Annotated in this window: 49 protein-coding genes, 1 tRNA gene and 1 other RNA gene (2 of these 51 cut by a window edge); 25 read left to right on the top strand and 26 right to left on the bottom strand. The window is 62.4% G+C overall.

Translation table 11 applies throughout. From position 1 onward, the window contains the following. From ACOY6C_RS13125 to ACOY6C_RS13115, 3 genes are all read right to left on the bottom strand, one after another. Window positions 1-3,832, bottom strand: partial view of a translocation/assembly module TamB domain-containing protein gene (locus tag ACOY6C_RS13125; RefSeq protein ID WP_420905923.1) — the 5' portion only. It extends 395 nt beyond the left edge of the window; 3,832 of the gene's 4,227 nt are visible here — the first part of the coding sequence; the start codon lies at window positions 3,830-3,832; its stop codon lies beyond the left edge, outside the window. A gap of 10 nt (window positions 3,833-3,842) precedes the next feature. Further along, a complete protein-coding gene (locus ACOY6C_RS13120) occupies window positions 3,843-5,390 on the bottom strand; it encodes an autotransporter assembly complex protein TamA (protein ID WP_420905922.1) in 1,548 nt (515 codons plus the stop codon). A gap of 358 nt (window positions 5,391-5,748) precedes the next feature. Next, window positions 5,749-6,354 (bottom strand): hypothetical protein, encoded by a 606-nt coding sequence (locus ACOY6C_RS13115; RefSeq protein WP_420905921.1) that lies wholly within the window; start codon window positions 6,352-6,354, stop codon window positions 5,749-5,751. A gap of 295 nt (window positions 6,355-6,649) precedes the next feature. Between ACOY6C_RS13115 and ACOY6C_RS13110 the strand changes: the two genes are divergently transcribed. Genes ACOY6C_RS13110 through ACOY6C_RS13095 form a run of 4 tightly spaced genes read left to right on the top strand, consistent with a single transcriptional unit; the run spans window position 6,650 to window position 10,238 of the window. Next, on the top strand, window positions 6,650-7,063 hold the full coding sequence (locus ACOY6C_RS13110) for a hypothetical protein (protein WP_420905920.1): 414 nt from the start codon (window positions 6,650-6,652) through the stop codon (window positions 7,061-7,063). 19 nt (window positions 7,064-7,082) lie between these two features. Further along, the gene (locus ACOY6C_RS13105) at window positions 7,083-7,232 is read left to right on the top strand and encodes a DUF5989 family protein (RefSeq protein WP_420905919.1); all 150 of its coding nucleotides are present in this window, start codon (window positions 7,083-7,085) and stop codon (window positions 7,230-7,232) included. Window positions 7,233-7,240: 8 nt separating this feature from the next. Beyond that, a complete protein-coding gene (locus ACOY6C_RS13100; protein ID WP_420905918.1) occupies window positions 7,241-9,079 on the top strand; it encodes a carbamoyltransferase family protein in 1,839 nt (612 codons plus the stop codon). Continuing rightward, window positions 9,066-10,238 carry an SGNH/GDSL hydrolase family protein gene (locus ACOY6C_RS13095; RefSeq protein ID WP_420905917.1) on the top strand — a complete coding sequence of 391 codons (1,173 nt, stop codon included), beginning with the start codon at window positions 9,066-9,068 and terminating at the stop codon, window positions 10,236-10,238. Before ACOY6C_RS13100 ends, ACOY6C_RS13095 begins: the two co-directional genes overlap by 14 nt. Window positions 10,239-10,266: 28 nt before the next feature. Here the strand turns inward: ACOY6C_RS13095 and ACOY6C_RS13090 are convergent, their stop codons facing one another. From ACOY6C_RS13090 to ACOY6C_RS13075, 4 genes are all read right to left on the bottom strand, one after another. Continuing rightward, a complete protein-coding gene (locus ACOY6C_RS13090) occupies window positions 10,267-11,220 on the bottom strand; it encodes a glycosyltransferase family protein (protein WP_420905916.1) in 954 nt (317 codons plus the stop codon). After that, window positions 11,217-13,067, bottom strand: coding sequence for an asparagine synthase (glutamine-hydrolyzing) (gene asnB, locus ACOY6C_RS13085; RefSeq protein WP_420905915.1), 1,851 nt, complete (start codon window positions 13,065-13,067; stop codon window positions 11,217-11,219). The genes ACOY6C_RS13090 and asnB overlap by 4 nt, the downstream gene beginning before the upstream one ends. Before the next feature lie 178 nt (window positions 13,068-13,245). Beyond that, on the bottom strand, window positions 13,246-14,346 hold the full coding sequence (locus ACOY6C_RS13080) for a glycosyltransferase (RefSeq protein ID WP_420905914.1): 1,101 nt from the start codon (window positions 14,344-14,346) through the stop codon (window positions 13,246-13,248). Further along, window positions 14,343-15,281 carry a class I SAM-dependent methyltransferase gene (locus ACOY6C_RS13075; protein ID WP_420905913.1) on the bottom strand — a complete coding sequence of 313 codons (939 nt, stop codon included), beginning with the start codon at window positions 15,279-15,281 and terminating at the stop codon, window positions 14,343-14,345. Before ACOY6C_RS13075 ends, ACOY6C_RS13080 begins: the two co-directional genes overlap by 4 nt. Before the next feature lie 185 nt (window positions 15,282-15,466). Here ACOY6C_RS13075 and ACOY6C_RS13070 point away from each other — a divergent pair, with 185 nt between their 5' ends. Then, window positions 15,467-16,513, top strand: a complete 1,047-nt coding sequence (locus ACOY6C_RS13070; RefSeq protein WP_420905912.1) for a CgeB family protein — start codon at window positions 15,467-15,469, stop codon at window positions 16,511-16,513. Window positions 16,514-16,646: 133 nt separating this feature from the next. Further along, window positions 16,647-16,877, top strand: a complete 231-nt coding sequence (locus tag ACOY6C_RS13065) for a hypothetical protein (protein ID WP_420905911.1) — start codon at window positions 16,647-16,649, stop codon at window positions 16,875-16,877. A gap of 171 nt (window positions 16,878-17,048) precedes the next feature. Here the strand turns inward: ACOY6C_RS13065 and rsgA are convergent, their stop codons facing one another. Next, window positions 17,049-18,059 (bottom strand): ribosome small subunit-dependent GTPase A, encoded by a 1,011-nt coding sequence (rsgA, locus tag ACOY6C_RS13060; protein WP_420905910.1) that lies wholly within the window; start codon window positions 18,057-18,059, stop codon window positions 17,049-17,051. A gap of 73 nt (window positions 18,060-18,132) precedes the next feature. On the opposite strand from rsgA, the gene ACOY6C_RS13055 reads away from it, so the two are divergent. After that, complete coding sequence (locus ACOY6C_RS13055; protein WP_420905909.1) at window positions 18,133-19,005, top strand: HpcH/HpaI aldolase/citrate lyase family protein; 873 nt, start codon at window positions 18,133-18,135, stop codon at window positions 19,003-19,005. A 168-nt stretch (window positions 19,006-19,173) separates the two neighbouring features. Continuing rightward, a complete protein-coding gene (locus tag ACOY6C_RS13050) occupies window positions 19,174-21,027 on the top strand; it encodes a diguanylate cyclase (RefSeq protein ID WP_420905908.1) in 1,854 nt (617 codons plus the stop codon). A 194-nt stretch (window positions 21,028-21,221) separates the two neighbouring features. Here ACOY6C_RS13050 and ACOY6C_RS13045 read toward each other — a convergent pair whose 3' ends face one another. Genes ACOY6C_RS13045 through hemB form a run of 3 tightly spaced genes read right to left on the bottom strand, consistent with a single transcriptional unit; the run spans window position 21,222 to window position 23,531 of the window. Beyond that, window positions 21,222-21,479 (bottom strand): sulfurtransferase TusA family protein, encoded by a 258-nt coding sequence (locus tag ACOY6C_RS13045; protein WP_420905907.1) that lies wholly within the window; start codon window positions 21,477-21,479, stop codon window positions 21,222-21,224. Continuing rightward, a complete protein-coding gene (locus tag ACOY6C_RS13040) occupies window positions 21,472-22,551 on the bottom strand; it encodes a tRNA (5-methylaminomethyl-2-thiouridylate)-methyltransferase (RefSeq protein ID WP_420905906.1) in 1,080 nt (359 codons plus the stop codon). Before ACOY6C_RS13040 ends, ACOY6C_RS13045 begins: the two co-directional genes overlap by 8 nt. Beyond that, window positions 22,548-23,531 (bottom strand): porphobilinogen synthase, encoded by a 984-nt coding sequence (gene hemB, locus ACOY6C_RS13035; RefSeq protein ID WP_420905905.1) that lies wholly within the window; start codon window positions 23,529-23,531, stop codon window positions 22,548-22,550. The genes ACOY6C_RS13040 and hemB overlap by 4 nt, the downstream gene beginning before the upstream one ends. 212 nt (window positions 23,532-23,743) lie before the next feature. Here hemB and ACOY6C_RS13030 point away from each other — a divergent pair, with 212 nt between their 5' ends. Next, window positions 23,744-24,571 (top strand): PP2C family protein-serine/threonine phosphatase, encoded by an 828-nt coding sequence (locus tag ACOY6C_RS13030; RefSeq protein ID WP_420905904.1) that lies wholly within the window; start codon window positions 23,744-23,746, stop codon window positions 24,569-24,571. Between the two features lie 38 nt (window positions 24,572-24,609). After that, window positions 24,610-25,500 carry an adenylate/guanylate cyclase domain-containing protein gene (locus ACOY6C_RS13025; protein ID WP_420905903.1) on the top strand — a complete coding sequence of 297 codons (891 nt, stop codon included), beginning with the start codon at window positions 24,610-24,612 and terminating at the stop codon, window positions 25,498-25,500. A 65-nt stretch (window positions 25,501-25,565) separates the two neighbouring features. On the opposite strand, the gene rlmH is transcribed toward ACOY6C_RS13025, so the two are convergent. The 8 genes from rlmH to ACOY6C_RS12985 form a co-directional block, all read right to left on the bottom strand. Next, window positions 25,566-26,036 (bottom strand): 23S rRNA (pseudouridine(1915)-N(3))-methyltransferase RlmH, encoded by a 471-nt coding sequence (gene rlmH / locus ACOY6C_RS13020; protein WP_420905902.1) that lies wholly within the window; start codon window positions 26,034-26,036, stop codon window positions 25,566-25,568. Then, window positions 26,033-27,250: a nicotinate (nicotinamide) nucleotide adenylyltransferase gene (gene nadD / locus ACOY6C_RS13015; RefSeq protein ID WP_420905901.1), complete on the bottom strand. Its 1,218-nt coding sequence runs from the start codon at window positions 27,248-27,250 to the stop codon at window positions 26,033-26,035. Before nadD ends, rlmH begins: the two co-directional genes overlap by 4 nt. A gap of 17 nt (window positions 27,251-27,267) precedes the next feature. Next, a complete protein-coding gene (locus tag ACOY6C_RS13010) occupies window positions 27,268-28,536 on the bottom strand; it encodes a glutamate-5-semialdehyde dehydrogenase (protein ID WP_420905900.1) in 1,269 nt (422 codons plus the stop codon). A gap of 325 nt (window positions 28,537-28,861) precedes the next feature. Then, window positions 28,862-30,049 (bottom strand): glutamate 5-kinase, encoded by a 1,188-nt coding sequence (gene proB, locus ACOY6C_RS13005; RefSeq protein ID WP_420905899.1) that lies wholly within the window; start codon window positions 30,047-30,049, stop codon window positions 28,862-28,864. After that, window positions 30,021-31,178: a GTPase ObgE gene (gene obgE / locus ACOY6C_RS13000; RefSeq protein ID WP_420905898.1), complete on the bottom strand. Its 1,158-nt coding sequence runs from the start codon at window positions 31,176-31,178 to the stop codon at window positions 30,021-30,023. Before obgE ends, proB begins: the two co-directional genes overlap by 29 nt. A gap of 252 nt (window positions 31,179-31,430) precedes the next feature. Next, window positions 31,431-31,685, bottom strand: a complete 255-nt coding sequence (rpmA, locus tag ACOY6C_RS12995) for a 50S ribosomal protein L27 (protein ID WP_420905897.1) — start codon at window positions 31,683-31,685, stop codon at window positions 31,431-31,433. A gap of 189 nt (window positions 31,686-31,874) precedes the next feature. After that, window positions 31,875-32,183 carry a 50S ribosomal protein L21 gene (gene rplU, locus ACOY6C_RS12990; RefSeq protein ID WP_420905896.1) on the bottom strand — a complete coding sequence of 103 codons (309 nt, stop codon included), beginning with the start codon at window positions 32,181-32,183 and terminating at the stop codon, window positions 31,875-31,877. A 122-nt stretch (window positions 32,184-32,305) separates the two neighbouring features. Beyond that, a complete protein-coding gene (locus ACOY6C_RS12985) occupies window positions 32,306-32,878 on the bottom strand; it encodes a Maf family protein (protein WP_420905895.1) in 573 nt (190 codons plus the stop codon). Window positions 32,879-33,103: 225 nt separating this feature from the next. Here ACOY6C_RS12985 and ACOY6C_RS12980 point away from each other — a divergent pair, with 225 nt between their 5' ends. The 5 genes from ACOY6C_RS12980 (at window position 33,104) to rfaQ (ending at window position 37,175) form a co-directional block, all read left to right on the top strand. Then, entirely contained in the window at window positions 33,104-34,105 is a 1,002-nt protein-coding gene (locus ACOY6C_RS12980; protein WP_420905894.1) for a polyprenyl synthetase family protein, read from the top strand. Window positions 34,106-34,150: 45 nt separating this feature from the next. After that, window positions 34,151-34,227: transfer RNA gene (locus ACOY6C_RS12975), tRNA-Pro, on the top strand. 133 nt (window positions 34,228-34,360) lie between these two features. Beyond that, window positions 34,361-34,981 carry a type II toxin-antitoxin system HicB family antitoxin gene (locus ACOY6C_RS12970; RefSeq protein WP_420905893.1) on the top strand — a complete coding sequence of 207 codons (621 nt, stop codon included), beginning with the start codon at window positions 34,361-34,363 and terminating at the stop codon, window positions 34,979-34,981. Next, entirely contained in the window at window positions 34,978-36,036 is a 1,059-nt protein-coding gene (locus tag ACOY6C_RS12965) for a glycosyltransferase family 9 protein (RefSeq protein WP_420905892.1), read from the top strand. Before ACOY6C_RS12970 ends, ACOY6C_RS12965 begins: the two co-directional genes overlap by 4 nt. Then, a complete protein-coding gene (rfaQ, locus tag ACOY6C_RS12960) occupies window positions 36,033-37,175 on the top strand; it encodes a putative lipopolysaccharide heptosyltransferase III (RefSeq protein WP_420905891.1) in 1,143 nt (380 codons plus the stop codon). The genes ACOY6C_RS12965 and rfaQ overlap by 4 nt, the downstream gene beginning before the upstream one ends. Window positions 37,176-37,190: 15 nt before the next feature. Here the strand turns inward: rfaQ and ACOY6C_RS12955 are convergent, their stop codons facing one another. From ACOY6C_RS12955 to ACOY6C_RS12935, 5 genes are all read right to left on the bottom strand, one after another. Beyond that, window positions 37,191-38,150 (bottom strand): class I SAM-dependent methyltransferase, encoded by a 960-nt coding sequence (locus tag ACOY6C_RS12955; RefSeq protein WP_420905890.1) that lies wholly within the window; start codon window positions 38,148-38,150, stop codon window positions 37,191-37,193. 41 nt (window positions 38,151-38,191) lie between these two features. Beyond that, window positions 38,192-39,148: a glycosyltransferase gene (locus ACOY6C_RS12950; protein WP_420905889.1), complete on the bottom strand. Its 957-nt coding sequence runs from the start codon at window positions 39,146-39,148 to the stop codon at window positions 38,192-38,194. 134 nt (window positions 39,149-39,282) lie between these two features. Beyond that, the gene (locus ACOY6C_RS12945; protein WP_420905888.1) at window positions 39,283-40,281 is read right to left on the bottom strand and encodes a glycosyltransferase family 9 protein; all 999 of its coding nucleotides are present in this window, start codon (window positions 40,279-40,281) and stop codon (window positions 39,283-39,285) included. A 7-nt stretch (window positions 40,282-40,288) separates the two neighbouring features. Next, complete coding sequence (locus tag ACOY6C_RS12940; RefSeq protein WP_420905887.1) at window positions 40,289-40,861, bottom strand: acyltransferase; 573 nt, start codon at window positions 40,859-40,861, stop codon at window positions 40,289-40,291. Further along, complete coding sequence (locus tag ACOY6C_RS12935; protein WP_420905886.1) at window positions 40,816-41,859, bottom strand: radical SAM protein; 1,044 nt, start codon at window positions 41,857-41,859, stop codon at window positions 40,816-40,818. Before ACOY6C_RS12935 ends, ACOY6C_RS12940 begins: the two co-directional genes overlap by 46 nt. 292 nt (window positions 41,860-42,151) lie before the next feature. Between ACOY6C_RS12935 and ACOY6C_RS12930 the strand changes: the two genes are divergently transcribed. Beyond that, window positions 42,152-42,889, top strand: coding sequence for an O-methyltransferase (locus ACOY6C_RS12930; protein WP_420905885.1), 738 nt, complete (start codon window positions 42,152-42,154; stop codon window positions 42,887-42,889). Here ACOY6C_RS12930 and msbA read toward each other — a convergent pair. Next, entirely contained in the window at window positions 42,881-44,674 is a 1,794-nt protein-coding gene (gene msbA / locus ACOY6C_RS12925) for a lipid A export permease/ATP-binding protein MsbA (RefSeq protein WP_420905884.1), read from the bottom strand. The two genes, ACOY6C_RS12930 and msbA, sit on opposite strands and share 9 nt — an antisense overlap. A gap of 202 nt (window positions 44,675-44,876) precedes the next feature. On the opposite strand from msbA, the gene ACOY6C_RS12920 reads away from it, so the two are divergent. The 3 genes from ACOY6C_RS12920 to ACOY6C_RS12910 all read left to right on the top strand — a co-directional run bounded on the left by ACOY6C_RS12920 (window position 44,877) and on the right by ACOY6C_RS12910 (window position 48,243). Further along, a complete protein-coding gene (locus tag ACOY6C_RS12920; RefSeq protein WP_420905883.1) occupies window positions 44,877-45,299 on the top strand; it encodes a secondary thiamine-phosphate synthase enzyme YjbQ in 423 nt (140 codons plus the stop codon). Between the two features lie 147 nt (window positions 45,300-45,446). Next, window positions 45,447-47,783 carry a sensor histidine kinase gene (locus tag ACOY6C_RS12915; protein ID WP_420905882.1) on the top strand — a complete coding sequence of 779 codons (2,337 nt, stop codon included), beginning with the start codon at window positions 45,447-45,449 and terminating at the stop codon, window positions 47,781-47,783. A gap of 34 nt (window positions 47,784-47,817) precedes the next feature. Next, window positions 47,818-48,243 carry a response regulator gene (locus ACOY6C_RS12910; RefSeq protein ID WP_420905881.1) on the top strand — a complete coding sequence of 142 codons (426 nt, stop codon included), beginning with the start codon at window positions 47,818-47,820 and terminating at the stop codon, window positions 48,241-48,243. A 26-nt stretch (window positions 48,244-48,269) separates the two neighbouring features. Here the strand turns inward: ACOY6C_RS12910 and ACOY6C_RS12905 are convergent, their stop codons facing one another. Continuing rightward, window positions 48,270-48,695 (bottom strand): PPC domain-containing DNA-binding protein, encoded by a 426-nt coding sequence (locus ACOY6C_RS12905; RefSeq protein WP_420905880.1) that lies wholly within the window; start codon window positions 48,693-48,695, stop codon window positions 48,270-48,272. Window positions 48,696-48,988: 293 nt separating this feature from the next. Here ACOY6C_RS12905 and gltB point away from each other — a divergent pair, with 293 nt between their 5' ends. From gltB to ACOY6C_RS12875, 6 genes are all read left to right on the top strand, one after another. Continuing rightward, complete coding sequence (gene gltB, locus ACOY6C_RS12900; protein ID WP_420905879.1) at window positions 48,989-53,527, top strand: glutamate synthase large subunit; 4,539 nt, start codon at window positions 48,989-48,991, stop codon at window positions 53,525-53,527. Continuing rightward, a complete protein-coding gene (locus tag ACOY6C_RS12895; RefSeq protein ID WP_420905878.1) occupies window positions 53,520-54,965 on the top strand; it encodes a glutamate synthase subunit beta in 1,446 nt (481 codons plus the stop codon). The genes gltB and ACOY6C_RS12895 overlap by 8 nt, the downstream gene beginning before the upstream one ends. A gap of 175 nt (window positions 54,966-55,140) precedes the next feature. Continuing rightward, window positions 55,141-55,407 (top strand): hypothetical protein, encoded by a 267-nt coding sequence (locus ACOY6C_RS12890; RefSeq protein WP_420905877.1) that lies wholly within the window; start codon window positions 55,141-55,143, stop codon window positions 55,405-55,407. Between the two features lie 49 nt (window positions 55,408-55,456). Further along, window positions 55,457-55,741, top strand: coding sequence for a cell division protein ZapA (locus ACOY6C_RS12885; RefSeq protein ID WP_420905876.1), 285 nt, complete (start codon window positions 55,457-55,459; stop codon window positions 55,739-55,741). Window positions 55,742-55,752: 11 nt separating this feature from the next. Further along, window positions 55,753-55,931: non-coding RNA, 6S RNA (gene ssrS, locus ACOY6C_RS12880), on the top strand. A gap of 20 nt (window positions 55,932-55,951) precedes the next feature. Next, window positions 55,952-56,137, top strand: the 5' end (the start) of a protein-coding gene (locus ACOY6C_RS12875) for a 5-formyltetrahydrofolate cyclo-ligase (protein ID WP_420905875.1). Its footprint extends 495 nt past the window's final position; only the first 186 of its 681 coding nucleotides appear in the window; its start codon is at window positions 55,952-55,954; its stop codon lies beyond the right edge, outside the window.

Raw genomic sequence — 56,137 nt, 5'->3', positions numbered from 1 at the left:
CCCTGGGACGGCGCGCCGCCCCTTCCAGGCCGACGTGGGTGGTGATTTCGCCGCGCCGGACCGTGGCCTCCATGGCGATCCACGGTTCGGGCGGCCAGTTGCCATCGAAGGTCAGCGCCCCTTCCGTCAACTGGAAACGGCGCTCCAGCAGATCGAGATACCCGCGCCGCACCCGCATCTGACCGGCCACCTTGGGTTCGGCCAGGGTGCCGCCGAGTTTCAGCTCCCCCAGCCACTCCGAATCCAACCCCATGCCGCGCACGAACAGCCGTCCCGGAATCTGCGTCGTGACCTCCAGGCGGGTCTCCTTCGGGAAGAGCCCGACGCCTGGCGCGGTGGGGGTGGCATCCCCGCTGCGCGGCTCGTCGAGTTCCACCACCTGGATCTCCTCGTCCGCCGTCTTGCCGGGATGGAACTCCGCCCGGTTCACGGTCAGCGCGCCGCTCAACCGCAAGGCGGTCAGATCCCCCGCAAGGCGCAACGGTCCGCTCAACTGGGCGGTCAGCTCGTCGCGCCGGAGCAGGGTGGCCTCCTCGAGGGTGGCATCCAGGGTGATCGGGAAGTGGCGCTCCGGATCGAGTCGCATTCGTCCCGTCGCCCGCACCCGTCCCTTGTCGCCGTCCGTGGCGGAGAAACCCTCCAGGCGTAGCTCCTCCCCCTCGGCCTTGAGGTTCAGGGTGATCCCGTGCAGGATCGTGCCCGACTCCACCAGCTCCAGATGGCCCCGATCCAGCTCCGCGCCGCCCCGCACCACCGGTTGGTTGAGCGTGCCGCCGGCCACCAGATCGACCCGCACCACCCCTTCCAGCCGTCCGAAGCGTTCCGGGGCGCTCCATTTGGCCAGTTCGGCCAGGGGGATCCCGGCCTTCAGACCGCCGGCCAGCCGTCCGTCGGGCACCACCGTCACCCAGGGAGCGCGCGCCAGTATCCGTACCGGCACCACCAGTTCGCCGCGCGCCTCTTCGGGCGCCAGACCGCGCGCGCTCCAGGAGAGGCGCGGTTCCCGGCCATCGTTCACCTCGGCGGTCAGGGAGAGATCCAGGGGTGGCAGATGGCGCCAGGAGTTGCTCGACGAGCGCCCCTGGGTGATGGTGGCCCGCGCCTCCAGGTTGGGGCGCTCCGCAAGCCCCGAGGCGCGCAGCTCCAAGGCGCTTTTGCCGCGCATGGCCCCAAACCCGAGACGGCGCGCCAGATCCAGATCGCCCCGCGCCGTGAAACTTCCCTCGATCCGTTGTCCCTCTTGCTTCCACCCCCCGGATAGGGTCGCGTCGCCCAGGGCGAGTTCCCAGGGGGTGATGCGGATTGTGTCGTTTTTGCGATCGTTCTGCTGGATGGTCACCGGCTTGACGAGTCGAAAGGGCTCCTTGTCGAGCTGGCCGGTCAGCTCCGCGATCTCCCAGCGGTTTTCGTTCCCGCCGCGCTCCAGGCTCCCCCGGCTCTTGAAGGTGACCGGCCAGTCCATCTCGCCCCGCCCGTCGGCGTTGAACGCCAGTTTGGCCAGACTCCCGGAGACGCGCCCCTTGAGGGCATCGACGCGCCATCTCTCCCGTTGCCATTTGGCTATCTCGAAATCGGCCTCCACCTCCGGCCTGCCGCGCGTCAGACCGGCGCGTCCGGTCAGCTTCAGGCTTTCCAGTCGTCCGAAGGGGCCGGTCAGGCCGGTCAAACGGGCGTTGAGATGGCCGGCGGGGCGTCCCTGACGATCCGGATCCAGCGCCAGATCCAGGGAGGCCCGTCCGGTGAGGGGGAGCCCGTGCCAGGGTTTGAGGGCGGCCAGATCCGTGCTCTCCCCTTTGAGTTGACCGCTCAGGCTGGCCCGCCGCCGATCGAGGGTGAGCGTGCCGCTCAAATGGCTTTTCGGCGCGCGGGCGTTCAAACCTTCGAGTTCCAGGCGATCGGCGTCGCGCAGCCGATAGCCGGTGGAAAGCTCCAGCGTGCCGCCCGGTTGTCGCGCGGTCATCGTCACGTTGCCATGCGGCTGGTTCAAGGGGTCGGACACATCCCCCTGGATCGATACCTGCCGCCAGGTCACCTCTCCCACGCGGAGCCCCTGGGACTCCCCTTCGAAGCGCAAGGCCAGACGCGACCCCGCGCCGTTCAGCTCGCCCCGCAGGGTGCCGGTTCCGGAGACGGGCGGTCCGGATCCGGCCAGAAGCGTGCCCAGATCGGCCAGTTCGGCCTGCCAGCGCGCCTCGAGTCGGCCCGTTCCCGGCGTCAGGCGTCCCGTGCCGCTCACGGTGAAGTCGTGTCCCTGGATGCGCACCGCCTCGGCCTCGAGGGGGTGGTCCGGGCGCCAAGTCAGGCGCATTTCCAGCTTCGGGTTCTCCCCGAGGCGCGGGGCCAGGGGCTCGGGCAGCCCGCGGAGTCCCGATCCGCGCGCCTGGGCGTGCAGGTCGATACGCTCGCCGCCGTTCGTCACGCGCAACGTTCCTTCGCCCTGTGCCTCGCCGTGCAACGGCCAGGGCAGGAGCGGCGCGAATGCATCCAACCTGGCGACCCGCGCCGACCAGTCGAGGCGCGCCGTCCGTCCCTCCGGGTCGATCATCCCCACAGCCGTGGCGGTCAGGGTGTCGGCATGGGCCAGTCGCAGCGTCTCCACGGTCAGTTGGCCATCGGCTTCAAGGCGACCGCTCAGCGTCCAGGTGGGACGCCAGAGCGGCGCACCGTCGGGCCATCCGCTCAGTCGGAGCGAGCCGGCCCCGCCGGTCAGATGCAGGCGGATCCCTTCCGGCCAGGGGTGGTGCGCGGCTGTCGAGGCCGGGGGCTCGATCACCACCGTGGTGTCGAGGTCGGTGAAAGGGTGATCGAGCCAGCGCCAGGTCGGGGCGCGCAGCCGCGCCTCGGTGCGCGGGGCGTGCAGGGCGCCGGAGAGGGTCACTTCGACGTTCCCGGCCCCCTGCATCGGCGTTTGCCACCATGGACCGAGATGATCGCCCAGGTGGGGGATGTCGGCCTGGAAAGCCCCGTGCAGCCGTTCGGCTTGCGGATCGATCTCCAGGCGACCCGTCAGGGTGAGCGCTTCGCTGCGGGCCTGGATGGCGGTGATGCCGACCGCGAAGGTGGTCAGATCGATGCGGAGATCGGCCTGGGCCGGCAGGGTGGCGAGCAGCGGCTGGAGCGGTTTGGGCAGCGCGCCCAGCAGCGGCGCGCCCAGATGCAGAGCGTCCGTCCGTGCCTGGCGCAGCTCCAGGGTCAGCGGGATGGGGATCGACCAGCCGGACCAGGGGAGCGGGGATACGGTTTGGGGGTTCGGGATCGGGGCGCCGGTTTGGCTGTTCGGGATCGGGGCGCCGGTTTGGCTGTTCGGGATCGGGGCGCCGGTTTGGGGGTTCGGGATCGGGGCGCCGGTTTGGGGGTTCGGGATCGGGGCGCCGGTTTGGGGGTTCGGGATCGGGGCGCCGGGTTTGGGGGTGACCGGATCGGGTTCCGGCGGACGGCGCACCTCCACCCGTTCGGCCCGCACCGCCTCCAGCTCGATCATGCCGCGGGCCAGCGCGGACCAGACCGGCCTGCCCCGCGCCTGTTCGACCACCAGCCAGGCCCCCTGTCCGTCGCGGATCTCCAGGCGCTCCAGGCGGATCTCGGCGCGAAAATCGCCGCCGATGCCGGACAGATGCAGGGATTCCAGCTCCGGCAGGGTGCGCAGCCAGTCCAGGAGCGTCTGTTGCACCCCCGGATGATGGACGAACAGCACGCCTGCCGAGACCAGCAGCGCGAAGGATAGGATCAGGATCGCCGCCAGGCCGGTCAGCAGGCGTCGGAGGGGATGGGCGCGGGGTGGCGCGTGCGGCGCGGGCTGGGAGGGGGCCGGAGCGGGGGGGGTGTTGTTCATGGCCGTGGCGTCAAAAGGCCTGTCCGATGCTCATGTAGAGTTGCCAGGGGGCATCCATGGCGCCACGTCGCTCCAGGGGAACCCCGACATCGAGACGCAGCGGCCCGATGGCGGATAAATAACGAAAGCCAAGACCCGCGCCAACCAGCATCGTCTCGTTCCAATCCGGCAACACGGTGGTGTAGGCCCGCCCGGCATCCACGAAGGCCACCCCGCCCATGGTTTCGGTGAACCGATAACGCGCCTCCGCGCCCACGGCCAACAGGGATCGCCCACCCACCGGGCGACCGGAGTCATCCAGGGGGCCGGCCATCTGCTGTCCGTAACCGCGCACCGAGGAGCCGCCGCCGGCGTAAAGGCGGTTGTCCGCCGGGATGTCGTTTTGTTCGGCGCCCAGGGTCACATCCAGTTCGGCGCGACCGGCCAGCACCAGATCGGGCGTTTCGGACCAGCTGGCATAGCGGCTGATCTTGTTGGAAGAGCGCAGAAAATGGACGCTTTTTCCGGTGACCGCCAGGTTGGGGGCGATCTCTCCGAAGAGCCGCCAGCCGCGCGTGGCGTCGAGGGGGTCGTTGGAGCGGTCCAGGGTCAGGGCCAGCGGCATGCTGAGGAGGCTGTAGGAGGTCTTGTCCTCCTTGCTCAGGTCCAGAACCTCGGAAAGGCGGTAGTGCAGCGACAGGGAACCCTCGCCGCCGGGCGCGAACACCTGCCGGACCAGACCCGCGCCCAGTTCCAGGGCGACGCTTTCGAACGCCTCCTCCACGGAGCGGTCGAGCTTGCCGGAGAATTTCAGGTTCTGTCCGCGTTGAACGTAGTCCGGGATGTCGAGGGTGTTGTTGATGGTGACGGTGCGCACGCCGAGTTTCAGATCGCTTTTGAGCCGCTCTCCGGCGCCGAGGAGATTGCGATGCTCCCAGCCGCCGTTCACCTCCATGCCGCGATCGGTGCTGAATCCGGCGCCCGCGCGCCAGGTGCGGGGTTTGCGTTCCTTCAACTCCACCAGCACCGGCCACAGACCCCGATCGTCCGGCTGTTCGGCGAGTCTCACCCGCACCACGCCGAACAGGCCGGTGCCGGTGAAGGCCAGACGGGTCTCCTCGATGCGCTTCGGGTGGTAGGGGACGCCCCGGTTCCACGGCACGCGCCGTTTCAAGAAGAAGATATCCACCTCTCCCGGTTCGTCGATCACCACGTCTCCCAGGTGGACCCGTGGACCGGTATCCAGATGAAAGCGGGTTTGGATGCGATGGGTTTGGGGATCGCGGGTGACGCGCCGCTTGATCATCCTGGCCTGGGGAAAACCCTGGTCGTGGGCGGCCTGGATCAGCGCATCGCCGGCCAAAAGAATGCGCGCGCTCTCCGCCGGCAGACCGGCATGCAGGTCGAGGCTCTCCCAGGCGGGGGGATGGAATCGGGAGTCGGGCGGTTCGAGTTGGAGTTCGGGGGGGTCGAGCCGATAGCGCTCATGCGGGGTGACCACGAAGCGCGCCTCCAGGGTTTGCTCTGCCCCTTCGATGCCGGCTGTGACTTCGACATCGAAAAACCCCTTTGATTTCATAATATCAACCAGTTTCTGGCGGTCCCTCTCCACCTGTCTGGCCAGCAATGGGCGGTTGGCGGGGGGCTCGTCCTGGCTGCGAAAGGTGACGAGTCGTTCCAGAATTTCGGCGTGGATGCGCGGTTCGGACTCCAGTCCGGTCAGCGTGGCGCTGTATTTTGGTGATGAATCTGGCGGATTTTCTGATTCTTCTGATAATAAAACACCAACTTTAGATATCAGAATAACGCAAACCAGAAAGAAGATCCTCGGAAAGGGATGCCGGGGTTTGTCGTGGCTTCCCCGTGGGGGAATGCCACGGCTGGGGGGCGCGTGGGAACGCATCCCAGCCAACGGGTCGTGGCTGCCGGTCAACCGTTCATGCGGCCCGTTGGGCCTGTTCCAGTTCGTGTTGCAGCTTGTCGCGATCGATCCACCATTCGTCGCCGACCATCATTTCGAGTCCCTTGAGGATTGAGGGGATGTAGATATCCGGGTCGTCGAGCTGTTTGGCCTGGACCCAGATCTGGAAGGCCTCTTCGCCGATGACGTTGTAGGTGTCGCAGACCAGCGAGAACATCTGTTGCGATTGACCGATGGCCAGGTCGCGATCCGCGTGGTCCGGGGTGCGGTGTTTGGCGAGCAGGTGGGCCAGGGCGCAGATGGCGGGGGCCAGATCGTGGCTCGGGCCGAGGGTGTTGAGCAGATGGAACAGGGACTGCACCACCTCGATGCCCGGGGCATCGGTTTTGAGGCCCACCCAGATGCGTTGCGCCAGGGCCTTGTAGATCTCCTTGTTTTTGTGCTTGGTGGAGAGGCGGCGCAGGATGGTGAGCACTTCGGTCCAGTTGCCTTCGCGACTGAGTTTGTCGAGGGCGATGCGATCTTCGTTCCACTCTTCGGCGGCGGAGAGGGTGGGTTTTTCTTCGGTCTGGGGGGGGAGTTCCGACTGGATCGGGATGATGCGGGGCATGGTGGGGTTCATGGCGTCACCTGAGATTGGAGCGTTAAAAAAATTCAGATTACGGCGACGCGTCTCCAAGGGCAAGTCATGACGCGCGCGAAGAGCATCTTTCCCCGGGTTGCGCATGAGGCCGGCCCGGTGATTCGGGGTATGCGGGGCGGGGTGTGGGTCACGACAGTGATCGGAGTCCATGGCGATCCTGGTCTGGGTGTGTTAAACTGGCTAACGAATGTTTGAAATCGATAACATCCCAATCGGTTTGTCCGGTGTGCGGCGTGACCGCTTGCCACCTTTTGTTGCATCGTGCGCTCAAAACATGCCTCCATCCTCCGCTCCCGACGCTCTGTCGCTCCCTTCCAACCGCCAATTCGGCGGGTTGTTCTCCTTTGTGTTCGCGGCGGTGGCGCTCTATTGCGCCGGTCGCGCGGCCTGGGTGGGGGTGGGCCTGGCCGGGGTGATCGCGGTTGCCTTCGCCGCGTTCGCGCTTGTGGCCCCGGAACGCCTGCTGCCGCTCAACCGCGCCTGGTTCAAGCTGGGGATTCTGCTCGGCAGGATCGTCAACCCCCTGGTGATGGCGCTGCTCTTCTTCGGCCTGTTCACCCCGCTGGCGCTGCTGTTACGCCTGTTCGGGCGGGATGCTCTCCGGTTGAAGCGAGGGGGCGCGGTCAGCCATTGGATCGAGCGGCAGCCGGACAGCCTGCCACCCGACTCCTTCAAATTCCAATACTAAAACTGAGGAGGCCCGCGCGATGGGTCTGATGCAAGAGCTTTGGATGTTTCTGAGGGCGCGCAAAAAGCTGTGGCTGGCGCCGGTGATCCTGATCATGGCGCTGCTCGGCGGTCTGTTGATCCTGGCCCAGGGATCGGTGATCGCCCCCTTCATCTACACCCTTTTCTAAAAATCCGCATGAAGATCCTCGGCATCTCCGCTTTCTATCACGACTCCGCCGCCTGCCTGGTCGTGGATGGGCGGATCATCGCGGCGGCCCAGGAGGAGCGGTTCACCCGCATCAAGCACGACCCCGGCTTTCCGGCCCAGGCCATCGCCTACTGCCTGGCCGAAGGACGGCTCACGCCGGACCGGATCGATCATGTGGTCTTCTACGACAAGCCCTTCCTGAAATTCGACCGGTTGATCGAAACCTACCTGGCCTTCGCGCCGCGCGGCTTCAAGAGCTTCGCCACCGCCCTGCCGGTCTGGATCAAGGAGAAGCTCTTTTTCCGGTCGATGCTGGTCAAGGCCCTGCACGGAATCTGGGGCGAGGGGATCGACGTGGCGTCGCGCCTGCTCTTCTCCGAGCATCACGTCAGCCACGCGGCCAGCGCCTTTTTCCCGAGTCCGTTCAACGACGCCGCCGTGCTCACCATGGACGGGGTGGGGGAGTGGACCACCACCTCCCTGGCCATCGGCTCGGGCAACCGTCTGGAGATGACGCGGGAGATCCATTTTCCCCATTCGCTGGGTCTGCTCTATTCCGCCTTCACCTATTACACCGGCTTCAAGGTCAACAGCGGCGAGTACAAGGTGATGGGACTGGCCCCCTATGGGGAGCCGAAGTATGCGGATCGCATCAAACGGGAGTTGATCGACATCCGCGACGATGGCTCGTTTGCGCTCGACATGCGCTATTTCGACTACTGCACCGGCCTGACCATGACCAACGCCCGCTTCGACGCCCTGTTCGGCGGGCCGCCCCGCGAGCCGGAGTCGCGTCTGACGCAGCGGGAGATGGATCTGGCCGCCTCGATCCAGGCGGTCACCGAAGAGGTGGTGCTGAAACTGGGCCGGAACATCGCCCGCACCAGCGGCATGAAAAATCTCTGCCTGGCCGGCGGCGTGGCGCTCAACTGCGTGGCCAACGGCAAGCTGCTGCGCGAGCAGCTCTTCGAACGGGTCTGGATCCAGCCGGCGGCGGGTGATGCGGGAGGCGCCCTGGGCGCGGCATTGGCCGCCCATCATCTCATGCTCGACCAGCCGCGCGCCCCCTTGACCGGTCTGGACGGCATGCATGGCTCCTATCTGGGGCCGGAGTACGCCACCGAAGAGATCGTCACGCGACTTACCCGCGTCGGCGCGGTGTTCGAGGTTCTGGCCGAGGAGTCGCTCATCGACCGGACCGCGCGGGCGTTGGCGGATGGCAAGGCGGTCGGCTGGATGAACGGGCGCATGGAGTTCGGACCGCGTGCCCTGGGCGCGCGCAGCATCCTCGCCGATCCCCGCTCCCCGACCATGCAGAAACTGCTCAATCTCAAGGTGAAGTTTCGCGAGTCGTTCCGTCCCTTCGCGCCCAGCGTGCTGCGCGAGGCGGTCGGGAGCTGGTTCGATCTGGATGCCGACAGCCCCTACATGTTGCTGGTGGCGGATCTCCTGCCCGGTCACCGGCGGGCGATGAGCCCCGAGGAACAGGCCCTGTTCGGCATCGACAAACTCAACGTCCCCCGCTCGACCATCCCGGCGGTGACCCACGTCGATTATTCGGCGCGCATCCAGACCGTCCACGCCGGAACCAATCCGCGCTACCACCGGCTGATCAGCCGTTTCAACGACCTCACCGGCTGCCCGGTGCTGGTCAACACCTCGTTCAACATCCGCGGCGAGCCGATCGTCGGCACGCCCGAGGATGCCTTTCGCTGCTTCATGGGCACGGAACTCGACATCCTGGTGGTCGGGAATGCCTTTCTGATCAAATCCGAACAGCCCGCCGCCCTGGCATCGGACTACAAGGTGCTCTATGAGCTGGACTGACGCACCGGATGGGATCCCCGCACCCCCGGACCGTGAACCCCGCGCGCGGATGTCCCGCGGCAAGACGCTGCTCTTTCTGACCATCGGCATCCTGGTGCCGCTGGTGATCGGCGTGGGGGTCCTGGAGCTTCTCTTCGGCAGCTGGGTGCGCGTCGATCCATGGGAGGCGGCCAACCGCCTCAACATCATTCGCGACCGGCATGTGGTCTACCAGGTGGGCAATCTCTACGGGCCGGGCACGGAGTCGGTGGTCTACTCCCGCGATGCCCATGGCCTGCGCGGCGGTTGCAAGGAGCCGGGAAAGATCCGCATTCTGAGCGTCGGCGGCTCGACCACCGATCAGCGTTACATCGGCGATGGCCAGACCTTTCAGGATCGGTTGCAACAGCGGCTGGAAAAAACGCTGCAACGTCCGGTCTGCATCGCCAACGCCGGGGTGGACGGACACAGCACCTTTGGCCATCTGGCCGCCTTCGATCACTGGTTTCCGCGGATTCCGGATCTCAAGCCCGCCTATGTGCTCTTGTACATCGGGATCAACGACGCCGGGCTTCGCGACCAGCCCAACGCCGGTTTCGACGACCCCACCGGGCGTCGCGTCGGGGTGTGGGCGGTGATCAAGGAGCGTTCGGCCATTTTTGCGGCGGTGCGCAAGTTGAGTTTCGTGGTTACCGGACTCTATACCAAGAAGGCCTATGCCGGTCACGCCCTTCGTCCGCCGACACCCGGAGAGTACACCGAAACGGCCCTCTCACCGGGTGTCGAGCCCTTGATCGCGCGCAATGGCGAGGCGTTTCGCGCCCGTCTGGAACAACTGCTGGAGAAAACCCGCGCCCTGGGAGCCAAACCGATCTGCGTCACCCAGCCGCACCGGTTCGTGGCCACCACCCCCGAGGGGGTCAAGGGGACGGCCAACGTCTTCGAGCATCAGGGGCGCTTCTACAACGGTCTGGATTACGCGACCTCGTTGCAGGTCTTGAACGGAGTGATGCGGACGGTCTGTCCGCAAGCGGGGGGCGTTTTCATCGACATCGCGGCCCAACCGTTCGAGCTGGCCGATTTCTACGATCCGGTCCATCTCACCCCGACCGGCGCGGTCAGGTTGGGGGGGTATCTGTTCGATGCCTTCGCGGCCCAGGGGGTGATCGCGGGGTTGTGAGCGGTTCTGTGATCCCGTTCCTCCCCCCTCAATCCGCGTGCGCATCCGTGCGGGCCCAGGTCAACAACCCCACCAGGGTTTGGGCCCGTTGCGCGTAGGTGTGCTGCTCCATCACCCGGACATGGGCCGCCTCGGCGATGCTCCGGGTGCGCGGAAAATCCTCCAGAAGCTCCCGAATCAACGCCACGCACTCCTCCAACGTCTCGAAATCCAACCAATCCTCGCCAGGGGTGAAATCCACCTCCGCGTGTCGTCTCCGGTCGCTCAACAAAAATCCTCCGCAGGCGGGAATCCCGTAACAGCGTTCCGGCAATCCCCAGCTCATCTCCCCGCCATGATCGCAGGCCGCGCCGAGATTGAGGTTGATGATGCTCGTGCGCATGATCTCCACCTGCTCGGCCACGCTCAGATCCTGGCCGTGGAACAGCTTCAACTCGATGCCATGGGCGGACAACATGTCGCCCAGGGCACGCAGGTGGGTCATGCGTGCCCGATGTTCCGGATAACGTCGGTCGTCGATGTTGCCGATGAAGGAGACCGTATGCCGGTAACGGTGGATGTCGCGCAGCGACTCGAACGAGCACCCCTCCAGATTGTAGCGGTTCACATCCGCGGCATTGGGGAAGTAGACCGCGCGCCGGGCCATGGCCACCCGCTCCTGAAGGGAGTGGGTGAGGTAGAAATCGAGGAGCTGGAGTTTGCGCAACAGCCAGATGCGTCGCGTGTGAACCCCCTTGTTCCAGGGTGCGTCCCGATTGAGAGCCGCGATGGGGATGTTTCGGGGGCGCAACCGTCGCGCAAGGGTCCAGCAGGCGATCGGGTGGCGCGCCGCTTCGGTGAAATCGAGCACCGCCGCATCCATCTCTTCGACCCTCTCGGGCAGGGGAGCGCCCGGTTTCCACGGGATGAGGGTCACCCCTTGTTCCATCAGTGACGCTTCCAGCGCCACGAACGGACGCCGGAACCCCATCAGGATCTTCATGCGATCTCCCTTGCGCCAGGGTGGCGCTCCAGCCAGGCCAACAAAACCAACAACGTGTAGGTGAGACGCCGCGATCCCCCCCGATCGTGCAGGCAGCGGCGCCACTGGTCGCGGCTGGCGTCGGCATCCAGAAACGGCGCCAGTCGTTCACAGTCGGCGAACAGCCGCTCTCCGGTTTCGCGCCAGGCCCCCTGGAACAGGGCGCGCAGCGGCACCGAAAATCCGTGTTTGGGTCGATTCCAGATCGATTCCGGCAACACGTCGCGACACAGCCCCTTGAGCACCGCCTTGCCCCCCTGGCCCAGATGGATGGCCGAGGGGATCGACAAGGCCGCCTCGACCACCGGATTGCCGAGCATCGGCACCCGTGCTTCCAGGCCGTGGGCCATGCTCGCCCGATCGGTTTTCACCAGACAGTTCTCGGAAAGATAGCTCCACAGATCGGCGCGCATCTGGGTGGCCGGATCCAGTTCGCCGCCCAATTCGTCTACCAGCGCATGCCAGCCGGCCAGGGTCCGCTCCACCGCGCAGGCGGCCAGCGCCTCGGGTTGCAGATACCGGTTCATCCCTTTCCGACAGCGTGGCCAGGGTCCGAGTTCCATCCTTCGGTAGGCGAGCAGTTCCCGGCCATGCAGGGTACGGCGCGTCAGCGCGCCGGGCAATACGCCGTGTTCCACCCCCAGGCGTGCCCAGCGTTGCCAGAACCGTTCCGGGTGGGCGGACTGGGGATCGTGGTAGCGTGGATAGCCGCCGAACAGTTCATCGCCGCCATCGCCGCTCAACGCCACGGTCACATGGGCGCGGGTGAGCGCCGAGAGGGCGTGGGTCATGATGTAGGAAGGGTCGGCCAGGGGTTGGTCCAGGTCGTCGATGGCCGCCAGAAATCCGTGTGCGTCGATGGACGGGGCGGGGAGTTCGTGGTGTTCGCAGTCGAACAGCCGCGCCACCTGGCGGGCGTGGGAGGACTCGTCGAACCCCTCCTGGTTGAACTTCAGGCTGAAGCAGCGCATCCGTCTGGCGCCGGCCTCGGCCATGTAGCGGACGATGAGGCTCGAATCGATCCCTCCAGAGAGAAACGCCCCCAGAGGTACGTCGGACACCAGTTGTCGGGCCACGCTCTCCTTGAGGGCGGCATCGGCCAGGGCGATGCCGTCGGCGAGGGTTTGGGGTCCGGCGTTGTCCGGGCGTGGGATCGACCAGTACCGTTTCAGCTCCAGGGAGTCGGTGCGGGCGTCGTAGCGCAGGCGATGGGCCGGGGGGAGTTGTCGGCAGTCGGCCAGGAAGGCATCCGGGGCCAGCGGGGTCTGGAAGGCGAGGTAGTCCCGCAGGGCCTGGGCGTTGATCCGGGTGGGAAAACCAGGGAGCTTGAAAAACGGCGCCAGGGTCGAGGCGAAGATCAATCCGCTGGCGGTCGAGTAGAAGAGCGGCTTGATTCCCAGCCGGTCGCGGGCGGCGAACAGGATCTGCTCCTGTTTGTCCCAGATGGCGAAGGCGAAGATGCCGTCCAGGCGTGGGAGCAGGGTTTCGCCCCAGGCCCGATAGCCGATCAGCAGCACCTCGCTGTCCGAACGGGTGGTGAAGGTGTGTCCAAGGGTCTGGAGTTCGGTGCGCAACGCTTGGAAATTGTAGATTTCGCCGTTGAAAACCAGGGCATGGCGACCATCCGGGGAGAGCATGGGTTGCGTGCCCCCTTCCAGGTCGATCACCGCCAGTCGGGCGTGACCGAGCACGGCCTTTCCGTCGTGGTGGATGGCGCGGGCGTCGGGTCCGCGTGGGGCCAGGGTTTCGAGGGCCCCTGCCAGGTGTTCGCCCCAGCGACTGTTGATGGTTCCGAGAATGCCGCACATGGTGGTGATGGTTCGGTTCAGGTTTGACTGTTGCGGGGACCGGCGCGCGCGGTCCCCGGTGGGATTCAAGGGCAAAGCCCTTGGGACGTTGTTTTTGATTGGACCGATTTTCGCGCGCGAAAAAAACAAAATCAAAACATAACCATTCTGGACCCCTGCATGGGGCGGGGTCCAGGGGTCAATGGCCCCTGGCGGGATCCAAGGACAAACCCTCCAACGCCCCAAGCGCCACCTCCGGCGCATAGCCGGACAGATCCACCCTCCGCGCGGCATCCGGCCTGGCCAACATCCGTTCGATTCCCCCGGTCAACGCCTCGACATCCCCCATCGCGACCAGCGCTTCGGGCAGATCCGCCTCCAGCAGCTCCCGCGGACCCGACGGACAGTCGGTGGATACCACCGGCGTGCCGCAGGCCAACGCCTCGATCAACACATTCGGCATCCCCTCATGGTCGGAACAGAGGATCAACAACCGCGCCCCCGCGATCCAGGGGTAGGGGTTGACCTGAAAACCCGCGATCCGTACCCGCTCGGTCAGACCACGCGCCTCGATCAGCCGATGCAACCCCGGATCCGGATCGGTGAGCAGGACCAGCAGACGCGGCTCCCGAATGCGGCTCCAGGCATCGAGCAGCAGGTCATGGCGTTTCTGGGAGGCCGATCGCCCGACGTGAATCGCATAAGGCTCGGTCGGCAAACCCGCCACCGACGCGCGTGCCCGCGACGGAATCCCTTCCAAATCGAACGGATTGCGCACCACCCGGAGCGCACGGGGCTGAATCGCCAGCTTGCCGGTGAGATCATCCGCCACGCCCGAAGAGACCGCGATCAACCGTTGCCCGTCATACAGGGTGCGATAACGGTTGAGACGACGTGCCGCCTTGGCCGGATTGGACCGCCCCAACGCCTCGATCTCCCGCGACAGGGTGTTGGCCACCCGCATCCAATGGTTGGGAAGTCGGGCCAGACGACACACCTCGTCGGCAAAGGGAAGGGTGGAGAGGATCAGATCGAACGGGCAATCCCGGGCGAGCGATGCCATGCGCCGTTTCAAACGCCAGGCCAGCCAGCGACGACCCAGCCACCCCTTGGAGCACACCTTGCCCGGCTCCCCCAGGGCGATCACCGGCAGACCGTCGGGCACGGCGTGCTGGCGGAGATCCTCCAACAGGATGAGGGTGGCTTCGTGCCCGGCACGATGCAACAGATCGGCGGTCTGGATCAACGCCTTTTCCGCGCCGCCGCCGCGCAGATTGGTGACGATCAGAGCCGCTTTCACGCGACTCTCAGATAGAAACAGGCGGTGTCGCCATCCAGGGTGGCGTTCAAACGGTCGGTCAGCGATCGGAAGGCGGCCAGGGTCGCGGGTGGATGCGTGTGGCGCGCCCACTCCGCATGCGGGATGTCGCGTTGGTGGAACTCACATCCGAGCAGATTCTCCGGCCTGGCGTCGTGGTGGTGCGCAAAGATGGTGAAACCATGCCGCCTGGCCAGATGATGAAGACTGGTCACGGTGTGCAGATGGAGATGTCGCGGCGCGTCCCAGGCCATCCAGTGGACGCCATAACGACGATGGGCGTAGGATTGGGCGACCGGGATGCGGATCAACAGACCCCCGCCAGGGTTGAGCCGGGCGCGCAACCGCGCCATGGTGGCGTGCTGATCCGGCATGTGCTCGAGCACATGGTGGAGCATGATCAGATCGAAATGCCCCTCGATCCGCTCCAGAGGCTCGGCCAGGATGGTCACGCCGCTGGGATGGCGGATGGTTTCGGGCAAAAAGGGGTCTGCGCCCAAAAGATTGGAAAATCCCTCGCGTTGCAGTTTCAACAACAATCCGCCGGTTCCGCATCCCAGATCGAGGATGGCACTGGAGAACGATACGCCAAAAGGTTTCAGCCAGCGGAAATGGTTGGGTTGACGTCCCAGCCGGGCCATGAGCGCGCCAAACGGGGTGCGCTCCCCGAGATGATGGCGCGCGCGCTCCCGTTTGAGCCAGGAGAGGAGGGGTGTCGAATTTTTTTCCGGGGGGGGTTGCTGCGAGTAGTACCCTTGACCATAATATCGTCCCAGATCATCCGGAATCGGGTCGATCCAGAGCATCCGGCACTGCCCGCAGCACCAATAGTGAAACGGCTCGCGCAACCCGTACATCATTTCGCGCGGGGTGTGACGGGTGTGGCCGCTGGTGTGGTCGCAGATCGGGCAGTTCATCGGGGCCTGGTATGTTTCCCGTGGAACATTCCGCAAGGGGTGGCCACGGTCGGGGGTGAGGGGGATTTCCCCCCATCCTGTCAAGTTCGTTGTGTTAATCGGTTCAGTCTAGCCCGGTTACCTCCGCTTGGCAACCCGAGGCAACAAGCTGTTGGCAATCCGCATCCTCGAAGGAATCGTTGGCGATGGAAGGGTATTCGGCGGCACGTTGGATGGTATGCGGGGATTTCATCAATCCCACCCAACCCCTGGCCTGGCAGTGCGCCTCGGCCCTGGAACGGCTTGGCGTCACCGTGTTGACCGCCAACACCGAGATCCGTCAGCCCCGCGTCAACCAGTTCATCAAGAAGGTTGGCAAATCCCTGGCCAAACCGTTCGGTCTGAAACAGACCTTGAGCGAGCGGTTCGTCCGGGATGAACGCGCCACCATCGAACGCCATTTGCAAACCCAGTACGACCGTTTTCAACCGGATGTGGTGTTGGTGATCCGTGGCAACCATGTGGCCCCCGCCTTGCTGACCGCCTGGCGCAAGGATGGGGTGAAGGTGATCGGCTGGTGGATCAAGGATCTGAAGAATCTGGATAATTTTTTGCGTGATCAACCCTTTCACGATCTGAATTTCTGCATTCACGCCAACATCCGCCATCCTGGCATTCGTTATCTCCCGGCGGTGGCGGTCGATCCCTACCGGTATCGGCCTCTGCCGGAGGTCACCAAGCGGTTCGACGTGGTGTTCGTGGGGATCCACACCCCGAAACGTCGGGAATATCTGCGCGCCTTGACCGGCTGGCATCTCGGGATCGTTGGCCCCGGCTGGCGCAGTCGTTTCGAGTGGCGCGATCGGGTGTTGTTTTCGGCGGTCCAGGCCCGGACGTTGTACGGCGAGGCGTTGAACCGGTTTTACAATGCCGGTCGGATCGTCGTGAACATCAACCAGTGGGAGGCCAACGAGGGGAGCGGCGTGACCTTGCGCCTGGCCGATGTGCCGGCGAGCGGGGGCTGTCTGGTGAGCGAATACTCGCGGGGCATCGAGGAGATGTTCACGCCGGGCGAGGAGATCGTTTCGTTCACCAGTCCGGACGAGTTGCGGGAGCGGGTTGCCTTTTATCTGGCCCACGAGGCGGAACGGCGGCGGGTGGCCCAGGCCGGTCATGCCCGTGCCATGCGGTTGCCCACTCATATGGACCGCATGCGGGTGCTGCTCGAGGCGGTGCGGAACGGTGCAGAATGACGGATCGTAACGATTCAGGACCCTCACGATTGCAGGGGACGGGGGACCGCAAGGTCCCCGGCAGAGGTTCGGAGACGGAGTCTCCGAGGTTTGGTTTTTGACTTTATATTTTTGATTTTCGATTTTTGACTTTATGTTTTTGATTTTGGCTTTTGACTTTGATTTTTTTGCGCGCTCTTCAAAAAAAGCGTTTTTTCGCGTTTTTTGCGAAAAAACGCTGCGCGCCGCCTTGGCTGCGGCATCGTTTCGCGCTTTTGGCGAAACGATGCCGCGAACATGGCCCGGAGTCATGCCGCCGGAGGCGACGCGTCTTCCGCGCGCCATGCGCCCTTGCGCGTTTTTTCGCAAAAAACGCTTATCGTAAAAGCGTGCGAAAGGCCAATGAAAAGTCCCAAGGGCTTTGCCCTTGGATCCCACCAGGGGCCATTGGCCCCTGGACCCCGCCGAATGTCGGGGTCCTGAATGGTTGCCATGGACCTCCAGGGACGGGGTAAGGGGGGTGCTCCCCCCATCATGCACAAGTTACGACGGATCTTCAGAAATAGGGGTTGCGCGCAGGCACCGACTCGGCGATGCGTCGCATGCTCTCCAGACGGGCGGCGGCGATCTCGCCGGCCTCGACTGCGGCGCGCAAGGCGCAATCCGGTTCCCGCATGTGACGGCAATCCTTGAATCGGCACTGTCCCAGGCGTGGGGCCATGTCGCGCATCAACCCTGGAATCTCCTCGCGGATCACCCCGTGCAGTCCGAACTCCCGCACCCCGGGTGAGTCGATCAGGAAACCGCCGCGCGTCAGCCGGTACAGACGCGCCGTGGTGGTGGCGTGGCGTCCCAGACCGGTGGCCGCGTGGACTTCGGCAGTCCTTAGAATCTCTCCTGGCACCATGCGGTTGATCAACGACGACTTGCCCACCCCGGACTCTCCGACGAAAATCGCGGTTTTATCCCGCAACGCCTCCTCCAGGCTTTCGATGCCGGTCTCGTGCAGCGCGGAGACCTGAAAGAGGGTATACCCCATGCGCGGATAAGGGGCGAACGCCGCTTCCAGGGCGTTCCTGTCCGTCATCTGATCGATTTTGTTGACCACCAGCAAAGGCTCGATGCCAGCCTTTTGGGCCGCGATCAGGTAGCGGTCCACCAGACCGGTGTTCAGGGTGGCTGCGGCGCTCACCATCACGATGCGCTCGACATTCGCCGCCACGGTCAGCAGACGTTGATGCGGCCCCGGTCGCCGCAACACCGACAGCCGTTCATGCACCGAAACGATCACCCCCTGTTCCGCGCCGACGCGCCGGCTGACCACCCGGTCCCCGCACACCGGTTCCTCCAGGAGCGCCTCGCGCACCGCGCAGCGCAGACGTTCCCCGGAGTCGGTCTCCACCTCCACATTCAGCCCGAAATGGGCCACCACCCGTCCCTCCTCCTCGGGGCCCAGGGCGCTTTCGTCGTCGGGAAGTTCCATCGTGAGGGGGGCGGGACGCCGCGCGCCGCGCATCCGGGCCATCTGACGCAGGGAAAGTTGTTTGTCGCGGATTTTTCGTGGCATGCGGAGTGGTTTCTCTGTTAGAAATAAACCCTATTGGCAACTCCACTATCGCTCTTTGTTCCGGTGCGCGTCAATGACTCCCCAACCTCGCCCACACTTGCTGCGTTCCGTGTTGTATGTGCCTGGATCCAACCCGAAAACTCTCTCCAAGGCCCCGACCCTCCCCGCCGATGGCCTGATCCTCGATCTCGAGGACTCTGTGGCCCCGGAGGCCAAACCGCAAGCCCGTCACACCATTCTCGAAACGCTCCGCTCCACCCGTGCCGGATATGCCGGCGTGCGGGTGGTGCGGGTCAACGGCATCCACACCGATCTGTGGCGCGACGACCTGGCCGTGGTGCTGCCGGGCCGGCCCGATGCCATCGCCCTCTCCAAGGTCGAATCCCCCGATGCCCTGGATCAACTCACCGCCGCCATGCGCGCCCTGGATCCGGAGTCGGATTGCGAGCTGTGGCCGATGATCGAATCTCCCCTGGGCGTGCTTCGTGCCCATGCCATCGCCTGTCACCCCATGGTCTCCACGCTGGTGATGGGCACCTCGGATCTGGAGCGGGCCCTCGGCATCCCCGGCGATCCGGAGCGGATCGGTCTGCGTCATGCCCTGCAACAGACCCTGTTGGCCGCACGGGCCGCCGGCAGGCGGATCCTGGATGGGGTCTACGTGAACATCCGCGATCCCGAGGGGTTCCTGGCCGAATGCCACGATGGCGCCCGACTCGGTTTCGACGGCAAGACCGTCATCCATCCCGCCCAGATCGAACCGGCCAACCAGGCTTTTCTTCCCGGCGACGAGGAGGCCGAAACCGCGCGCCGCATCCTGGACGCCTGGAACGCCGCGCGCGCGCGCGGTGAGGAGATCTGCGTGGTCGATGGGCGGCTGGTCGAGCGACTGCATGCCGATCAGGCCAGCCAGCGTCTGGCACGCTGGCGGATGGCCCAGGCCTGATCCGATCGGGGCGCAAGGAGTGCCATTCGCGTTCCGAAAGCCGCCTCCGGGCCGGGTGATTTTGTAAAAATACGATTAATCTTGATTCATGTTTTGAATTCTTATCGGTTGTAAGCTAAACTATTAAGCAGTTCGTATCCCAAGAAAAACACCACCGTCGGGGCTCCCATGAAGCTGCAACAAAAGACCTCTCTTCTGGCGATTTTCCTCTCGGGAACCCTGGCCATCGTGATCGTGGCCATCAGCCTGCTGTCTTTCCGACAGTTCTCGATCTCCACTGCCCGAGAGCAGGTTCACTCCGTGGCCGAGGTGGTGCGGGTGAGCCTCACCGAGGCGATGATCAACAACGTGATCGATCAACGCAAATCGTTCCTCAAGCGGCTCGCCGAGGTCGAGGGGTTGCTGGTGGCGCGGGTGATGCGCTCCCCGGAGGTGATCCGTCAGTTCGGCGAGGGGTTCGACGGCGAACAGGTCGTGGATCCTATCGAAAAAATGGTGATGGAGAACGGCAAGCCCTTCTACGGCATGACCGATACGGAAAGGGATCCGATCTTCCGTGGCACCATCCCCTTCATCGCCAACCAGACCGGCGAACCCAACTGTCTCCAGTGCCACAACACCGCCAACGGCGCGGTGCTGGGGGCGATCACCATCCAGATCTCCATGGCCCAACTGCAACACAAGGCGTTGCTTACCATCGGGATCATGACCGCCATCATCACCATCTTCGCCATCTCCCTGACCATCTTCTTCCGTCGCCAGATGAACCCCGTGGTCGCCACCGCCGAGGAGGTGCAACGGGTTGTGGCCAAGGCCAAGGATGGCAACTTCAGCGGTCGCATCCAGTATACCGGCCACGACGAGATGGGAGATATCTCTCGTGATCTCAACCAGTTGATGCACCACCTCCAGGAAAACCTCAGCACCATCACCCACGATGTGTCGCAACTGTTGCGCTACGAGGCCGAAGGGAACACCAACCTGATCACCACCACCACCGAGATGGTGGAGACCCTGCTCGAGATCGCCCAGTTCAAACAGGCCGTGGAGGAGGATCGCACCAAGGCCGAAGTCTATTTCCGCATCGCCCATGTGCTGCGCGACCAGTTCGGCATTCGTCAGTGCTCCATCTACGAGGTCTCCAATCCCGGCATGAACCACATGAAACCGGTGATCGTGGACGGGGAGATCGATACCGGTTGCCGCTGGTGCAATCCGGAAATCCTCTTCCAGGCCGACTCTTGTCGTGCCCATCGCACCGGCCATGTGATCGACGCCATCGAACATCCGATGATCTGCAGCCAGTTCAAGCATGTCCACGACAACCCCGACCTCGGCCACATCTGTATCCCGGTCTTCCATTCCGGAACCGTGGGCAATGTGGTGCAGATCGTCGTGGAACGCAACCACGGTCGGCTTTATCACCGTTTGCAACCCTTCATCCAGGCCTATCTTCGCGAGTCCGCGCCGACCGTCGAGGCCAAGCGGTTGCTCGACACCCTGCGTGAATCGGCTCTGCGCGACGCGCTCACCGGTCTGCACAACCGCCGTTTCCTCGAGGAGTACATCGGCACCCTCGAGGCCACCGCCAAACGCAAGAAGAGCCGTCTGTCCGTGTTGCTCATGGACATCGACCACTTCAAGGAGGTCAACGACGTCTTCGGTCACGATGTCGGCGACACGGTGCTGCGGGTGGTGTCCAAGGCCCTGGCCGCCCAGGTGCGCACCTCGGACATGGTGATCCGTTACGGTGGCGAGGAGTTTCTGGTCATCCTTCAGGAGGGGGACGAGTACTCCGGCGAGCGCATGGCCGAAAAGTTGCGTCTGGCTGTGGCGGCTCTGAAGATTCCGGTTTCGAGCGGTATCATGCGCAAGACCATCTCCATCGGCGTGTCCGGTTTCCCGTCGGATGGGGAGGATATCTGGGAGGTGATCAAGTGTGCGGACCTGGCCCTTTACGAGGCCAAACATACCGGACGCAACCGGCACATCATCTACACGCCCAAGCTGGCCAAGGAGTGAGCCGGCGCGGGCGCGGCCAGCGCGGCGTGCGGTAGAGTTGTGGCCAAGGCGTGAGCCGGCGGGTCGCGCGGGTGCGGTAGAGTTGGCCAGGGCGTGAGCCGGCGGGCGCGGCCAGCGGGTGCGGTAGAGTTGGTCAGGGCGTGAACCGGCGGGCGCGTCAGTCGGGCGTACGTCATCAGCCGGCCCGAGGGGCGCTACGCCCCGCCCTTGATCACCCACCCGGTCAACTCACGCCCCTGGCGTTGGATCCCCAGAAAACGATGCCCCTGACTCCGGCACCAGGCGGGCAGGTCGTTGCTCAACCCCGGATCCGTGGCGCGCACCTCGAGCACCTCCCCATCCCGCATCTCGCGCATCGCCGCCTCGGCCTTCAAGATCGGCATCGGACAGAGCAGACGCCGGGCATCGACCGTTCGATCGATGTTGGAAGGGACCGTGACCTCATCAGACATACCACGCCTCGTCGATCTCGTGGGCGGGCAGGGGGGCGACCTGGTAAATCTCCCGACGGCCCTGGGTTTCGACCACCATGGCCACTTCCGGCATTTCGCGCGCCTTGCCGAACCGGGCCGCCAGACGACAGGCCAGGCGCAGATCCTCCGCTTCCGGCATCCCTTCCACCAGGGTGAGCGGGCCGGGAATGTCGCGGGCCTTGATCAGGATCCGCCCCTCCACGAAGCCGGAGAGGAAATGGTTCTCGGAATCATCCCGTCCGATCACCAGCTTGTAGTGGGGAGCGGGGCGCAGATGGCGACCGGCTTTCAACAGCAGGATATCCTCCATCGCATAGGCGCGCGTGCCGCGATATTCCCACAGATCGCGCAGCTTGCGGGCGTAGTTCTCGTCGGTGAGGAAGCAGCAGCCGCCGGCGGGGGAGGGGTACTCGACGATTCCCAGTTGTTTGGCCAGGGCCATTTGGGGTTTGCGGTTGCGTCCGGAGAAGCCCATCAGCCGCGACCGGTCCACCCAGCCCCGTTTTTCCGGTTCGGTGAGGGGCATGCGCAGCGCGGTCAGGGGACGCAGCAGCCAACCGCCGGCGCCCGACTCCCGATCGATCACCGGGAAGGTGTCGCGGCGCTGGCTCATGGGTCGCTGACCGAGCACCTCGCCGGTGAACAGGAAGTGGAACCCCATGGTGCGCATCATTTCGAAGGCCTTCTGGACCATGAAGATCTTGCAGTCGAGGCAGGGGTTGAGATTCTTTCCGTAGCCGTGTTTGGGATCGGTGACGATGCGCACGTAATCCTCGGCGATATCGACCAGATGGAGCCGGATGCCGAGATTGCCGGCGGCGTGCAGCGCGTCGTGACGCGGCGGGGCGGCGCCGGGTTTGGGATTGCGCAGCGCGCCGGTATGGGACTGGATGCAAAAACCGGTGTGGAAGTTGACACACTCCACCTCGATGCCCTGATCCATCAGCAGTCGGGCGGCCAGGGTGCTGTCCAGACCGCCGGAGAGCAGCCCCAGGGCGCGCAGGGGTTCCGGGCGGGGTTCGGTGCGGATTTCGTCGTCGGGGGTGTTCATGCGTCTTGCATCCAGCGGGCGGCATCGAGGGCGTGGTAGGTGAGGATCAGATCCGCGCCGGCCCGTTTGAAGCCGGTCAGGGTCTCCATGACCACCCGTTGTTCGTCGATCCAGCCGTTGGCCGCCGCCGCCTTGATCATTGCGTACTCTCCGCTGACGTTGTAGACCGCCAACGGCAGGTCGAAGCGGTCGCGCAGTTCGCGCAGGATGTCCATGTAGGCCAGTCCCGGCTTGACCATCAGCCAGTCGGCCCCCTGTTCGATGTCGAGGCGGGCCTCGCGCAGCGCTTCGCGCCGGTTGGCCGGATCCATCTGATAGGCGCGCCGGTCGCCAAAGGTCGGGGTGTTTTCCGCCGCGTCGCGGAACGGTCCGTAGTAGGCCGAGGCGTATTTCACCGCGTAGGAGAGGATCGGCACCAGGGTGTGTCCCGCATTGTCCAGGGCGGCGCGGATCGCGCCCACCATGCCATCCATCATGCCGGACGGGGCCACCATGTCCACGCCGGCTTCGGCATACGAGACCGCCGCGCGTCCCAGGATCTCCAGGGTGGCGTCGTTGTCGATCTCCTGGCCGCGCAAGACGCCGCAATGGGCGTGATCGGTGTATTCGCACAGACAGGTGTCGGCGATCACCCACAGCTCCGGCAGCTCGGCCTTGATGGCGCGAATGGCGCTCTGCACGATTCCGTTGGGGTCCACGGCGTCAGAACCAGTGGAATCCTTGCTTTTTGGGATGCCGAACAGGATAATTCCCCCCAATCCCAGATCCTGAGCCTCTTTGGCAACGAGCACGGCCTGATCGATGGAGAGTTGCGCCACCCCCGGCATCGACACCACCGGTTTGCGCACCGCGACTCCCGGTACGATGAACAGGGGCAGCGCCAGATCTTCGGGCAACAGACGGGTCTCGCGCACCATGCGTCGAATCTGGGGCGTGCGGCGCAGGCGTCGGGGACGATGGATCAAATTTTCGTGGGTCATGGTGATACGAACTCTCCTGGGGCGGTCCAACCAGTGTGAATCCCATTCAGGTCGCCGGCATCGGGCCTGGATCACGGCTCAAAGGCAATATTATGCGGCGATTTGCCCAAAGATCGCAAGGATCGCCTCGATCGACTTGATCTGAAACCCTTTTCTTGAATGCTGGCGCGCCTGTTCCTCTTCGTGGCGCGCAAACTCGGGAACCATCGCGCATGGTGCAACGTATCGGAAATCGCCTGTTGGTCGCCGCCCAATCGGATGTTGGGCGTGTGCGCACCTTGAATGAGGATGCGTTCCTGGTCGATGAGCGGATCGGCCTGCTCATGGTCGCCGACGGCATGGGAGGGCATGACGCCGGCGAGGTCGCCAGCCGCCAGGTGGTGGAATCCACCCGCGCGGTGCTGCGTGATTATTCCAACCTGGACCAGGAACCCCCGACCATTCTCTCCTCCGCCATGGGTTCGACCGCCAGCAACATCGCCGAGGAACCCACGGTCGATGATGCGCCGAATCCCATCCTCAACATGGTCAACACGGCCATCAACCGCGCCAATGCCGCGGTGAATGCCCACAACCTCACGCGTGGCTACCCGGATGGCATGGGCATGGGATCCACCCTGGTGGGTCTGTGGCTTCCGGATTTCAGCCACAGACCGGTCGTCTTCCATGTCGGGGACAGCCGGCTCTATCTCTATCGCCAGGGGAGCATGCGACAGATCACCCAGGACCACTCCATGTATCAGCAGTGGCTCAACTTCGGATCACAAGGAGAGGCCCCGGCCCAGAACATCCTGCTCCAGGCCATGGGACCGGCCAACTTCGTCCAGCCGGATATCGCCTTCCAGGACATCACTCCCGGCGATCTCCTGCTGCTCTGTTCCGACGGGTTGAGCAGCATGGTGCGCGCCCATCGGATCGCCGAGGTTCTCGGCGCCGCGGGTGGGGAGAACCTGGAGGAGTCGTGCCAACATCTGATTGAACTGGCCTTGAGGGCGGGTGGCAGGGACAACATCACCGTCATTCTGGGTCTGGTCTTGTAACGCGCAAGCCGACGCATTCGCATTCCGTGAGGACTCGCATGAGAGAAACCGTTCAATTGGCCATCATGTTCGCCGATATCGCGGGCAGCACCAAACTGTTCGAGACCGTCGGCGACACCAAGGCGCGTGAAATCACCTCACGTTGCATCGATCTGCTTAAAAGAGTCACCCAGGACCATGGGGGGCGGGTGGTCAAGACCATCGGCGACGAGGTGATGTGTACCTTTCCATCCTCCGATCGGGCCGCCGATGCCTCGGTGAAGATGCAGGAAGAGGTCGGGGCCCATGGTTTGCGTTGGGGCACCGATCTGAAAATTCGCGTGGGCTTCCATTTTGGCGAGGTGATCCAGGAGAACGACGACGTGTTCGGCGACGCGGTGAACCTGGCGGCGCGCATGTCCGGTCAGGCCAAGGGGGACCAGATCATCACCACCGGCGAGACCATGGCCTGCCTCAGTCCGCGACTCAAGAACAAATGTCGTAAACTGTTGACCACCATGGTCAAGGGGAAGACCGCGCCCATCGGGATCGTCGAATTGACCTGGGGCGAGGAGGAGGAGTTGACCATCATGGCCGGCCACTCCCGAAGCATCACCCAACACAACACCGGCCCCACGATGAGCATCTCCTTCGAAGGACGGGTGATCACCCTGTGTCATGCCGACCCCGTGGTCAGCTTCGGACGCGGCTCGACCAACACCTTCGTGGTTCCGGACAGCATGTCTTCCCGGGTCCACGCGCGCATCGAGTTCCGTGGCGGTCAGATCTATCTGGTCGATCAGAGCACCAACGGCACCTATGTTCAGCTGTCGAATGGCGAACCGCCGATCCTGGTGCATCGTGAGGAGCGTCCCATCGAAGGGGCCGGGGTGATCGGTCTGGGGCGCGTGGTCACCCCGAACGATCCGTTGGCGGTCCATTTTCAGTAGCAGACCCGGGGCAGGGGAGGGATCGGGCCGGGTCTTGCCGTGCCGATGAACCGGCATCGTCAGGCTCACCGATGGTACGGCACCCCGCGCAGGAGGGTCATGGCGCGATAGAGTTGCTCGAGGAGCAGCACCCGCGCCAGCATGTGGGGATAGGTCATCGGGCCCAGGGAGAGGGTGAAATGGGCGCGGGATTTGATCTCCGGATCCAGCCCGTCCGGTCCGCCGATCAGAAAGAGAATCTCCGGGGGTGAGGCGTCGAGCCACTGGCCGAGGGTGCGCGCCAGCTCCGGCGAGGAGAGCATCCGTCCCGCCCCATCCAGCGCCACGATCATCGCTCCAGGGGTGAACCTGGCCCGCAGCCGTCCCCCCTCCCGCTCCAGGGCCAGCCGCTCCGTCATGCCTCGATCCCGTTTCTCCTCGGCCACGCTCTCCAGGCGCGTCGGCACAAAGTGATTCAGTCGTTCGCGGTAATCTTCCACCAGCTCCCGGATCGGCGGCGGCATCACCCGACCCACGGCCAGGAGGGTGATCCTCATTCCGGGGTCGCGACTCCGCGCCTGGCTTCCCCTTTCGACTTGGCCGCATCCTTGGGTTTGGCCTCGTCCTTGGGTTTGGCCTCGTCCCTGGGTTTGGCCTCGTCCCTGGGTTTGGCCTCGTCCCTGGGTTTGGTCTCGTCCCTGGGTTTGGCCTCGTCCCTGGGTTTGGTCTCGTCCTTGTGGCCCATCTTGACCTTGACCTCACGGGCCGGCGTGGCCTTGGGGCTCCACAGTTTTTCCAGATTGTAGAACTCGCGGGCCTCCTGGCGGAACACATGCACCAGCACGTCCCCGAGATCCACCAACACCCAGGCGCTTTCCGGCAATCCTTCCGTGCCGCGCACCTCGATCTTGCGTTCGTGGGCCACCAGGAGCACCTCGTTGGCCAGGGTCGAGACATGGGTTGGCGAGGTTCCGGTGACGATCACGAAGTGATCCGCGAAGCCGGATCGTCCTTCCAGATCCACCACCACGATCTCCTTGCCCTTTTTGTCGTCCAACCGTTTGGTCAGTTCCGCGGCCAGTGCCGCGCTTTCGGGATGGCTCTTCAAAATCGTGCGCTCCAAAGTGAGTGGTAATGAGCTGGCCCGATACAGTCCATGGGCCAGCGCGTAGTCGAGCACCGCGTCCTTGGTGGTGCCGCGCGGGATGTCGCCTTGGGACAAACGGCGCCGGAGTTCGGTGGAGGAGAGATCCACCGGCGACACCTTAAGCCGGAACAGTCCGTACCTTCCGAGGCGCGTGCGGTCCAGATCGCCGGGGTTGGCCACGGCGCGCATCTCCAGTTCCGCCGCCGCCGGGTGACTGGCGCCTGCCGGCTCGACGAATCCGGGCCGTTCCATGAGACAGACATGGGTCAGTTCCAGGATGCGTCGCCACGCCCGCCACAGATGCAGTTCGCGCGGGATATCCGCGCCGATCAGCAGCACCGGTTCCTCGTCCGGAAACGAGTCGTGCCAGGCTTGCAGGGTTTCCACCGTATAGCTCACCCGTGGCGTGTTCGCCTCGATCTCCCAGAGGGAGAAGCCGGGTTCGTCTGCCAACAAAAGCCGTAGCATGGCGACTCGGTGGGCCACCGGAGCCAGAAGATCCGGTCCCTTGAAAGGGTGGATCCCGGTGGGGATGAACACCACCCGATCGAGTCCCAGCGCGGTCATCGCCTCGCGTGCCGGGCGGATGTGGCCGTGATGGGGCGGGTTGAACGTTCCGCCCATGAGGCCGGTCCGGCGGGTCATTGGCGCAGTTGACCGTCGCCCAGCACGATGTATTTCAGGCAGGTCAGCCCTTCGAGTCCCACCGGACCGCGAACGTGCAGCTTGTCGGTGGAGATGCCCATCTCCGCGCCCAGTCCGAACTGGAAGCCGTCGTTGAAGCGGGTCGAGGCGTTGACCATCACCGCCGAGGAGTCCACCTCGCGCAGAAAGCGCATGGCGCGCGGGTGATCGCGGGTGACGATGGTTTCGGTATGTTGCGAGGAGTGGGCGGCGATGTGGGCGATCGCTTCGGTGAGCGACGGCACCACCCGCACCGACAGAATCGCGGCCAGGTGTTCGGTGTCGTAATCCTCCGGCGTCACCGGCGTCACCGGGATTTCGTTACCGAGGATGGCGCGGGTTCGTTCGCAGCCGCGCAGTTCGCATCCGGCGCTCACCAACCGTTTCGCCATGGCCGGCAGGAACGTTTCGGCCACCGCCTCGTGGACCAGAAGGGTTTCGGTGGCGTTGCAGACGCCGGTCCGTTGCATCTTGCCGTTGAAGGTCAGCTCTTCGGCCATGGCCAGATCCGCGTAGCGATCCACATAGGTATGGCAGATGCCATCCAGGTGTTTGATCACCGGGATGTGCGACTCTTCGATCACCCGTTGGATCAACCCCTTGCCTCCGCGTGGAATGATCACGTCCACATGGCGGTCGCTTTTGAGCAGCGCCCCGACCGCGGCGCGGTCCGTGGTGTCGATGAACTGCACCGCTTCCGCCGGCAGGTTGGCGGCGCGCAGTCCCAGGGCGAGCCGTTCGGCGATGGCGCGGTTGGAGTGCCACGCCTCCGAGCCGCCGCGCAGGATCACCGCGTTGCCCGATTTGACGCACAGTGCCGCCGCGTCGGCGGTGACGTTCGGGCGGGATTCGTAGATGATGCCGATCACCCCGAGAGGGACGCGCATGCGACCCACCAGCATGCCGTTCGGGCGTGGGCGCATCTCGGTGATCTCGCCCACCGGATCGGGCAGGGCCATCACCTCGCGCACGCCATCGGCCATGCCTTGGATCACCTTGTCGGTCAGGCGCAGGCGATCGATCATGGCTGGGGAGATCCCATCGGCTTCGGCCTGGGCCAGATCGCGTTTGTTGGCCTCTTGCAGGGCGGCTCGATCTTCCCAGAGCCGTTGGGCCATGAACTCCAGGGCCTGGTTTCTGGCCGTGCCGTCGGAGGCGGCGAGGGTGCGGGCGGCGGTGCGGGCCTGGGAGCCGATGGTGTTGATCCGTTGGGTGATGTCCGTCATGTCGATCAAGCTCCGTGGGGGGTGATGGTGATGACGTAAAACCGTTGCAGGGGGCCGGGGACCGAAGCGACCCGGCAGAGGTCTGGAAACGGAGTCTCCAAGGTTTTTCTTTTGTTTTCAACCCCTGGTCGGCGCGCAGCGTTTTTTCGCAAGAAACGCTTTTTTGAAGAGCGCGCGAAAAGCAAAGGCCAAAGGTTGAAACAGAAACCAAAGAAAGCATGAAAGATAAAAAACAAGGTCAGAGGCAAAATCTCGGAGGCTCTGCCTCCGAACCTCCGCCGGGAACCTTCCGGCCCCCGCTTCCCCGCAACGGTTGGAGGAAATTTCAGCCCTCGGCATCCAACTCCCGAATCAACACCAGATTGTCCCGGTGGATCACCTCTTCCGCCCCCAGATACCCCAACAACCCCTCGAACTGCCGACTGTGCCGCCCGGCGATGCAGGCCAGATCACTGCTGTTGTAGTTGACAATCCCCTTGGCCAACTCCTGCCCGTCCGGGGCCTGACAATGCACCACCGCCCCGCGCGCGAACTCCCCCAGCACCGCCGTGATTCCCTTGGCCAACAAACTCCGACCCTGCAACAACGCCACCGAAGCCCCGGCATCGAGCAGAATCTCCCCACGCCCGACCCGCGCATTCACGATCCATCGCTTGCGCGCCGGCAACGGGTTCTCCAGGCCCAGAAACAACGTACCCACCGGAAACGGGGTGAATACCTCGGAGATCGGATTCTCCCGGAAACCGTTGGTCAATACCATGCGACAGCCACTGCGCGCCGCCATCCGCGCCGCCTTGATCTTGGTGGCCATCCCACCCTTGCCAACCAGAGAGCCGACCCCGCCCGCCATGGACTCGATCTCCGGCGTCACCCGCTCGACCAGAGGGATGAAGCGGGCCTCGGGATTGAGACGCGGATTGCTGTCATACAGACCGTCGATGTCGGAGAGCAGAATCAACAGATCGGCATCGACCAGATCCGCCACGTTGGCCGACAGGGTATCGTTGTCGCCGAACTTCAACTCGTCGGTCATCACCGTGTCGTTTTCGTTGACGATCGGCACCAGACCCAACTCCAACAGGGTCTTCAAGGTGTCGCGGGCGTTGAGATAACGCTGCCGGTTTTCCACGTCGTCGCGGGTGAGCAGCGCCTGGGCCACGTTCACCCCCAGACTCTCGAACGCCTCCTCGTAATGACGCATCAACACCCCCTGACCGGCTGCGGCGGCGGCCTGCTTCTCCTGCACCGAGGCAAGCGGTCGGTTGAGCTTGAGCAAAGGACGACCCGCCGCCACCGCGCCGGAGGTGACCACGATGACACGGCGTCCATCGGCCATGACCCGCACGATTTCGCGCGCGCGCGCCGCGATCCACTCGGGACGGATACCCTCGCCACCGCCTGTGAGAAGATTGGAGCCGATCTTGACCACCACGCGCCGTGCACCGCGGACCGCCTGCCACTCCTGGCTCAGCCTGGCGCGGTGATCAACGCACCCAGATGCACTCGACGCCATCCTCGTCTCCATCCCCGTCCCACGCTTCATCCTCGGAGGGCGCCCGCTCTCCACCGCGACCGGCCTTGGTCGGAGCATCTTCCAGCGGCGCGTGATACAACTCCGGATCCCGCTCGCGCCGCGCCGCCTTCACCCGCTTGAACAACCCCTTGATCAGGGCGTCGATCCCCTCGCCGGTGGCGGACGAGATCCAGAGGATCTCCTCGACCTCGCTCTTCAACCCCTTGCGAAATTTCTTGAAGAGCTTCTCCCGTGCCTTTTCATCCAGGAGATCGCACTTGGTCAGCACCGCCCAGCAGGGCTTGGAGGCGAGGGTGGGCGAATAGGCAGCCAACTCCTCCTCGATCAGCCGGAAACGGGTCAGGGGATCCTCTTCGGCCATGGGCGAGGCGTCCACCAGATGCACCAGGATCGGACAGCGCTCGATGTGACGCAGGAATGCCCGTCCCAACCCCTTGCCGGACTCGGCGCCCTCCACCAGACCAGGAATGTCGGCAACGACGAAACTGTTCTCCTCGCCGGCCCGTACCACGCCCAGATTGGGCACCAGGGTGGTGAAGGGGTAGTCGGCGATTTTGGGACGCGCCGCCGAGATCCGGGAGAGCAGGGTGGATTTGCCGGCGTTGGGCATGCCGACCAGACCCACGTCGGCCAGAAGCTTCAGCTCCAGCCACATCCAACGCTCCACGCCCGGCTCGCCGGGCAGACACTGCCGGGGCGCGCGGTTGACCGAACTTTTGAAATGGACGTTGCCCAACCCGCCGCGACCGCCCGGCGCGATGACGAACCGCTGCCCGGCCTGCCACAGGTCGCAGATGACCGCGCCATCGGCGTCGTCACGGGCCACGGTGCCGACCGGCACGCGCACCTCCAGATGGGGCGCGGAAGCGCCGGTACGACATTTGCCCATGCCGCCCGTGCCGCGCTTGGCCTTGAAATGCTGCTGATAGCGAAAATCGATCAGGGTGTTCAAGTGGGGATCGGCCACGAGAATCACGTCGCCGCCACGTCCGCCGTCGCCGCCGTCCGGACCGCCGAGGGGAATGAATTTTTCACGGCGAAACGAGGCGGAACCGTTGCCGCCGTCGCCGGAGCGGACAAAGATCTTGACCTCATCCAGAAAACGCATGTCGTCTACCCGACCGGGCCGAAAAGGAGGGTACAGATAAATGGGATGGGAGGGATCCTCTCATCCCGAACCATGTCGCTCCCCTGCGGGAGTTCCACGCCAAACGAAATATGCCCCTGGTCGATCGCAAGGGATCAACCAGGGGCATCGGAACGCAAGGAGCGTTGCCGCGCATCACAAGCGTGGATGGCGCCGGCGGGAGTTGGTCACGCCGGGGTCTCATCGCGCCTGCAAGGTTGCGGCGGGTGGGAATCAGGCGGCGGCCACGACGTGAACGTAACGACGATTGTTGCGCTCGCCGAAGGTCACGATCCCTTCCACCAGGGCGAAGAGGGTGAAATCGCGTCCCATGCCCACGCCATCGCCGGGATAGACCTCGGAACCGCGTTGGCGGATGAGGATGTTGCCCGGCGCGACCTTCTGTCCGCCGTAGCGCTTGACGCCCAGTCGGCGTCCAATGGAATCGCGTCCGTTGCGGGTACTGCCGCCCGCTTTTTTGTGTGCCATGAGTCGTCTCCCGAACTCGTCGATGAACAACCATCCCGCCGCAATGACTGTTTGGGCGGTGGTCAGTAACGTGTCATGATGGGGGAAGAACCCCCTTGCCCCCGACCGTGGATCTCCCTTCGGGATTTCCACGGTGACTTGCTTGATGCCGACCGTGGAGCTCCCTTCGGGATTTCCACGGTCAATCGATCACGCCGTGATGTTGGTGATGCGCAGCTCGGTGAGCTGTTGGCGATGACCCTGGAAGCGGCGATAGTTCTTGCGGCGCTTTTTCTTGAAGACCAGGACCTTCTTGTCCTTCATCTGGCGCAGGATGGTGCCGGTCACCTGACCGCCGGTGGCCTCGCCACCGATTTTGATCTGGTCATCGGCGGAGATCAACAGCACTTCGCCGACCTGGACCGAATCTCCCTCTTCACCGGGCAGTTTCTCGACGCGCACGACATCATTGACCGCCACCTTATATTGTTTTCCGCCCGTGCGGACCACTGCATACATGTCAACCACTCCTTGAATGTCTTTATGCCGTCGGACAACCTGCGAAACGTGCCTGGATGGGGGCCAGGATGCACAAGCCCCTCCACACCCCGGACTCCAGGGTGATCGGAAACTGTTTATTATCACTCTGGGGCGGAAAATGTCAACCCGAAATCACGTAACAGTTCCAACGTCTCGAAGAGTGGCAACCCCACCACCCCGGAGTAGGAGCCGGAAACACGCGCCACCCATGCCGCGCCGAGCCCCTGAATGGCGTAGGCGCCGGCCTTGTCGAACGGTTCCCCGCTTTTGACATAGGCCAGGATCTCCGCGTCGCTCAACCTCTTGAAGCGCACGCGACTCTCCACGACCACGGCGCGTCCTCCGGGCCGGTCCGGGGAGCAGAGCGCGACCCCGGTCAACACCCGGTGCTCGCGACCGGAGAGACGGGCGAGCATGGACATGGCGTCGGCCTGATCGCGGGGCTTGCCCATGATCTCATCTTCGAGCACCACGGCGGTATCCGCGCCGAGCACCAGATCCACCTCGCCGGTGACGCCGGCGCGGGCCTTTTCCAGGGCCATGCGCCGCACATAATCCACGGCGTGTTCATCGGCATGGCGCGATTCGTCCACGTTGGTGGGGCGGACCTCGGGGTCAAGTCCCACCTGGCGCAGCAGCATCAGACGGCGCGCGGAGGCCGATGCCAGTCGCAAGCGCGTGCCGACCGGTTTCCAAAAGGATCCCGGCGTGTGGCCGGTTGCCTCACTTTCAAGATTATTTAACAAAAACCGCCTCCCGGTTGGTCAAGAACACTTGACGATTTTGCCCTCGCGACCCTATTGTGTGCAACCAGTTTTTCAATCTTCTCCAGAGACGGTCGCGCGCGGGACCGGCCCCGGTGTACTTTTTCGCGCCATACTGATGATAAAAACCTCACCATGAAACCCACCCCAGCCAATCTGCCGCCAGTCCTCAAACGCCTGGGCGAACTGATCGGACCGGATCTGGAACGGACCAACGCCATCATCCTGGAGCAACTGAACTCCCAGGTGGAGTTGATCCCCAAGTTGGGTGCGCACATCATCGAGAGTGGTGGCAAACGCCTGCGCCCCGTGCTGACGCTGTTGTCCGCCAAGCTGTTCGGCTACACCGGTCGCGACGATGCCCTGCTCGCCGCCGTGGTGGAGTTCATCCATACCGCCACCCTGCTCCACGACGACGTGGTGGACCGCTCCGATACCCGGCGTGGTCGCGCCACCGCCAATTCCGTGTGGGGCAGCAAAGCTCCGATCCTGGTGGGGGATTATCTCTTTTCGCGCTCCTTCCAGATCCTGGTCGCTCACGCCGATCTCAACGTGTTGCGCATCATCGCCGATGCCTGCGCCGTGATCTCCGAGGGGGAGGTCATGCAACTGGTGGCCACCAACGATCTGACCACCACCGAAGAGCACTATCTGGAGGTGGTGCGTCGCAAGACCGCCACGCTGTTCACCGCCGCCGCACAGATCGGCGCGGTCCTCAACCATCGCTCCCGCGCCGAGGAGAGTGCCCTGGCCGAATACGGCACACTCCTGGGAATCGCCTACCAGGTGGTGGACGACGCCCTGGACTACTCGGCCAGCAACGAGGCGCTCGGCAAGAATGTGGGCGATGATTTCCAGGAGGGGAAGATCACCCTGCCGGTGATCCACGCCTACCGGCATGGCACCCCGGAGGAACGCGCCTTCTGGAGCGACTGCCTGGAAAAACGGGAGTTCCCGGAAGGGGCGTTGCAACGGGCCATTCAACTGGTGCGCGAGCGCGGTTCCCTGGACTATACCCTGGCGCGCGCCAAGACGTTCGCCGATGAGGCCAAGGCGCAACTCGCCATTCTGCCCGATACTCCGGAACGTGAGGCCATGGCCATGCTCGCCGATTTTTCCGTTGCACGCAGCTATTGACCTTTTCGAACGACTCTGTTAACATCATTGGATTGGTCGGCGTATCGGGGTGTGGCTCAGTCTGGTAGAGCACAGCGTTCGGGTCGCTGGGGTCGTGAGTTCGAATCTCGCCACCCCGACCAATCAAATCAAGGGGTTGGGCTGTCATGGCCTGACCCCTTTTTTTGTTCGGGCTTTCCAAAGCCTGCCCGTCTTGATTGGCAACCCGCCATTGTATATCCTATGGCCAACAGGGTCAGATCAAGAGGGGGGACGATGGGCAAGCGCCTGAGCGGTCGCGAGGGGATCGAAACCTTGAAAAGGGTCGGATGGATGCGGGATTCGGTCCGTGGTGATCATCCCCCTTTCAAACGTCCCGCCTTGCCGGGCAAGGTGACGGTGCCGCATCCAGACAAGGATGGGCCGTTGGTCATCATCCAGTTGATTGAGAAACAAGCCGGAATGACGATCCGTCAGGGGCGTGCCATGGAGAGCAGACACGATCCAGCCATCATGTGCCGTGGTTCCGAAGGGATGAGGGGGGGATTTTCGAACCTTCCGGGCTGTGTCAGCTTGGGCGGAACGGTCCGGAAAACGGCCACGAATGCCGAAGAGGCGTTGTTCGGGCCTGTCGCGCGGATGATTCGCGCTGGAGATCCGTTGCCGGACCTGACCTTGATGGATGATCGGGATCCCATCGCCCCAGACCCGGAAGATCCCTACGAGGTGACCCGCTTTCTGGTCCGTGTCGAGCTTCCGGCGCGGTGGATCCGCCTCACGCTCTCCAGGGCCGAAACCCTGGTGGCGCGGATCGATCGCGCGGCCAGGGAGATCGGCATGCGCCGCTCCGGGTTTCTGGCCGGGTCGGCCAGACGGATGCTGGATGCCCGGATGTGAGCAACGACTCCCAGGAGACGCGGGGGCTGTCCGGGGACACGGGTGTCCAACCCGCGCCGATGCGTCGTCCGGATGGTTCCGGCAGACGCATCCTGATCATCCGCAAGGACAACATCGGCGATCTGGTCTGCACCACGCCGTTGATCGCGCGGTTGCGTCTCCAATACCCGGATGCCCATCTGGCGGCGCTGGTCACCGACTACAACACTCCGGTGTTGTGGGGCAACCCGGATCTGGATGCGCTCTACGCCTACAAGAAGGCCAAACATCGTCACACGGGGGAGAGCTGGCTGGGGGTCTATGCCCGACGCGCCGGCCTGTTCTGGAAACTGCGGCGTCAACGGTTCGATCTCATCCTGCTGCCGGGTGGACCCCATCCCAGCGCCCTGCGCGCCGCGCGCCTGCTCGACCCGGAGCGGATTCTGGTGCGTCACGAAACCCCGTTCGGGGCGCATGAGGTCGAATGCGTGTTGCGGCTGGCGCGTGGTCTGGGGATCGACGATGCGACCCCTCCCGCACCGACGCGCGTGGTCGCCGATCCGCACCATCTGGCCCGTCTCCCCCGCCTGCCCGAGAGGGGCACGCCCCTGATCGCCGTTCACATCAGCGCCCGCAAGCCACCGCAACGCTGGCCGTGGGAGCGGTTTGCCGCATTGATCGGCTTGTTGCGACAGCGGGGGTTCCTGGTGGCGCTGTTCTGGTCGCCGGGGGCCGAGGACAATCCCCTCCATCCAGGGGATGACGACAAGGCCGGGCGGATTCTCGAGGCGGTCAACGACCCGCTGGTCATGCCCCATCCCACCCAGGCCCTGCCGGAGTTGATCGCCGGACTCTCCCGCTGTCGGGCGGTGATCTGTTCGGATGGCGGGGCGATGCATCTGGCCGCCGGGCTGGGCAAACCGATCGTCTGTTTCTTCGGCAACTCCGATGCCAGGCGTTGGCATCCCTGGGGGGTGCCGTACCGGTTGCTGCAACCGGCGAGCGAACGGGTCGAGGAGATCTCCGTGGACGAGGCATGGGGCGCGTTCGAGGCGTTGCTGGAGGGGGGCGGATGAGCGCGCATTCCGAGCCGAACCGGGATCCGGGCGGGATCCTGCTCATCAAGTCGCGCCACATCGGGGATGTGCTGCTGATGGCCCCGCTGATCGCCACCCTGAAGCGGCGTTACCCGTCAAGTCGCATCGCCGCGCTCGTCAAACGCGAATGCGTGCCGATGCTCGAAGGGCATCCGGATCTGCACGCGGTCGTGACCTTCCCGGAAAAACGGCCCGGTCAGGGCAGATTGTCGCTGCTCATCCGCCAGGTCCGCGCCTGGTGGCGGTTGTGGCGCGGTCCCTGGGAGTTGGCCATCAACACCACCGAAGGGGATCGGGGGATCCTGAACGCCTTTTTCTCGGGTGCGAAAAGACGCATCGGCTTCATCAATGCCCGTGGGGAGAAGGCCTGGCGGTTGCGACTGCTTACCGATCCCGTGCCGTTTCGAGGCGGCAAACGGCACATGGTGATCCACAATCTCGATCTGGCCGGCGAGGGGATCCAGGATCGGGTGGTGCGCCTGGTGGCCTCCGCCGACGAAGAGCGCTCCGCCCTGGCCAAACTGCACGCCACCGGCTGGGATGGCAGGCGTCCCCTGGTGCAGATCCACCCCACCTCGCGCTGGAGTTTCAAATGCTGGACCGACTCCGGCATGGCCCAGGCCGCGGATTTCATCGGACGATCCGGTCGCATGCCGCTGTTCACCTGCGGACCGGGTGCCGAGGAGCGCGGGCGGCTCGATGCCATTCTGGCCTTGTGCCGGGAGCCGTATCTGGATCTCGGGGGAAAACTGACCCTCAAGGAGTTGGCGGTGATCAGCCGGTCGTGTTGTCTCTATTTCGGGGTCGATACCGCGCCCATGCACATGGCCGCCAGTCAGGACACCCCGGTGATCGCCCTGTTCGGACCGACCGGGGTATACGACTGGGGCCCCTGGCCGAATGGCTGGGACGGGGCGGATACGCCCTATCCGGAACTCAAGGGGGTGCAGGCGAGCGAGCCCCATCTGGTGATCCAGAAGGATTGGCCGTGCGTTCCGTGCGGCAAGGCCGGCTGCGAGGGGAGCAAGCGCAGCCGTTGTCTGGAGGAGCTGGATTTCGCCACCGAGGTGCAGCCGTGGCTGGCGAAACGATTGTCAACCGGTGAGCCGTTCTCCTGACCAGCCTCCGCGCGGTTATTTCCGGTCGCGCAGGAAAAACACCGCCGTATCCCCGTCCAGGACCAGATTGAGCTGCTTGACCAGCGCATCGATGGCGCGTCGCATCGGCCTGGTGAAGGGGGAGTGGATCCCCCTGTCGCCTTCGGGCCACGCCTTGCGCGGGATGTCGCGTTGTTGATACTCGCTGCCGATGATCCCCTCGGCGCCGGAGTCGCAATAGAGGTGGAAGATCTCGAAGCCGTGTTTTTCCGCCAGCAGGTGGATGCTGCGCATGGTGTGCAGATAGAGATGACGCGGCGCGTCCCAGGAGGCCCAGTGGACGCCGTAGCGGCGGTGGGGGTAGGAGTTGGAGAGCGGAATGCGCAACAGCACCCCTCCTCCCGGGTTGAGCCGGCCCCGGATCGCCTGCATGGCCGCGTGTTGATCCGGCATGTGCTCCAGGGAGTGGTGCAACATGATCAGGTCAAAGGTGCGTTCCACCTGATCCAGAGGTTTGGCGATGATGCGCACCCCGTTGCCGTGATCCAACGGCGCGGGCAGGAACGGATCCACCCCGGTCAGATCGGTGAACCCCTCGCGACGCAGCTTCAGCAACAGCCCCCCCGACCCGCATCCGACATCGACGATGGAACTCTCCAGCGTCAGACCGAACGGGCCCAGCCAGTCGAAGTAGCCCGGTCTGCGGCTCACCAGGGCGATGGCCGCGCCCAAAGGATCCGACTGGCCCAGGTAGTGGCGGGTGCGTCGGGCGCGCAGACCGGCGACGAAGGGGGAGAGACTCTTGTCCCTGGCCTTCTTGAACGACGAGTACTCCGGACCATAATGGCGCGCCAGATCATCCGGAACCCGCGCGATCTGCAACAGTCCACATCGACCACAGGTGACATACTCGAACGGCTCTCGCTGTCCGAACATCATCTCGAAAACCATGTGATGGGCATGGTCCTGGTCGTTTTGGCAGAGATGGCAATTCATGGGGGCTCCAGTGGTTGGCCTCGGGGTGGATCCGGAAGGGGTCAGGGGATGAGGGCCTTGAGAAAGTTTTTGGCCACGCGTCGTTTCTGGCTGGTCAACATGGCGTTGCGCCACAGTGTCGCGTAAACACCCCGACGCAGCAGGTCGCGCCGACTCGCCTGGCGTACCCGGTGGCTGGACATGCGGTCGATCTTGTGGAACATCGCCAGCCCGTCGTCCACCAGTTGCCAGCGGATCAGGTCGGCCAGTTCCCGATCCGCGACTCCTGCCGCCACCTGATCGAGAATCCGCGCGTTGGTGTCGTAGCTGAACACCGAGGATTGCAACTGCCGATCGGTGTTGTACATCTGGAGATTGCGCTTCCATTGTCGATAGAAGTAGCCCGGCTCATCCAAAAAACCGACCCGTTCGGCCATCAGCAGGAAACGGGTGGTCCAGACCACATCCTCGTGGCTGATTCCCAGGGTGAAGCGCAGGCCGATCGTCTCGATCAACCGGCGTCGATAGACCTGCATGCAGACCATGTGCAGCATCGACCGGCGTTGCAGACGCCCGCGCATCCACGCCGGGCCGGTCATCATGCCGGTGGGCAAGGGTTCGGCATAGAGCGCATGGTCGGGTTGACGCCCCTCGAAGTGGTAGGTGGCGTTGCCGATGATCGCGTCCGCGTCGAGCCGCTCGGCCAACAGGCGCATGCGGGTGTAGTAGCCCGGTTGCACGAAATCGTCCGAGTCGCAAAAGGCGACGTATGTCCCGCGCGCCTGATCCAGGGCGTTGTTGCGCGCCCCGGAGAGTCCCTGATTGCTCTGGTGGATGGTCCTGAACCAGGGGTGGGCGAGACAGAAGGCGTCCAGCATGGCCGGACTTTCGTCCGTGGAGCCGTCATCGACCAACAGGATCTCGGTGTGTGACGGATCCTCGCCGATCAGGGATTCCAGGCAGATGGTCAAGAAGCGGGCGGTATTGTAAACCGGTACGATGATGGTCAAAGGGATCATGAAACTACCGGTTGGTGTTTGATCGTCATTCCGGATGAACTTGACGGGTGGATGCGGCGTGATCGGAGCCACGCTGACCATTGAATCACGTTAAATCTACTCGCCATCCCCATACACCGTGGCGCGGATGCGCGTCAAGAGTTGATGCCCAGAAGCTCCCGGATTTCCTGCCAGGCCGCCGCCACCGGGATTTCGCCCAGGGAGTGACTGGCGTCGCAGTGCCCGTCGCGAGGGCGCAGGGTCAGGAACCGACAGCGCGGATGGTCGAGGGGGCCGGTCATCTCCGGGCCGGAGAGACAGTGATAGAAGAGCACCATCGGGATATCGAAGGCGCTCATCAGATGGGTCGGACCGGTATCCACCCCGATGTAGAGATCCAGACAGGACATGATCGCCCCGGTGGCGCGCAGGGAGAGTCGTCCGCTCAGATCCTGGCCGGCATCGCCCAGGTTGGCCACCAGGGGTTGGTTGTGGGTCCGGTCATCCGGCCCGCCGAAGACCAGGAACCGGGCCTGGGGTATCTGGTGTCGGATCTGCTGGCAAAGGGCGATGAAATGAGCCAGAGGCCAGTCCCGGTAGGGCTTGGTGGGGAAGCTGCGGGGCTGAATGCCGATGAGCGGACCATGGGTGCGCAGGGGAGCCAGTCGTCGTTCGGCCTCCAACCGCTCCTTCAGCGTGACCCCATAGGCGATGCGCGGGTTGGTGGTGGTCACCCCGAGCGGTTCGGCGTGATGGGTCAGTTGCCAGATGGCGTGCTCGCTCTGGAAGGGAGGTGGTTCGATGAGATGGGCCAGGCGCCGGTTCAGTTCCGGGTCGGCCTGACGAAAGGCGATGGTCTCTCTGGCCAGGCGCAATCCGAGTTTGATCAGCGAGGCGTCGAATCCGTAAACCAGGCTGTAATCGTAGACCGGTTTGTGAAACCACCCCCGCATCCAGGCGGTTCTCGGGGTTACGCCACGGACGTGACGGACAAAGGGGAGATGGGCGAAGATCTCGGCCCGTTTCGGGTGGGCCAGAATGTCCAGGATGGCGTCGGGGAACTGCTCGGCCAGGGCGCGCAGGGTTGGCGTGACAAAGAGCGAATCGCCGATGCGCGAGACCTGGATGACGAGAAAGGAGGGCGGCGCCTGCATGACGGCCTCAGGAAGAGAGGGGATCGATGGTGGGTTCCGCCGTCCCGTCGCGGGGACGGGTTCTGATGAAGCGGGCCGGGGAGCCGGCGTAGATGCCGCCGGGCGGCAGATCCTGGGTCACGGTGCTGCCTGCGCCCACCACCGTCTCGTCGCCAATGGTGACGCCGGGCAGAACCGTGACCCCGGCGCCGAGCCAGCAGTGACGACCGATGGTGACCGGTCGGTGGAACTGGGTGTCGAAGGCGGCGAAACCGCGTTTGGCCACGTCGTGATTGGCGGTCACGATCAGGCAGTTGGCGCCGATCATGGTGAAGGCGCCGATTTCGATGCGGGCGTGGGCTTGCAGCATGCAGTGGACGTTGATGCGCACATGATCGCCGAGCGCGACGTTTTCTGGTCGTTCCACGAACAGGCCGGGAAAGATCCGCACATCACGGCCCACCTCGCCCAGACGGGCCTGGAAATGGCGCGTGCGACCGCGTTCCAGCCAGTCGAGAATGCGTGCGGCCAGCATGGCCTTGAAGGCGCGCGGGGTCATGGCGTCGGTGGGGCGGGTGGCGCGAGGGATCTGGTGTACCACCACCAGAGCAGCCTGGCCGGAATGCGGCGCCAGAAACGACGGCGCTTCTGATAGGGGTGATGGAGCATGTGACACTGATTGCACGGCGCGATGGCGCCCATGCCGCCCGTCTGGGTGAGGTGGCGCAACCGCTGCATGGCCGGGCTGTTCCAGGCCGAGGTGATGGTGTCGCCGGCGGCCAGATCGCCGATGATGTTGTGTCCTTCGGGATCCAGACAGCAGGCGTGGACCTTGCCATCGAAGGCGATCACCAGCCGATGGTAGATCTCGTGACACGGCGAGGTGCCGGATAGCCGCATCGTTTCGAACTGCGACTCCGTGGAGGCGCCGGCGAAGCTGTGCAGAAAACGCACGTCCAGGCGCACGTCGAAGCCGTCGAACAGTTGGCGATACTCCGGGGTGTTCACGCATGGTTTGTCGGGCGCGAAGGGGATGATCTCCTGGAGAATCACCTGGGGTCGGCTGGCTCCCCGCTCCTGACGCAGGGTGAGGAAACGGCGGATGTTGCCGAGCACCCGATCGAAATCGCTGCGAATGCGCATGCGGTTGTAAAGATCCCGATCCGCGGTGTCGAAGCTGAAACAGATCTCCGACAGGGGGGTGTCGAGGATCCGACGCGCCATCTCCTCGTCGAGACGCTTGGCGTTGGTGTGGATGATCACCGGAACGCCGGTCTCCTCGGCCTTGTGGATCATCTCGGGCAACTGCGGGTGGAGCAGGGTTTCGCCGTAACAGAAGAGCTTGAGCTGGCGCGGCTTGAGCACCGCCACCTCGGCGATCACCCGTTCGAAGAGTTCCATGGACATGAACCCTCGTTGTCGTTCGCCCCAGTTGCTTTGCGGGCAGAAGGTGCAGCGCAGATCGCAGATGTTGGTCGGATCGACGAAGATCTCCAGCGGCGCATAGGGGAGAACCAGGCCGCCGCGCCGCTTGGCTTCGGCGCACAGCCGGCGACGCAGTTCCGGATGGCTTTCGAGTCGGGTGGGAATGGTCCGCATGAAGGTCTGAATCCGCGCGCTGGCTGGCCCTGGGTGGATTGAGCGGGTGTTCGATCCCGGCCAGACCTGCCGATGCGGGCCATGGCGGGAATTACCGGACAATCGGTTGGTTATCGCAATGGAGCATGATAGCGCGTTGCCCTCAAAATGCAATGAAAAGCCGTTGGCCCGACGCGCCTCACGTCGTGGATTCGGTTGCCGGACGAATCGCCCCTTGACTTTGTGAGGGCGCATCGGTTTGATCGTGGGATCTGGTTGGGTTGGATTCTTTCAGGCGTGGGGTATACAGAGCATGCATCGATCAATGGAGGCGTGGATCCGCGCGGTGGGCGAGGAGAAGGCGCGGTTCGCCGCCCTGGTCGCCGGGATTCCCTATGAGAAAAAAGGGATCCTGTTTTCGGAAATGTTCTTTTTTCAGCTCGGCGCCCGCTCTGCGGGGGCGAAACGGATCCTGGAGTCGGGTCGGGCCAGGGGGCAGAGCACGCTTGTGTTGTCGGTTTGTTTCCCGGAGGTGCCGATCTTGAGCATCGAGCACGATCCGAACTCGCCGGACGTGGCCGTGGCCGCGGCACGGCTGGCGGGACGCGACCATGTGCAACTGCTGTTCGGGGATGCCCGGCGGCGCATGCCGGAGTTGGCCGAGGCCGGGGATGTGGCGTTGATCGACGGTCCCAAGGGGTTTGCCGGGTTGCGTCTGGCGTTCCGGGTGCTGGCGACCGGCAAGGTGTCGATGGTGTTCATTCACGACGTGGGGGTGGGCACGCCGGATCGGGCCTGGCTGGAGCGGATCGCGCCGGAGGCGGTCTACAGCGATGATCCGGAGTTCGCGCGGCTCTGCCACGATCTGGACGGGGCGGCCCGTGACGATCTGCCCGAGGCCAACCGTTTCGAAACCACCTATCCCAGGCCGGGTTACGGCTTCACCTTGGCCTGTCTGCCCAGGATTCCGGTGGCGACGGCCTGGTGGCGGCTGGCGATGACCGCGATCTGGGGGGTGATCCACCGTCTGGCGGTGCGCAGGCTAACCTGACGCCGGGGAATCCTCGTCCTGGAAGTGCATGGCATGCAGGCGGGCATACTCGCCATTTTTGGCCAACAGCGCCTCGTGATTGCCATCCTCGACGATGCGGGCGTCCTTCAACACGATGATCCGATCGGCGTTGCGGATGGTGGAGAGTCGATGGGCGATGATCAGCGTGGTGCGACCGCTCATGAGCCGCTCCAACGCCTCCTGCACCGCCCGTTCGCTTTCGGTGTCCAGTGAGCTGGTCGCCTCGTCGAGGATCAGGATCGGCGCGTTCTTGAGCAGGGATCGGGCGATGGAGAGCCGTTGTCTCTGCCCGCCGGAAAGCCGCACCCCACGATCGCCGATGTGGGTATCGAACCCCTGGGGCAGCTGGCGGATGAACTCCAGGGCGTTGGCCGCCTCGGCCACCTGTTCGAGCCGCTCCTGGGTGTATTCGGAACGGCCATAGGTGATGTTGTTCTTGACGGTGTCGTTGAACAGGATCACCTCCTGGGTGACCACCGAGATCTGATCGCGCAGGGAACGCATGGTCGCGGAGCGGATGTCGCGCCCGTCGATGGTGATCGCGCCTTGCGTGACGTCGAAGAAGCGCGGCAGCAGGTTCACGAGCGTGCTCTTGCCACTGCCGCTGCGTCCCACCAGGGCGATCTGCTCCCCGGCCCGCACCTTGAGGGTGATCTCCTCGAGCACGTTGGGCAACTCTGCGCCATAGGCAAAAGTCAGATTTTCGAAAGCCAGCTCGTTTTTGAGCAACGGCATCGGGGTGGCGTCGGGTTGATCCTGAATGGTCGCCTCGCGCTCCAGTGTGCCGAAGATGCGATCCATGGCCGCCATGCCCCGTTGCAGGGTGTTGTTGAGGTTGGAGATCGCCTTGATCGGATCGTAGGCCATGAGCATGGCGGTCAGGAAGGAGAAGAAGGTGCCGGTGGTGGTCTTGCCGTCGATCACCGCGCCGCCGCCGTAGAGGATCACCCCGCAGATCACCAGTCCGGAGATCATTTCGATGGAGGGTTTGGAGAGCGAATTGATCTTGAGGATGTCGAGATGGGTTCTCAACACCCGTTTGGTCAACTGGCGGAACTGGGCTTGTTCGTAGCGTTCCATGCAGAACGATTTGATGATGCGCACCCCGGAGAAGGTCTCTTCGAGCTGGCTGACGATCGATTCGTTGAGTTCCTGGGCGCGATGGGATTTGGTGCGGATCCGTTTGCCGAGGGCGTAGATCAGCAGCGCGGAGAAGGGAAAGCCGAGGATCGAGACCAGCGCCAGCACCGGATCGCGGTAGAAGAGCACCCCGACCAGCACGATGAGGGTCAGACCCTCGCGGATCATGCTGATCATGACGTTGGCGGTGGAGTCTTTGATGATGATCGGATCGTTGCTGATGCGGGAGATGAAACTGCCGGAGCTGGCGGTGAGAAAGTAATTCATCTCGAACCGGAGGCAGTGGTTGTAGAGCTGGCATTGCAGTTTGCGGGCGATGCGTTGTCCGACCGCGCCCATGACGTAGCTGTTGGTGTAGGAGGCGATGCCGCGCACCAGAAAGACCGCGAGCACCAGCAGCGGCAGGGTATGGAACATGGCGCGGTTCTGCTCGATGAAGATTTTGTCGAGGATGGGTTGCACCATGTAGGCGATGGCCCCTTCGGTGGCCGAGAGGACGATCATGCTGATGACAGCCGGGATCAGGGCGATGCGGTGCGGCCAGATGAGGCCGATCCAGCGGCGCAGGAGTTGGCGATTCTTGCTGGCGTCGGGTGCGGATTGGGAGAACAGCGGAGGGGCCATGCGCGATTCCGGGGTGGGGGGTGGATGGGAGATCATGGATTCTATGCAATTTTCGTGCTGAATTCCAAGGTAAGTGGGGTTTGGGGGAATGGGAAAGGTCGTGTCAAAGGCGCGCGCGCGCGGCCTTTGACGCCTGCTGGTTGCTGGTTTTTGCCAGCTGGCCGGTGCGAATGGTTTGATTGATTGTTGCAGGAGATCCAGGATGATGCGCATTTTGCAAACCACGTTCACGATTCGCACGCAGGGGCAGGGGTTGTATGCGTTCACCGGGGAGGTCGCGCGCTGGTTGCAGCAGGAGAAGGCTGCTTCAGGGGTGCTGACGCTCTTTTGCCGGCATACTTCGGCAGGGTTGACGATTCAGGAGAACGCCGATCCCGATGTGCTGCATGATCTGGAGGTGTTTTTCAAACGGTTGGTGCCTGAAGGAACCAGCGGCTTTCGGCATACGGACGAGGGCCCGGACGACATGCCGGCCCACATCCGCGCCACGCTCTCCGGCGTTTCCCTCACGATCCCGGTTGCCCAGGGCCGCATGGTGCTCGGGACCTGGCAAGGGATCTTCCTTTTCGAGCACCGCACCCGCCTCCATCGCCGGGAGGTGGTGGGGTGTTTGTTAACTTGTTAGAATATAAATAAAATTGATTTCTAAAAAAAATGGTTGACAAAACGTTTACTGTGTTATATTATAGTCAATCTAACATTGTCATTACACGAAAAACTAATGTTAGTTCTAATTTATGCTACTAAAAATAAGGAGTAAATCATAAAAACCATGTTTACAATAGTTAGAGATATTGAAAATTATTTAGATATAATAAGGAAAATCGGAGAATCAGATTTAGAAGATTCGGTTATAGATATTTTGTTAAACTTGAGCTATCTTTATGGATATAACGGTTCCAGATATTATGATATAATCAAAGATCCGGTCAGTGAAAAATTTATATGTGTATTACGAAAGTCTAGCAATGCTTTTCTGTCTGATAAAATAGGGTATATCATTTACGATCCTACATTCTCAGGTGCAGACAAGATTGTTTCTTCAGATGCACAAAATGAGAAAGGAAAAAAATGGATTGTTGATTTAAAGTTAGATAATAGTAAGTGGATTGATATTCCAATTTTTAGCCACGGTGAGCCTATAGCGCTACTTGCGATGGAAATTGACATAATCAATTCTTTTTCTATTAAATCTATGAATGAAATAGATTTAATTAGACGTATCGCATCGTTAAAAATAATTGAACTTAGGCTTGGATATTTGAATGAACTTACAAAAAAAATGATTTTGCAGTTTTCAAGTATTGAAAATGACAATGATGATCTAAAATTGATTTGCGAATTATGCAATGCCCAATATATTGCATTATTTAAATCAAATCTTTCTACTGAAACTCTTGAGAAAGAAAAATGCTACCCAGAAAATAATGGTGATTATTTTCTTGAGAAATATGATGCTGGGGAAAACCTAACAGGAACGGCATGGGTAAAAGAATCATTAAGATATATTCCTGATTATAGTTTGTTAAAAAACAGGATGCCAAATTTAATTTGTAAGGGTGCTCAACAGAGTATTTGTAAATTAATTAATTGTGAAATTAAATCTGTTATTTACATTAAAATAAATTTATCTGGAATGTATTCATATTTTCTAAGGGTTATCAACCGGTCTGATAATCCTAAATTAGTGTTCACAAAATTTCATTTGGATATTCTTGAAAGGGTGGCAGGTTTGTTTGGTCAAGCACAAGCAAGAAAGGATATTAATTCTATAATTCAAAGCACTCTATATTCGTTTTCAAATTTGTTTGATATTATTAAAGACGGAGAAATTAACTATCATTCAGTTATTAAAAATATCAAGGACAGTGGTTTTGACAATGTCGCAATGTTATATTGTGATGAAAACAGAGTTTTGGATGTTTATCCTTCAGGTTTGTTAAGGCTTCTTCGGAATAACCAGGCTTCAAGAGTACTCGATTTTGAAATGTTTAAAGGTGATTATGGGTTTGTTGCTGCTAATGATCCAAAAATAAAGTCTGGAGGTCTGTTAGAACGAATTTTTCCAAAATATAGCCTATTTTATTTTGTGCGTTTAGTAGATTCTGGGTCGCGTAGGATGCCATCAGAAATACTTTACATAGTTTTTGGTGTCTCTGTTAGTGATGATTCGACAGTTGCAAACCAAATAAAGCATTGGCATACCGAGCATTCTACTTTGATTATATTTATGAGACTTTTTGCAAATATCCTTGGATTGGGTAGGGCTTTTCACAGAAAGAAAGAGTTTGTTTCATTGGCGGAAGAGGCAATAGGTGGAATTGGGCATGAATTAAGATCGCCAATCGGCGCTTTACTGAATACTATTGTAAGTTATTTGAACCGCTTAAGATTAGAAAACAAACATCAAAATATCAGCGCTATTAATTATACTCAAGATGAGATTGAAAAATACAGCTCAATTATATCAAAAATAATTGATAATGCATTAAGATGGGCTAGCATGGGTGGTAAAGTTATTGAGGTTGATTATGAAACTGCAAATATTTATGATTTGATTGTTGATAGCGTGAACGATTTTAAGACTGAATTAAAAAATTTAGGATGGTTAAGGATTGATATAAATAAGCCAAAAAAGGATATAAAAGAGTTTCCGTTTGATGTAGTACTAATTAGATCAGCATTTGTTAATTTGATTGATAATGCTATAAAATATTCTCACAGAAGAGAAAAGGAGGGCGAGTTAAGTAAAGGGTATGAATCGGTTGTGACAATAGGATTTGTGGATCAGGTAAATCTTGTTGATGTTAAAATTTCAAATTGGGGGTTAGGTATACATCAAAATGATATAGAAAATATTTTTCAGAGTTTCTCTAGATCTGGTTATCGAGACCATAAACATACTGTCAGGGGTGTAGGCTTGGGTCTGGCAACATGTAAAAAGATTATAGAAGTGCTGCATGAAGGAAATATCAGTATTGAATCTGTCCCAACATTGCAAGATCCACTAAAGATTAAAAAGATGGAGGGGTTTCAGACAATCGTAACTGTAAGATTATTTAAAACATTGCAGCCAGGAAGAAGAGATATAATTATCTCAGAACGTTAAAGCACTGTTAAACTTTGTTAGGGAAGAGGAGCTGATGAATACTATGAATAATAAAATTTTATGGTTAGAAGATAACAAAATTGAGATCGAAGCGCTTCATGATCAACTTGTTGAAGCTGGCTATATAATTAAAATTGTTAAATCAACTGAAGATGCAATTGAGCAGTTAGTGCAGAATGATTGGGATTTTGTTTTCTTTGATAGTAGATTGGGAGGAAATTCAACCGCTGGAGCTGATTTGTATCTTAGACTCATGGGGGGTGAAGATCAATTGTCTGAAAAAATTAAAAAAATACCTTTTATGTTTATAACTGGTTATTCGAAAGACGTCTTTAAAATACTTCAGACGGGCAATGTTAAAAATATGCCTGAAATTAAAGTTAAACCTATTGTTTCTAGAAAAGAAATTGCCGCATTTATTATTATAATAAAAAGACTCTACGATTATCTTCAGGGGTAATATTATTCTAGAATAGCAGATAATGCTCACGACTCCATCCAGAGCGGTAGACCTGTGCTTGTATTCCAACCGCGTTGCAAAGGCGCACCCACCAACTCCTGAATCAGCACCTCGGCGGCAAACAGGATCGTCCCTGGGGCCAGATGGCCGCCAAAGGCCCGTCCGGCGTGATCGGCCAGGGTGATGTGGACATGCACGAAAGGTTTCTCCTCCTTTAACGAGACATTCCCCACCATCTGCACGATCTCCAGTGGCGCATCGAAGGTGAGATAATCGTATTCGCGCCGCGTCTGGTCATAAAATCCCAAACAGGCCCGTTTGACCGCGCCCAAACCCTCGATCCGCCCGACCTGGATCTCCCGCTCACGGCAGAAGGCCGTCAACTCCGCCAACAGGTCGCCATCGTGCGGCAGACGACCCAGCCAACATCTCCCTGAGGTGAACTCCTGCATGGTCTCTCTCCCGCATCATGCTGTTGGCATGGTCGTCTTGTGAATAAAGGTGGTACGATCACTTGCTTAAATATACGGCAATTGAACGCTGTTGCAACGGATTGTGCAGTGCGCTGTTGACGGATCCATAAGCGATTTGTTAACCTGAACGACGGGTTATGACCGTGAAACGGCCTTGCCGGCGGTTTCACGGGTGAGGGGTGGGAGAAACTCCCGCCACCAAGCCTGAAGAGGTTACCATTTCAAACGAAAATTGCACCGGGTTTGCAACCCACGACAGGTAAGGATAGATCATGGCCAATTTCGGTCTGCCCGAGAAACAGGGGCTCTACGATCCCGCCCTCGAACACGACGCTTGTGGCGTTGGCTTCGTCGCCCGGATCAATGGCGGCAAGTCGCACGATGTGGTGCGCATGGGCTTGAGCGTCCTGGTGAATCTCACCCACCGGGGCGCCGTGGGCTCCGATCCGCTCACCGGTGACGGGGCCGGCATCCTGATCCAGATTCCGGATGCCTTCCTGCGCGCCCAGACCGCCAAAATCGGTATCACCCTCCCGCCGGAAGGGGACTATGGCGTCGGGATGATCTTTCTGCCCAAGGACAAGGGGATGACGATCTCCTGCCAGCGGCTGGTGGAGCAGGTGATCACCGAGGAGGGGCAGCTTTTCCTGGGGTGGCGCACGGTGCCGGTAAGCCGTCAGGCGCGCATCGGCTATACCGCCAAGGGGTCCGAACCGGCCATCCGCCAGGTGTTCATCGGCGTGCGCAACCGCCCGGACAACGCAGATCCGATGTGGTTCGAACGCAAGCTCTACATCATTCGCCGGCGCGTCGAGAATGCGGTCCTGGGCTACGGCCAGGATGAGGTCAAATCATTCTATATCAGCAGTTTCTCAAGTCGGACGCTGGTCTACAAGGGGATGTTCCTGGCCGATCAGGTGCGCGCCTACTACACCGATCTGTCGGATGCCTCGCTGGTTTCGGCCTTTGCCATGGTCCATCAGCGCTACTCCACCAACACCTTCCCCACCTGGGGGCTGGCCCATCCGTTCCGCATGATCAGCCACAACGGCGAGATCAACACCCTGCGCGGCAACATCAACTGGATGCGCGCCCGCGAGGCGGCCCTGTCGTCGGGTCTGTTCGGCGAGGACATCAAAAAACTCTTCCCCATCGTTCCGGAAGGGCTTTCCGACTCGGCGAGCTTCGACCGCGCCCTGGAGTTCCTGGTGATCAGCGGTCGCTCGTTGCCGCACGCGATGATGATGATGATCCCCGAGGCGTGGGAGAATCATCGTCACATGGATGAGGACCGCAAGGCCTTCTACCAGTACCACGGCGCCCTGATGGAGCCCTGGGACGGACCGGCGGCGGTGGCCTTCACCGATGGACGCTACATCGGCGCCACCCTCGATCGCAACGGTCTGCGTCCGGCGCGCTATCTGATCACCAAGGGCGGCCTGTGCGTCATGGCCTCCGAGGCCGGCACCATCACCTTCCCGCCTGAGGAGGAGGTGAAGATGGGTCGGCTGCAACCGGGTCGCATGTTCGTGATCGACATGCAGGAGGGGCGCATCATCGACGACGCCGAGATCAAGCAGACCATGGTCTCCCGTCAGCCCTACCGGCAGTGGATCGACGAAAACCTCACCCGTCTCGACACCCTGCCCGCGGGCGGTTCCGAGGTCTCCGAGACCGAGCCGTTGCGGGTGCGTCAGCGCATCTTCGGCTACACCGAGGAGGATCTGTCGGTCGTTCTCGGTCCCATGGCCGCCGACGGACAGGAGCCGATCGGCTCCATGGGCAACGACGCGGCCCTGGCTGTGCTCTCCGACCGTCCGGTACTTCTGTACGGCTACTTCAAGCAACTCTTCGCCCAGGTGACCAATCCGGCCATCGATCCGATCCGCGAAGAGCTGGTGATGAGCCTCTTCACCCAGCTCGGTCCGACCGGCAACATGCTGGAGGAGTCCCCCCAGCATGTGGCGCGCATCTGGCTCGAGCAGCCGATCCTGACCAACGCCGATCTGGAGAAGATCCGCGCGGTGGAGCGTCCCGGTCTCAAGGCGCGCACCATCTCCACCCTTTTCGCGGTGGAGGAGGGAGCCGAAGGGATGAAGGCCGCCTTGACCCGCCTGTTCGAGACGGTCTCTGCGGCGGTGGATCAGGGGGTGAGCCTGATTGTCTTGAGCGATCGCGGGGTTTCCGCCGCGATGGCGCCGATTCCGGCGCTGCTGGCGGTGTCCGGCGTGCATCACCATCTGATCCGCTCCGGCACCCGTGGCGCGGCGAGCATCGTCATCGAGACCGGCGAGGCCCGCGAGGTGACCCATTGCGCCCTGCTGGCCGGCTACGGCGCCGGGGCGATCAACCCCTATCTGGCCTTCGAATCCCTGGAGGATCTGGTGGCGCGCGGCATCCTCGAGGCGCCCAAGGGGATGGCGTATCTCAAGGCCAACTACGTGAAGGCCATCGGCAAGGGGATGCTCAAGATCTTCTCCAAGATGGGCATCTCCACCTTGCGCAGTTACTGCGGCGCGCAGATCTTCGAGGCGATCGGCCTAAGCCGCCGCTTCCTGGAAAAACACTTCACCGGCACCTTCTCGCGTCTGGACGGCGTGGGGCTTCTGGAGGTGGCGCGCGAAACCCTGGAGCGCCACAGACGGGCCTTCACCAGCCACATGACCCTGACCAACAGCCTGGATATCGGCGGGGAGTACACGTTCCGCCACGAGGGCGAGCGGCATATGTGGACCCCGGACACCATCGCCAAGCTTCAGCAATCGACCCGCACCAACGATTACCCGCTCTACAAGGAGTTCGCGACGCTGATCAACCAGCAGGATCGGGCCCACTGCACCCTGCGCGGTCTGTTCCAGCTCAAGGAGGCGGAAGAGCCGTTGCCGCTCGCCGAGGTCGAGCCGGCCTCCGAGATCGTCAAGCGGTTCGTGACCGGGGCCATGTCCTTCGGATCGATCTCGAAGGAGGCGCACGAAACCCTGGCCATCGCCATGAACCGCCTGGGCGGTCGCTCGAACACCGGCGAGGGGGGCGAGGATCCGGAGCGCTACAAGCCGCGTCCCAACGGGGATCTGGCCCGGAGCGCCATCAAGCAGGTGGCCGCCGGTCGCTTCGGCGTCTCCAGCCACTACCTGGCCAACGCGGACGAGATGCAGATCAAGGTCGCCCAGGGCGCCAAGCCCGGCGAGGGTGGTCAGCTGCCGGGTCACAAGGTCACCGAGACCGTGGCCCGCATCCGCAACACCACGCCGGGGGTGATGCTGATCTCGCCGCCGCCCCATCACGACATCTACTCCATCGAGGATCTGGCCCAGCTGATCTTCGATCTCAAGAACGTCAATCCCCGCGCGCGGGTGTCGGTGAAACTGGTCTCCGAGGTGGGGGTCGGCACCGTGGCCGCGGGCGTGGCCAAGGGCCACGCGGACATGATCCTCGTTTCCGGCGGCGACGGCGGCACCGGTGCCAGCCCGATGAGTTCGATCAAGCATGCCGGCGCCCCCTGGGAGCTGGGCCTGGCCGAAACCCAGCAGACCCTGGTGTTGAACGATCTGCGCGGTCGCGTGCGTCTCCAGACCGACGGGCAGTTGCGCACCGGTCGCGACGTGGTGGTGGCGGCGCTGCTCGGCGCCGAGGAGTTCGGCTTCGCCACCGCGCCGCTGGTGGTCTCCGGCTGCGTGATGATGCGCAAATGCCATCTGGACAGCTGTCCGGTCGGCGTGGCCACCCAGGATCTGGAGTTGCGCAAGAAGTTCACCGGTCGGCCTCAGCATCTGGTCAACTATTTCTACTTCGTGGCCAACGAGGCGCGCGAGATCATGGCGCGCATGGGCTTCAAATCCATCGACGAGATGATCGGCCAGTCCGATCACCTGCTGGTCAACGAGGCGGTCACCCACTGGAAGGCCAAGGGGCTCGATCTCCTGCCGCTGCTGGAAAAACCCGATGCCCCGTCGAACGTGGCCACCCGCTGCGTCCAGGCCCAGGATCACGGCATCGACAAGGTGCTCGATCACCAGTTGCTCGATCTGGCCTCGCGGGTCTTCGAGAGCCTGCGTCCCATCGAGATCCGGTTGCCGATCCAGAACACCGATCGCGCCGTGGGGGCGATGCTCGGCGGTGAGATCTCGCGCCTGTTCGGGGCCGAGGGTCTGCCGCGCGGCACCATCAAGTGCTACTTCGAGGGGGTGGCCGGCCAGAGCTTCGGCGCCTTCAACGTGCAGGGGGTGTCGCTCTATCTGGAGGGGGCGGCCAACGACTACGTGGGCAAGGGGATGTCCGGCGGTCGGATCGTCATCCGGCCCCATCCGCGCTCTCCGCTGGTCGCCGAGGAGAACATCATCGCCGGCAACACCCTTCTCTACGGGGCCACGGGCGGCATTGCCCTGATGCGCGGCGTGGTGGGCGAACGGTTCGCGGTGCGCAACTCCGGCGCCCGCGCCGTGGTCGAAGGGGTGGGGGATCACGGCTGCGAGTACATGACCGGCGGCGTGGTGGTGGTGCTTGGCGCGACCGGTCGCAACTTCGCGGCGGGCATGAGCGGTGGCATCGCCTATGTGCTCGATGAGTCGGGACGCTTCCCGTCGCTGTGCAACACCGCCATGGTGGGGCTGGAGCCGGTGAGCGATGCCGAGGATCGGGAGGTTCTCAAGGAGTTGGTGGAGGAGCATGCGCGGTATACCGACAGCCAGGTGGCCGCGCGGTTGCTGAAGGATTGGGACGCGGCCTTGGGACGGTTCGTCAAGGTGATGCCCCATGATTATCGGCGCGTGCTGGAGGAACAGAAAAAGCGGGAGCAAACGGGCAATGGGTAAGACCAAGGGTTTCATGGAAGTGGAGCGGGAGACGCCCAAGCCCCGTTCGGTCGCCGAGCGGATTCACGACTGGGAAGAGCTGTATCAACCGTTTCCGGTCGAAAAGCTGCGGGATCAGGCGTCACGCTGCATGGATTGCGGCATTCCGTTCTGTCACAACGGCTGTGTGCTGCACAATCTGATCCCCTCCTGGAACGATTGGGTCTACCGGGGACGCTGGGAGGAGGCGGTGGATGCCATGCATCGCACCAACAACTTCCCGGAGTTCACCGGTCGGATCTGTCCGGCCCTCTGCGAGGCCTCCTGCGTGGTGGGGATCAACCGTGATCCGGTGACGATCCGCGAGATCGAGCGCACCGTGGCCGAGGAGGGTTTCGCGCGCGGGCTGATCAAACCCCAACCGCCCGCCGAACGGACCGGTCGCAAGGTGGCGGTGGTGGGATCGGGTCCGGCGGGCATGGCGGCGGCGCAACAACTGACCCGCGCTGGTCACGAGGTCACCCTGTTCGAGAAGAACGAGCGGGTCGGCGGACTGCTCCGTTTCGGGATTCCGGACTTCAAGCTGGAGAAACGGGTCATCGACCGGCGTCTGGAGCAGATGGTGGCCGAGGGGTTGACGGTCCGCACCGGGGTGAACGTGGGGGTGGACATCACGGCGGAGCAACTGCGCGTCGATTTCGAGGCCGTGGTGTTGACCGGTGGCTCGGAGCAGCCGCGCGATTTGCCGGTGCCCGGTCGCGGCTTGTCGGGGATCCACTTCGCCATGGATTATCTGACCCAGCAGAACCGCCGGGTGGCGGGCGCGCACATTCCGCCCACCGATGCGATCTTCGCCATCGGCAAACGGGTGGTGGTGATCGGGGGCGGCGACACCGGCGCCGACTGCGTGGGCACGGCGATCCGTCAGGGCGCGGCGAGCGTTACCCAGATCGAACTTCTGCCCCGTCCGCCCAAGGAACGGGCCCCGGAGACCCCCTGGCCCATGTGGCCGAACATGCTGCGCACCTCGACCTCCCATCTGGAGGGGTGTGAACGGATGTGGAGCATCCTGACCCGCGCTTTCGAGGCGGATGCCGGAGGCCATCTGCGCGGGATTCACTGCGTGCGGCTGCACTGGGCCGAGCAGGAGGATGGCGGACGTCCGAAGATGCAGGAGATCCCTGGATCGGAGTTTTTCCTGGAGGCCGATCTGGTGTTGTTGGCCATGGGCTTTCTGCACCCGGTGAAGAGCGGGCTTCTGGATGGGTTGGGCGTGGCGCTCGACGGGCGCGGCAACGTGCGGGTGGATGGTCGGTTCATGACCAGCGTGCCCGGCGTGTTCGCGGCGGGGGACATGGCCACCGGTCAATCGCTGGTGCTCAGGGCCATCGATGGCGGGCGGCGCGCCGCCGTGGCCGTGGATGGATGGTTGCGGCGCGGACCTTCGGTTCTGGCCTGATTCGGGCGGGGTGGACTTGACAAAAATCGTGCGTTTCTTTAGCATGGAATGCAAGAGTGGAAGTGTATCGGTCACCTTCTTGCTGCGGAACGCCCAAAGGGAGGTTCACAGTCGAGGGGTGTGGGGGATCTCCCCCCATCATGCAAGTTTGGAAAAGAGACGCGAGGCGAGCCCCATGAATGGAATCCCGGTCGATCAGGACGATAAACTCGCGGTCTCGATGTCGGGCCTGGAGCAGCGCTGGAACGACATGGCGCGTACCATACGCGAACAGCGCGATCAGATCGTGGCGATGAACGGTCAGGCCGAAGCGCAAAAAGAGGCCATCGAGGATTTGGAAAGCCAGGTTCTCATGCTCCAGGAGCGGACCGATGCCCTGGAGGCGGAAAAGGTGCGCGTGATCGCTCGGATCGAGGGATTGTTGGGCCGGTACGAGGAATAGGACGGCTTGAGGAGAAGAGGCTTTCGCGCCTCTTTCGGATTGGGTGGCCATGACCGCAACCCACGAAGTGCGCATTCAAGGACAGCTGTTCAAGCTGAAATCCCAGGCCAGCGGAGAGTACGTCCGCGAGCTTGCGCGCTACGTGAACGACATCATGGACCAGGTGGCACGGGAGTCGCATGTGGCATCCGTAGAGCGCACGGCCATCATGACCGCGCTCAAGATCGCGGATGAACATCTGCAACTCAAGCGGGCCATGGCCCAACAGACCGAAAGCGCGAATGAAAAGATCAGCGGCTTGATCGCGGCGAGCGATCTGCTGCTTAAAGGATGAATCCCATGCCAGCACCCCTGCGGTGTTCGTGAGGTGAACAACCTCCTGAGCCGATAACTTATGAACCTGGGAACCGAGCTCTGATTGTGGAGTGCCACCCCTACAGGGGGTTGCCAGAAACAATTATTCATGGGTCCACCTAAATAAAAGGGTTCAGAGAGTGTGATCCCACGGCACAGGCGGGGGCACTGGCATGACCGACGCGCACGAATGGCTAATTTGCAGGATGGGGGGATTCCCCCTTCACCCCCAACCGTGCTGCTCCCTTGCGGGGGTGCCACGGTAAGAGCGCGCATTGAACCTTCCAAGGCCACGTTGCGTCAACGGCTGCGCGCCGAACGTAACGCCCTGTCCGAGGAGCGGATTCGCGATCTCTCGGCCAGCATCGCGCGTCGC

This window comes from Candidatus Magnetaquiglobus chichijimensis, assembly GCF_045865675.1.
Lineage (GTDB): Bacteria > Pseudomonadota > Magnetococcia > Magnetococcales > Magnetaquicoccaceae > Magnetaquiglobus > Magnetaquiglobus chichijimensis.
Note: the sequence above shows the minus strand (reverse complement) of the source record. Positions and strands in the feature narration are given on the sequence as shown.

What these genes read in the sequence shown, in the direction of transcription:
- ACOY6C_RS13120 (WP_420905922.1), bottom strand. Translation starts at nt 5,390, where the DNA reads ATGAAATCAAAGGGGTTTTTCGATGTCGAAGTCACAGCCGGCATCGAA.
- ACOY6C_RS13115 (WP_420905921.1), bottom strand. Translation starts at nt 6,354, where the DNA reads ATGAACCCCACCATGCCCCGCATCATCCCGATCCAGTCGGAACTCCCC.
- ACOY6C_RS13110 (WP_420905920.1), top strand. Translation starts at nt 6,650, where the DNA reads ATGCCTCCATCCTCCGCTCCCGACGCTCTGTCGCTCCCTTCCAACCGC.
- ACOY6C_RS13105 (WP_420905919.1), top strand. Translation starts at nt 7,083, where the DNA reads ATGGGTCTGATGCAAGAGCTTTGGATGTTTCTGAGGGCGCGCAAAAAG.
- ACOY6C_RS13100 (WP_420905918.1), top strand. Translation starts at nt 7,241, where the DNA reads ATGAAGATCCTCGGCATCTCCGCTTTCTATCACGACTCCGCCGCCTGC.
- ACOY6C_RS13095 (WP_420905917.1), top strand. Translation starts at nt 9,066, where the DNA reads ATGAGCTGGACTGACGCACCGGATGGGATCCCCGCACCCCCGGACCGT.
- ACOY6C_RS13090 (WP_420905916.1), bottom strand. Translation starts at nt 11,220, where the DNA reads ATGAAGATCCTGATGGGGTTCCGGCGTCCGTTCGTGGCGCTGGAAGCG.
- asnB (WP_420905915.1), bottom strand. Translation starts at nt 13,067, where the DNA reads ATGTGCGGCATTCTCGGAACCATCAACAGTCGCTGGGGCGAACACCTG.
- ACOY6C_RS13075 (WP_420905913.1), bottom strand. Translation starts at nt 15,281, where the DNA reads ATGAACTGCCCGATCTGCGACCACACCAGCGGCCACACCCGTCACACC.
- ACOY6C_RS13070 (WP_420905912.1), top strand. Translation starts at nt 15,467, where the DNA reads ATGGAAGGGTATTCGGCGGCACGTTGGATGGTATGCGGGGATTTCATC.
- ACOY6C_RS13065 (WP_420905911.1), top strand. Translation starts at nt 16,647, where the DNA reads ATGTTTTTGATTTTGGCTTTTGACTTTGATTTTTTTGCGCGCTCTTCA.
- rsgA (WP_420905910.1), bottom strand. Translation starts at nt 18,059, where the DNA reads ATGCCACGAAAAATCCGCGACAAACAACTTTCCCTGCGTCAGATGGCC.
- ACOY6C_RS13055 (WP_420905909.1), top strand. Translation starts at nt 18,133, where the DNA reads ATGACTCCCCAACCTCGCCCACACTTGCTGCGTTCCGTGTTGTATGTG.
- ACOY6C_RS13050 (WP_420905908.1), top strand. Translation starts at nt 19,174, where the DNA reads ATGAAGCTGCAACAAAAGACCTCTCTTCTGGCGATTTTCCTCTCGGGA.
- ACOY6C_RS13045 (WP_420905907.1), bottom strand. Translation starts at nt 21,479, where the DNA reads ATGTCTGATGAGGTCACGGTCCCTTCCAACATCGATCGAACGGTCGAT.
- ACOY6C_RS13040 (WP_420905906.1), bottom strand. Translation starts at nt 22,551, where the DNA reads ATGAACACCCCCGACGACGAAATCCGCACCGAACCCCGCCCGGAACCC.
- hemB (WP_420905905.1), bottom strand. Translation starts at nt 23,531, where the DNA reads ATGACCCACGAAAATTTGATCCATCGTCCCCGACGCCTGCGCCGCACG.
- ACOY6C_RS13030 (WP_420905904.1), top strand. Translation starts at nt 23,744, where the DNA reads ATGGTGCAACGTATCGGAAATCGCCTGTTGGTCGCCGCCCAATCGGAT.
- ACOY6C_RS13025 (WP_420905903.1), top strand. Translation starts at nt 24,610, where the DNA reads ATGAGAGAAACCGTTCAATTGGCCATCATGTTCGCCGATATCGCGGGC.
- rlmH (WP_420905902.1), bottom strand. Translation starts at nt 26,036, where the DNA reads ATGAGGATCACCCTCCTGGCCGTGGGTCGGGTGATGCCGCCGCCGATC.
- nadD (WP_420905901.1), bottom strand. Translation starts at nt 27,250, where the DNA reads ATGGGCGGAACGTTCAACCCGCCCCATCACGGCCACATCCGCCCGGCA.
- ACOY6C_RS13010 (WP_420905900.1), bottom strand. Translation starts at nt 28,536, where the DNA reads ATGACGGACATCACCCAACGGATCAACACCATCGGCTCCCAGGCCCGC.
- proB (WP_420905899.1), bottom strand. Translation starts at nt 30,049, where the DNA reads ATGGCGTCGAGTGCATCTGGGTGCGTTGATCACCGCGCCAGGCTGAGC.
- obgE (WP_420905898.1), bottom strand. Translation starts at nt 31,178, where the DNA reads ATGCGTTTTCTGGATGAGGTCAAGATCTTTGTCCGCTCCGGCGACGGC.
- rpmA (WP_420905897.1), bottom strand. Translation starts at nt 31,685, where the DNA reads ATGGCACACAAAAAAGCGGGCGGCAGTACCCGCAACGGACGCGATTCC.
- rplU (WP_420905896.1), bottom strand. Translation starts at nt 32,183, where the DNA reads ATGTATGCAGTGGTCCGCACGGGCGGAAAACAATATAAGGTGGCGGTC.
- ACOY6C_RS12980 (WP_420905894.1), top strand. Translation starts at nt 33,104, where the DNA reads ATGAAACCCACCCCAGCCAATCTGCCGCCAGTCCTCAAACGCCTGGGC.
- ACOY6C_RS12970 (WP_420905893.1), top strand. Translation starts at nt 34,361, where the DNA reads ATGGGCAAGCGCCTGAGCGGTCGCGAGGGGATCGAAACCTTGAAAAGG.
- rfaQ (WP_420905891.1), top strand. Translation starts at nt 36,033, where the DNA reads ATGAGCGCGCATTCCGAGCCGAACCGGGATCCGGGCGGGATCCTGCTC.
- ACOY6C_RS12955 (WP_420905890.1), bottom strand. Translation starts at nt 38,150, where the DNA reads ATGAATTGCCATCTCTGCCAAAACGACCAGGACCATGCCCATCACATG.
- ACOY6C_RS12950 (WP_420905889.1), bottom strand. Translation starts at nt 39,148, where the DNA reads ATGATCCCTTTGACCATCATCGTACCGGTTTACAATACCGCCCGCTTC.
- ACOY6C_RS12945 (WP_420905888.1), bottom strand. Translation starts at nt 40,281, where the DNA reads ATGCAGGCGCCGCCCTCCTTTCTCGTCATCCAGGTCTCGCGCATCGGC.
- ACOY6C_RS12935 (WP_420905886.1), bottom strand. Translation starts at nt 41,859, where the DNA reads ATGCGGACCATTCCCACCCGACTCGAAAGCCATCCGGAACTGCGTCGC.
- ACOY6C_RS12930 (WP_420905885.1), top strand. Translation starts at nt 42,152, where the DNA reads ATGCATCGATCAATGGAGGCGTGGATCCGCGCGGTGGGCGAGGAGAAG.
- msbA (WP_420905884.1), bottom strand. Translation starts at nt 44,674, where the DNA reads ATGGCCCCTCCGCTGTTCTCCCAATCCGCACCCGACGCCAGCAAGAAT.
- ACOY6C_RS12920 (WP_420905883.1), top strand. Translation starts at nt 44,877, where the DNA reads ATGATGCGCATTTTGCAAACCACGTTCACGATTCGCACGCAGGGGCAG.
- ACOY6C_RS12915 (WP_420905882.1), top strand. Translation starts at nt 45,447, where the DNA reads ATGTTTACAATAGTTAGAGATATTGAAAATTATTTAGATATAATAAGG.
- ACOY6C_RS12910 (WP_420905881.1), top strand. Translation starts at nt 47,818, where the DNA reads ATGAATACTATGAATAATAAAATTTTATGGTTAGAAGATAACAAAATT.
- ACOY6C_RS12905 (WP_420905880.1), bottom strand. Translation starts at nt 48,695, where the DNA reads ATGCAGGAGTTCACCTCAGGGAGATGTTGGCTGGGTCGTCTGCCGCAC.
- gltB (WP_420905879.1), top strand. Translation starts at nt 48,989, where the DNA reads ATGGCCAATTTCGGTCTGCCCGAGAAACAGGGGCTCTACGATCCCGCC.
- ACOY6C_RS12895 (WP_420905878.1), top strand. Translation starts at nt 53,520, where the DNA reads ATGGGTAAGACCAAGGGTTTCATGGAAGTGGAGCGGGAGACGCCCAAG.
- ACOY6C_RS12890 (WP_420905877.1), top strand. Translation starts at nt 55,141, where the DNA reads ATGAATGGAATCCCGGTCGATCAGGACGATAAACTCGCGGTCTCGATG.
- ACOY6C_RS12885 (WP_420905876.1), top strand. Translation starts at nt 55,457, where the DNA reads ATGACCGCAACCCACGAAGTGCGCATTCAAGGACAGCTGTTCAAGCTG.